General features: G+C 64.2%; 50 protein-coding genes, 1 pseudogene and 1 riboswitch (1 of these 52 only partly in view). Of the genes and pseudogenes, 15 read left to right on the plus strand and 36 right to left on the minus strand.

All coding sequences use genetic code 11. The annotated features are described in order from the left end of the window. Position 1: 1 nt before the first annotated feature. A pseudogene (locus tag CH271_RS21990) lies at positions 2-340 on the plus strand (NADP-specific glutamate dehydrogenase); the annotation flags it as partial. A 364-nt stretch (positions 341-704) separates the two neighbouring features. Then, positions 705-1,175 carry a GreA/GreB family elongation factor gene (locus CH271_RS21995; RefSeq protein WP_143546097.1) on the plus strand — a complete coding sequence of 157 codons (471 nt, stop codon included), beginning with the start codon at positions 705-707 and terminating at the stop codon, positions 1,173-1,175. 33 nt (positions 1,176-1,208) lie between these two features. Here CH271_RS21995 and CH271_RS22000 read toward each other — a convergent pair whose 3' ends face one another. The 16 genes from CH271_RS22000 to CH271_RS22075 form a co-directional block, all read right to left on the minus strand. Then, entirely contained in the window at positions 1,209-2,045 is an 837-nt protein-coding gene (locus CH271_RS22000) for an NmrA family NAD(P)-binding protein (RefSeq protein WP_094634818.1), read from the minus strand. Positions 2,046-2,054: 9 nt separating this feature from the next. Next, positions 2,055-3,986 carry a hydantoinase B/oxoprolinase family protein gene (locus tag CH271_RS22005; protein ID WP_094634819.1) on the minus strand — a complete coding sequence of 644 codons (1,932 nt, stop codon included), beginning with the start codon at positions 3,984-3,986 and terminating at the stop codon, positions 2,055-2,057. After that, on the minus strand, positions 3,986-6,085 hold the full coding sequence (locus CH271_RS22010; RefSeq protein ID WP_094634820.1) for a hydantoinase/oxoprolinase family protein: 2,100 nt from the start codon (positions 6,083-6,085) through the stop codon (positions 3,986-3,988). Before CH271_RS22010 ends, CH271_RS22005 begins: the two co-directional genes overlap by 1 nt. Positions 6,086-6,324: 239 nt before the next feature. Further along, positions 6,325-6,990 (minus strand): SRPBCC family protein, encoded by a 666-nt coding sequence (locus tag CH271_RS22015; RefSeq protein WP_094634821.1) that lies wholly within the window; start codon positions 6,988-6,990, stop codon positions 6,325-6,327. Further along, a complete protein-coding gene (gene cutA / locus CH271_RS22020; RefSeq protein WP_094634822.1) occupies positions 6,987-9,467 on the minus strand; it encodes an aerobic carbon-monoxide dehydrogenase large subunit in 2,481 nt (826 codons plus the stop codon). The genes CH271_RS22015 and cutA overlap by 4 nt, the downstream gene beginning before the upstream one ends. Next, positions 9,464-10,102: a (2Fe-2S)-binding protein gene (locus CH271_RS22025; RefSeq protein ID WP_094634823.1), complete on the minus strand. Its 639-nt coding sequence runs from the start codon at positions 10,100-10,102 to the stop codon at positions 9,464-9,466. The genes cutA and CH271_RS22025 overlap by 4 nt, the downstream gene beginning before the upstream one ends. Then, a complete protein-coding gene (locus CH271_RS22030) occupies positions 10,102-11,022 on the minus strand; it encodes an FAD binding domain-containing protein (protein ID WP_094634824.1) in 921 nt (306 codons plus the stop codon). Before CH271_RS22030 ends, CH271_RS22025 begins: the two co-directional genes overlap by 1 nt. 80 nt (positions 11,023-11,102) lie before the next feature. Then, the gene (locus CH271_RS22035; protein ID WP_094634825.1) at positions 11,103-12,533 is read right to left on the minus strand and encodes a uracil-xanthine permease family protein; all 1,431 of its coding nucleotides are present in this window, start codon (positions 12,531-12,533) and stop codon (positions 11,103-11,105) included. A 128-nt stretch (positions 12,534-12,661) separates the two neighbouring features. Beyond that, positions 12,662-14,326 carry a helix-turn-helix domain-containing protein gene (locus CH271_RS22040; RefSeq protein WP_094634826.1) on the minus strand — a complete coding sequence of 555 codons (1,665 nt, stop codon included), beginning with the start codon at positions 14,324-14,326 and terminating at the stop codon, positions 12,662-12,664. Beyond that, positions 14,320-15,462 (minus strand): XdhC family protein, encoded by a 1,143-nt coding sequence (locus tag CH271_RS22045; protein ID WP_094634827.1) that lies wholly within the window; start codon positions 15,460-15,462, stop codon positions 14,320-14,322. Before CH271_RS22045 ends, CH271_RS22040 begins: the two co-directional genes overlap by 7 nt. A gap of 128 nt (positions 15,463-15,590) precedes the next feature. After that, positions 15,591-16,967, minus strand: coding sequence for an amidase (locus CH271_RS22050; protein WP_094634828.1), 1,377 nt, complete (start codon positions 16,965-16,967; stop codon positions 15,591-15,593). Positions 16,968-16,988: 21 nt separating this feature from the next. Next, positions 16,989-18,707 (minus strand): PucR family transcriptional regulator, encoded by a 1,719-nt coding sequence (locus tag CH271_RS22055; RefSeq protein ID WP_094634829.1) that lies wholly within the window; start codon positions 18,705-18,707, stop codon positions 16,989-16,991. Positions 18,708-18,749: 42 nt separating this feature from the next. Beyond that, positions 18,750-20,198, minus strand: a complete 1,449-nt coding sequence (locus CH271_RS22060) for an amidase (RefSeq protein ID WP_094634830.1) — start codon at positions 20,196-20,198, stop codon at positions 18,750-18,752. Positions 20,199-20,303: 105 nt separating this feature from the next. After that, positions 20,304-21,410: a ring-opening amidohydrolase gene (locus CH271_RS22065; protein ID WP_094634924.1), complete on the minus strand. Its 1,107-nt coding sequence runs from the start codon at positions 21,408-21,410 to the stop codon at positions 20,304-20,306. 79 nt (positions 21,411-21,489) lie between these two features. After that, on the minus strand, positions 21,490-23,088 hold the full coding sequence (locus CH271_RS22070; RefSeq protein ID WP_179274724.1) for a carboxyl transferase domain-containing protein: 1,599 nt from the start codon (positions 23,086-23,088) through the stop codon (positions 21,490-21,492). Then, a complete protein-coding gene (locus tag CH271_RS22075) occupies positions 23,081-24,238 on the minus strand; it encodes a CaiB/BaiF CoA transferase family protein (RefSeq protein WP_094634831.1) in 1,158 nt (385 codons plus the stop codon). The genes CH271_RS22070 and CH271_RS22075 overlap by 8 nt, the downstream gene beginning before the upstream one ends. Before the next feature lie 218 nt (positions 24,239-24,456). Here CH271_RS22075 and upp point away from each other — a divergent pair, with 218 nt between their 5' ends. Further along, the gene (gene upp, locus CH271_RS22080; RefSeq protein ID WP_094634832.1) at positions 24,457-25,080 is read left to right on the plus strand and encodes a uracil phosphoribosyltransferase; all 624 of its coding nucleotides are present in this window, start codon (positions 24,457-24,459) and stop codon (positions 25,078-25,080) included. A 10-nt stretch (positions 25,081-25,090) separates the two neighbouring features. On the opposite strand, the gene CH271_RS22085 is transcribed toward upp, so the two are convergent. The 7 genes from CH271_RS22085 to CH271_RS22115 form a co-directional block, all read right to left on the minus strand. Beyond that, a complete protein-coding gene (locus tag CH271_RS22085) occupies positions 25,091-25,912 on the minus strand; it encodes an ABC transporter permease (RefSeq protein ID WP_094634833.1) in 822 nt (273 codons plus the stop codon). Further along, positions 25,912-26,736 (minus strand): ABC transporter permease, encoded by an 825-nt coding sequence (locus tag CH271_RS22090; protein WP_094634834.1) that lies wholly within the window; start codon positions 26,734-26,736, stop codon positions 25,912-25,914. Before CH271_RS22090 ends, CH271_RS22085 begins: the two co-directional genes overlap by 1 nt. Then, on the minus strand, positions 26,733-27,542 hold the full coding sequence (locus CH271_RS22095; RefSeq protein ID WP_048320035.1) for an ABC transporter ATP-binding protein: 810 nt from the start codon (positions 27,540-27,542) through the stop codon (positions 26,733-26,735). The genes CH271_RS22090 and CH271_RS22095 overlap by 4 nt, the downstream gene beginning before the upstream one ends. Before the next feature lie 31 nt (positions 27,543-27,573). Beyond that, the gene (locus CH271_RS22100; protein WP_094634835.1) at positions 27,574-28,590 is read right to left on the minus strand and encodes an ABC transporter substrate-binding protein; all 1,017 of its coding nucleotides are present in this window, start codon (positions 28,588-28,590) and stop codon (positions 27,574-27,576) included. Positions 28,591-28,765: 175 nt separating this feature from the next. Continuing rightward, positions 28,766-30,025 carry an amidase gene (locus CH271_RS22105; RefSeq protein ID WP_256986495.1) on the minus strand — a complete coding sequence of 420 codons (1,260 nt, stop codon included), beginning with the start codon at positions 30,023-30,025 and terminating at the stop codon, positions 28,766-28,768. Further along, entirely contained in the window at positions 29,971-31,788 is a 1,818-nt protein-coding gene (locus CH271_RS22110) for a hydantoinase B/oxoprolinase family protein (RefSeq protein WP_094634836.1), read from the minus strand. Before CH271_RS22110 ends, CH271_RS22105 begins: the two co-directional genes overlap by 55 nt. Further along, positions 31,785-33,866: a hydantoinase/oxoprolinase family protein gene (locus CH271_RS22115; protein ID WP_094634837.1), complete on the minus strand. Its 2,082-nt coding sequence runs from the start codon at positions 33,864-33,866 to the stop codon at positions 31,785-31,787. Before CH271_RS22115 ends, CH271_RS22110 begins: the two co-directional genes overlap by 4 nt. A gap of 298 nt (positions 33,867-34,164) precedes the next feature. On the opposite strand from CH271_RS22115, the gene CH271_RS22120 reads away from it, so the two are divergent. The 6 genes from CH271_RS22120 to CH271_RS22145 all read left to right on the plus strand — a co-directional run bounded on the left by CH271_RS22120 (position 34,165) and on the right by CH271_RS22145 (position 40,208). Continuing rightward, entirely contained in the window at positions 34,165-34,899 is a 735-nt protein-coding gene (locus CH271_RS22120) for a FadR/GntR family transcriptional regulator (RefSeq protein WP_256986496.1), read from the plus strand. A 131-nt stretch (positions 34,900-35,030) separates the two neighbouring features. Next, positions 35,031-35,594, plus strand: coding sequence for a MaoC family dehydratase (locus CH271_RS22125; RefSeq protein ID WP_094634839.1), 564 nt, complete (start codon positions 35,031-35,033; stop codon positions 35,592-35,594). Continuing rightward, positions 35,591-36,808, plus strand: coding sequence for a CaiB/BaiF CoA transferase family protein (locus CH271_RS22130; RefSeq protein WP_094634840.1), 1,218 nt, complete (start codon positions 35,591-35,593; stop codon positions 36,806-36,808). Before CH271_RS22125 ends, CH271_RS22130 begins: the two co-directional genes overlap by 4 nt. Further along, positions 36,805-38,175, plus strand: a complete 1,371-nt coding sequence (locus CH271_RS22135; protein ID WP_094634841.1) for an MmgE/PrpD family protein — start codon at positions 36,805-36,807, stop codon at positions 38,173-38,175. The genes CH271_RS22130 and CH271_RS22135 overlap by 4 nt, the downstream gene beginning before the upstream one ends. 39 nt (positions 38,176-38,214) lie before the next feature. Beyond that, on the plus strand, positions 38,215-39,378 hold the full coding sequence (locus CH271_RS22140; protein WP_094634842.1) for an acyl-CoA dehydrogenase family protein: 1,164 nt from the start codon (positions 38,215-38,217) through the stop codon (positions 39,376-39,378). Beyond that, positions 39,375-40,208 (plus strand): HpcH/HpaI aldolase/citrate lyase family protein, encoded by an 834-nt coding sequence (locus tag CH271_RS22145; RefSeq protein ID WP_094634843.1) that lies wholly within the window; start codon positions 39,375-39,377, stop codon positions 40,206-40,208. Before CH271_RS22140 ends, CH271_RS22145 begins: the two co-directional genes overlap by 4 nt. Positions 40,209-40,210: 2 nt before the next feature. Here CH271_RS22145 and CH271_RS22150 read toward each other — a convergent pair whose 3' ends face one another. Together CH271_RS22150 and CH271_RS22155 are read right to left on the minus strand one after the other, a co-directional pair. After that, a complete protein-coding gene (locus CH271_RS22150) occupies positions 40,211-40,588 on the minus strand; it encodes a DUF6941 family protein (RefSeq protein ID WP_094634844.1) in 378 nt (125 codons plus the stop codon). Further along, positions 40,585-41,406, minus strand: a complete 822-nt coding sequence (locus CH271_RS22155) for a hypothetical protein (RefSeq protein ID WP_143546098.1) — start codon at positions 41,404-41,406, stop codon at positions 40,585-40,587. The genes CH271_RS22150 and CH271_RS22155 overlap by 4 nt, the downstream gene beginning before the upstream one ends. Positions 41,407-41,680: 274 nt before the next feature. Next, positions 41,681-41,799: riboswitch (SAM riboswitch) on the plus strand. A 28-nt stretch (positions 41,800-41,827) separates the two neighbouring features. On the opposite strand from CH271_RS22155, the gene CH271_RS22160 reads away from it, so the two are divergent. Beyond that, positions 41,828-42,256 (plus strand): mandelate racemase/muconate lactonizing protein, encoded by a 429-nt coding sequence (locus CH271_RS22160; protein ID WP_094634846.1) that lies wholly within the window; start codon positions 41,828-41,830, stop codon positions 42,254-42,256. A 347-nt stretch (positions 42,257-42,603) separates the two neighbouring features. Here the strand turns inward: CH271_RS22160 and CH271_RS22165 are convergent, their stop codons facing one another. Further along, the gene (locus CH271_RS22165; RefSeq protein WP_094634847.1) at positions 42,604-42,816 is read right to left on the minus strand and encodes a helix-turn-helix transcriptional regulator; all 213 of its coding nucleotides are present in this window, start codon (positions 42,814-42,816) and stop codon (positions 42,604-42,606) included. 283 nt (positions 42,817-43,099) lie between these two features. On the opposite strand from CH271_RS22165, the gene CH271_RS22170 reads away from it, so the two are divergent. After that, the gene (locus CH271_RS22170; RefSeq protein WP_256986497.1) at positions 43,100-43,636 is read left to right on the plus strand and encodes a hypothetical protein; all 537 of its coding nucleotides are present in this window, start codon (positions 43,100-43,102) and stop codon (positions 43,634-43,636) included. 90 nt (positions 43,637-43,726) lie between these two features. Further along, complete coding sequence (locus CH271_RS22175; protein ID WP_094634848.1) at positions 43,727-45,472, plus strand: TerD family protein; 1,746 nt, start codon at positions 43,727-43,729, stop codon at positions 45,470-45,472. Positions 45,473-45,602: 130 nt separating this feature from the next. Here the strand turns inward: CH271_RS22175 and CH271_RS22180 are convergent, their stop codons facing one another. After that, on the minus strand, positions 45,603-46,793 hold the full coding sequence (locus CH271_RS22180; RefSeq protein ID WP_094634849.1) for an MFS transporter: 1,191 nt from the start codon (positions 46,791-46,793) through the stop codon (positions 45,603-45,605). Between the two features lie 81 nt (positions 46,794-46,874). On the opposite strand from CH271_RS22180, the gene CH271_RS22185 reads away from it, so the two are divergent. Together CH271_RS22185 and CH271_RS22190 are read left to right on the plus strand one after the other, a co-directional pair. After that, a complete protein-coding gene (locus tag CH271_RS22185) occupies positions 46,875-47,534 on the plus strand; it encodes a TetR/AcrR family transcriptional regulator (RefSeq protein ID WP_256986498.1) in 660 nt (219 codons plus the stop codon). 104 nt (positions 47,535-47,638) lie between these two features. Then, on the plus strand, positions 47,639-47,926 hold the full coding sequence (locus tag CH271_RS22190) for a hypothetical protein (RefSeq protein ID WP_094634851.1): 288 nt from the start codon (positions 47,639-47,641) through the stop codon (positions 47,924-47,926). Positions 47,927-47,934: 8 nt separating this feature from the next. On the opposite strand, the gene CH271_RS22195 is transcribed toward CH271_RS22190, so the two are convergent. Genes CH271_RS22195 through CH271_RS22235 form a run of 9 tightly spaced genes read right to left on the minus strand, consistent with a single transcriptional unit; the run spans position 47,935 to position 57,263 of the window. Continuing rightward, entirely contained in the window at positions 47,935-49,263 is a 1,329-nt protein-coding gene (locus CH271_RS22195; RefSeq protein ID WP_256986499.1) for an aspartate aminotransferase family protein, read from the minus strand. Between the two features lies 1 nt (position 49,264). Beyond that, positions 49,265-50,209: a choline kinase family protein gene (locus tag CH271_RS22200; protein WP_094634929.1), complete on the minus strand. Its 945-nt coding sequence runs from the start codon at positions 50,207-50,209 to the stop codon at positions 49,265-49,267. A gap of 7 nt (positions 50,210-50,216) precedes the next feature. Then, positions 50,217-51,152 carry a phosphotransferase family protein gene (locus CH271_RS22205; protein ID WP_094634852.1) on the minus strand — a complete coding sequence of 312 codons (936 nt, stop codon included), beginning with the start codon at positions 51,150-51,152 and terminating at the stop codon, positions 50,217-50,219. Then, positions 51,149-52,558 (minus strand): amidase, encoded by a 1,410-nt coding sequence (locus CH271_RS22210; RefSeq protein WP_094634853.1) that lies wholly within the window; start codon positions 52,556-52,558, stop codon positions 51,149-51,151. Before CH271_RS22210 ends, CH271_RS22205 begins: the two co-directional genes overlap by 4 nt. Before the next feature lie 10 nt (positions 52,559-52,568). Continuing rightward, entirely contained in the window at positions 52,569-53,369 is an 801-nt protein-coding gene (locus CH271_RS22215) for an SDR family NAD(P)-dependent oxidoreductase (protein WP_094634854.1), read from the minus strand. 13 nt (positions 53,370-53,382) lie between these two features. After that, positions 53,383-54,651 (minus strand): M20 family metallo-hydrolase, encoded by a 1,269-nt coding sequence (locus CH271_RS22220; RefSeq protein ID WP_256986500.1) that lies wholly within the window; start codon positions 54,649-54,651, stop codon positions 53,383-53,385. Beyond that, a complete protein-coding gene (locus CH271_RS22225; RefSeq protein ID WP_094634855.1) occupies positions 54,651-56,213 on the minus strand; it encodes a sodium:solute symporter family protein in 1,563 nt (520 codons plus the stop codon). Before CH271_RS22225 ends, CH271_RS22220 begins: the two co-directional genes overlap by 1 nt. Position 56,214: 1 nt before the next feature. Next, a complete protein-coding gene (locus CH271_RS22230) occupies positions 56,215-56,493 on the minus strand; it encodes a hypothetical protein (protein ID WP_094619741.1) in 279 nt (92 codons plus the stop codon). 5 nt (positions 56,494-56,498) lie between these two features. Further along, positions 56,499-57,263 carry an inositol monophosphatase family protein gene (locus tag CH271_RS22235; RefSeq protein ID WP_179274723.1) on the minus strand — a complete coding sequence of 255 codons (765 nt, stop codon included), beginning with the start codon at positions 57,261-57,263 and terminating at the stop codon, positions 56,499-56,501. Positions 57,264-57,508: 245 nt separating this feature from the next. On the opposite strand from CH271_RS22235, the gene CH271_RS22240 reads away from it, so the two are divergent. Further along, positions 57,509-57,671: the 5' end (the start) of a GntR family transcriptional regulator gene (locus CH271_RS22240; RefSeq protein WP_179274722.1), read on the plus strand. Its footprint extends 608 nt past the window's final position; only the first 163 of its 771 coding nucleotides appear in the window; it begins with the start codon at positions 57,509-57,511; its stop codon lies off the right edge, out of view.

Raw genomic sequence — 57,671 nt, forward strand, 5'->3', positions numbered from 1 at the left:
ATCTCACGGCGTGAAGGTGGTGGCCGACGGGGCCAACATGCCGACCACACCGGACGCCGTCCAGATCTTCCGCGACGCCTCAGTGGCGTTCGCACCTGGCAAGGCGGCCAATGCCGGGGGAGTGGCTACCTCCGCTCTCGAGATGCAGCAGAACGCATCTCGTGACTCGTGGAGTTTCGAGTACACCGACGAACGCCTCGCCGCGATCATGCACGGAATCCATCACCGAACCATCGCGACCGCCGAGGAGTACGGCAAGCCGGGCGACTACGTCCACGGCGCGAATATCGCCGGTTTCATCAAAGTCGCCGACGCGATGATCGCTCTCGGCATCGTCTGAAGCACCGCCCTCATCACCGACTGGCCTTTTGTCTTCTTTCGGCTACAGTCGGCTGCACGAGCTCGAACCGAAAGAAGGTGTGTCGCTGTGATCCCCGATGGAGCAGAGGTGCGGTAGCGTTCGCGCTTTCGTCACCTCGTTCGATCCTCGGTCCCTCGACTCCGTCCTGGACCCGATTTCAGCGCCACCACTTTCGACCACCGGCCGTTCTGATCGCGCTCGGTAAAGCCTGTCCGTCGGCTCATCGAGAAACAGCGGTCATCGAATATTCATCTCGAATCGGCGGGCGCAGTTATGCGTCCGTACATCGCGCAACGACGTGCTGCTCGAGAACTCTCACAACCCCAGTCACACAGGAGAAACCGTGACCACTATCGATCACCTGCCGTTCGACACACCCGCACCCCGTGAGCAACAACTGTCGGAGCTACTGGAGAGCCGAGTGATGGCTTTCAACAACGTTCTGGTGCAACGTGCTTCGGGTGACCTGGACAACAACGACGCGTACCACCGCGCTCGCGCCGAGCTGCAGCGCATCGATCGCACGATCGCAGAAGTGAAGAGCCGCATCGCAGAATCGGACGCATCGAAAACCATCGACCGCGATATCGCCGGCCCAGGATCTGCTGTCACCATCATGTTCGATGGTGACGAGAAGGACGTGGACACCTTCGTGCTGGTCGAACACGCGATGGAGAGCAGCGGCCGAACCTGCTCGACCGCTTCACCTTTGGGCGCTGCCTTGGACGGGAGTCGAGTGCGTGACGTACGCACGTACTCGCTCCCCTCCGGTGCCGAAAGCACAGTGACAATCCTGGGCATCACCTGGCCGTGAGGGTGTTGCAGTGGCCTGCTCGTCGAGAAACGACTAGCTGATCAGCGCACGCACCGGCGTCGGCTCCCGGCCCAACAAGGCTGCGGTGACGGCACTCCCGGCCAGAAAGTCCCGGTCGTCGTAGAACTCGAACATTGCCCCGAGTCGATGTTGCTCATCGGCGGACATCGAGTCGCTGTGCAGCCTCATCCATTCATCGATACTCGAGGACCTGGAAGCGACCACACGGCCGGTGGCCACCTCGACCAGACGAACCACGTCTCGGACACTGAGCGCTTCCGGCCCACCGAGCTCGTACGTCGCCCCATGGTGCAGCTCAGGTCCCTCGATGAGGACCCGGGCTGCCACCTCGGCCACATCGTCGAGGCTGACGAGCGAGAACTTACTGTCCAGGCTGTAGGGCACAACAAGATCGGTACTGCTCCCGTCCAAAACCGCCTCGAAGTTCTGCGCATAGGCACACGGTTGCAGGATGGTCCAGTGCATTCCGTGCTCACTGCAGATGGCACGAAGATCGTCCTCGCAGCGGGCCTTGTCCATGTGATGCGGCATCCTCGGGCTGTAGGGCCACGCCACCGAGTGGTAGACGACGTGGTCCACTCCGGCGGACGCCGCCGCGTCCAGCGCCCGCAACACTAGAGCCGGCTCGTCCGGATGCACATTGGGTGCAATGAAATACACCCCACGGCACCCGGTGAAGGCCTCGGCAAGGCCTTCACCGGTCTCCAGGTCCACCGGATAGTCCGGCGCAGAACGGCGTAGCCGCCGCACCAGCGCAATGCCGTCGAGTGCATCTGCGACGGCTCGTCCGGTCTTACCCGTGGCACCGACGATCGCGATGTCGGTGCCACGGGACACATCAAGCTCCATCAGTGAATCTCAGCGATCGATGAAGTCGTACTCGGCGAACTTCGCGCCACCGGAGAGGCGTTCGTAGCCCGGCCCACGATCGAAGAACGGCTCATCGAGGCCGCGTGCATTGCGCATCTCCGCGCGGAGCTTCTCCGATGCATCGACATCCGCGGTCGCTGTGCCGTCGGCAATCACGACGCCGTAGTCCGTGGCCGCGAACTCGCGAGACACTTTGCCCCACAGCACGTCCTGCTCGACGGATTCGATGGGACGCTCGAGCGGATCGCCCCAGCCGCCGCCACCCGTCGTGCGGATACGGATGGTGTCGCCCGCCAGGATCGGCTCGGCATCGGTCAACGCGTCGAACTCACGCTCGTTGGGCTGACCCGGATTCAGCGTTACCGAGAACGATCCGCCGGCCTTGCCGCCCTTGACGCCCCAGCACGCAAGAATCGAACGGTCGGCGATGGACATGAAGTGCGCATCCTTGAGCATCCGGATGTGCTTCTCGTAGCCGAGGCCGCCGCGGTAACGTCCGGCACCGCCGGAATCCTTGGCCAAGCCGAGCTTTTCGACGATGAACGGGAAGCGGCTCTCGGTGAATTCGGTCGGCAGGTTCCGCGAATCGGGCACAACGTGGATGGTGTCCTCACCGTCCGCGTAATGCCGTCCACCGGAGCCACCGCCGAGCACCTCACGCATGAGGTACGAGTTTCCGTCGAAGTCGTCGCCGTACACGCCCGTGTAGCGGATGGTCTCCTGATCGGCAGGCATGTTGCCGTCCACAGCTTTTGCCACGACGCCGGCGAGCACACCGAGCAGACGCAGGATGACGAACGTCCGAGCGTTGGTCGGGGCCGGGAAGATCGGGGTGATGAGCGTGCCCTTTTCGGGGAACTTCATCTCGATCAGCGGGATGACGCCCTCGTTGACGTCGAGCTCGGCCATACGCTCGGGGGAGTCCGCGAGGTTGCGGAGCACCGGCGCAAGCCATTTGGCCAGGAAGTTGCCGTCGGCGTAATCACCGCAGTGGTTGATCGGGCCCTTGGCCTGCGGCCCGGTGCCGGTGAAGTCGAGGATGAGGCGCTCGCCGCGCTCGTCCTCGGGGCCGGTCTTGGTCAACGTGATCCGCTGAACGTGCAACATCGGCTCGTCGACGCCGTCGTGCTCGGCGTAGTCCTCCCAGGTGTATTCACCCTTCGGGATCTTGCTCAGGATCTCGCGACGGTAGATCTCGGTGGTGGCATCCATCATGGAGTCGAAGCACGCCTCGACGGTATCGACGCCGTAGCGCTCGTACAGCTCCGTCATCCGCCGAGCACCCATCAGGCACGCGGAACACTCGGCGTCGAGATCGGCGGCCAACGCGTCGGGCATGCGCGAGTTGCGCGTCATGATCGTCAACGCGGCCTGGTTGGGTACGCCCTGATCCCACAGCTTGATCGGCGGAACCATCAGGCCCTCTTCGTACACGGTGGTGGCACCGGACGGCATGGAGCCGGGGCAGCAGCCGCCGATGTCGTCGTGATGGCCGAAGGCCTGCACGAAAGCAACGACGGACGGCTCGGTGTCGCCGGGCTTCGTTGCGAACACCGGCACGGTGACACAGAGGTCAGGGAGGTGGCCGATGCCACCCTCGGAGAGATAGACGTCGTTGTGGAAGTAGACGTCGCCCGGCTTCATGGTCTCGAGCGGGAAGTCGCGAGCCACCGGATGCACCAGCGCGGAGTAGGAACGCCCCGTCAGCTTGCGCAGATTGCGGTCGTGAATTCCGGCGCGGAAATCGTGGGCGTCACGAATCATCGGTGACCGCGACGTCCGCGAAATGGCCGTCTCTACTTCCATTTCGACGCTTGCGAGGTAGCCGGCCACGATCTCGACGAGAACGGGATCAGGCGCAGGCGCGTCGACCGGAGAGAGCCGGTAGGGCTTGTTGTTCACCATGTCGATGACGGTCATCAGTTCGCTCCGTTCGAGTCGAGAGTGCGGGTGATGCGGACGTTGCCGAACGTGTCGATGCGGGCGGAGAAGCCCGGATCGATCGGCACGGTGGAGCTGAATTCTTCGATGACGGCCGGTCCGGTGATCGTGTCGCCGGCACCGAGATCCGCACGGCTGTATATGGCGGTCTCGTGCCACCCGTCGAAGTACGCCTGACGGGTTCCGGTGCGGGCACTTTCGGCTCCGGTGCCCGCGGCGATCTCCGACAGCACGGGGCGCTTGATGGGGCCGATACCGCTGACCCGCAGGTTGACCCACTCGACGAACTGACTCTGATCGCCGCGGAAGTCGTAGCCGTACAGCTCACGGTGCGCTTCGTGGAAGGCCTCGGCGGCCTGATCGATGCTCGCCTGGGTGATCTCGCCGTCGGCAATCGGTACGCGCACCTCGAAGGCCTGACCGAAGTAGCGCAGGTCGGCCGAGCGTGCGTAGCGACGATCCTCGGGAGCGAAGCCTTCACCGGCGAGTGCCTCGTCGGCACGGGCAGCGAGCACTGCCAGCTCCGACTCCAGGTCCTCCGCGCGCAGTCGGTCGTGCCGACTGACGTGCGTCTGCACGTAGTCGTTGCGCACATCGACGGTGAGCAGACCGAACGCCGAGACGTTGCCCGGATTGAGCGGCACCAGAACATCTTTCAGACCCAGGATGTCCACCAGGCGGCAGGCGAGCAACGAGCCCGAGCCGCCGAACGTGACAAGGGTGAAGTCGCGAACGTCGAGGCCACGCTTGACCGAGATCTGCCGCAGCGCATTCGCCTGGTTCCAGGCCGACACCTCGAGGATGCCGGTGCCGCAGGCTTCGACTTCGAGCGAGAGCTGGTGCGCGAGGTCTTCGATCCCCTTGCGTGCCAGGTCGGTATCGAGCGGAATTTCGCCGCCGAGCAGGTGGGGAGGAATGCGGCCGAGCAGGACGTGGGCATCGGTGATGGTGGGCGCGGAGCCGCCGTTTCCGTAACACATGGGCCCGGGATCGGCACCGGCCGAATGTGGCCCGACGCGCAGCGTGCCCTCGGGTGTCATCCAGGCGATCGATCCTCCGCCCGCGCCGACGGTGACGACGTCGATCATCGGGATCTTTGACGGGTAGTTGCCGACGCGTCCCTCGGTGGTCAGCGCGGGCTCGCCGCGGACCACGACGGTCACGTCGGTGGAGGTGCCGCCGCCGTCGCACGTCAACACCTGTTCGACGCCTGCAGCGCTGGCTACCAGGGCCGCACCCAGCGCGCCAGCGGCCGGCCCGGACAGCACGGTGGTGATGGGCTGGTGCACAACCTCTTTGGCGGACAGGACGCCGCCGTTGGACTTCATCACGTAGAACGGCACGTCGCGTGCATCACCGGATTCGGTGGCGAACTCCCGCAGGCGGTTCGCGATGTTGTTGACGTAGCTGCGAATGTTCGGCTTCACGGCCGCGTCGACCAATGTGGTGATGGCGCGCTCGAATTCGCGGTACTCACGCAGTACCTCGGTGGAGATGGAGACCGTCGCCTCGGGGTATTCCTCGAGCAGGATGTCGCGGACGCGCTGCTCGTGATCGGGGTTGGCATAGGAGTGCACCAGGCACACGCCCAGCGTCTTGACGCCCTCGGCCTTGAAGAATGCTGCTGCCGCGCGCACATCGTCGTCGTTGAGGGGGCGGATCTCGTTGCCATCGAACGAGAGCCGGCCACGAATGGTACGAACGCGGTGCGCGGGCACGATGCGATCGGGCTTGACCCAGAAGTAGGAGTTGCCGTAGCCGTCGGGTACCGACTGCCGCGCGATCTCGAGTACATGCTCGTAGCCCTCGGTGGTGATGAACCCCAGGTTCTCCACCTTGCCTTCGAGCAGCTTGTTGGTAGCGACGGTGGTGCCGTGGCTGACGGCGCTGAGCGAATCGCCGGATACGCCGAGCTGGCGAAGTACCTTGTCGATGCCGGTCAGGAATCCCTCGGCCGGATCACTGGGAGTCGACGGAGTCTTGGTGGTCACCATGGCTCCCGACTCCTCGTCCACTGCCACGACGTCGGTGAATGTGCCACCGGTGTCGATACCGACCCGAATCTTTCGTGGTTCCACGCTTCCTCCTCAGTATGGTTCGTAGGCCACGCGTCCGAAGCTCGGATCTGCGGGTGCCTGACGTGTACTCATATTCGACCCGTTATGCGCGTCACAATCTTTGTCACAAGGTGCCAAACTCCGACCGCGCATTTGAGCTCCGCGCGCCCTGCAGCACCGTCGAATTGGCAGTACTTGCAATGCAAAAGGCCGCCCACCCCTAGGGGCGAGCGGCCTTCTGCCTACAAAGCTGGTTCGAGCTACCGATTACACGACGAGCGGGTGAGCACGCTGCCCAACACAACTCCGGCCAAGGCGATACCCGCGCCCGCCGCGGCGGCGATCAGCGCGCCCTTGACCGACGCCGCAGCAGCTGGAGCGCCTGCAGCGACGGACTGTCCACCTGACGCCGCGACCGGCAGCGCGATGGAGCCACCGGTTGCGCCGGCGGGGGAGGCCTCGGCCGGTGCGGCCGCCTCGGGCACCCCGTTGGCGATGACGCCGTCGAGTCCGTTGAAGAACACCCCGGCCATCTTCTTGGCGACACCGGTGATCATGCGCTGCCCGACGCCGCCGACCATTCCGCCGACCACGGCATCGGCGTCGTAGCTGAGCAGGGTGCCGCCGCTCTCGGTCTGCTCGAGCTTGATGGTGACATCGGCGCGCACGGTGCCCGGCGCGCCTGCTCCGGAGGCGGTCATGACGAACGACTCGGGCCGATTCTGTTGCGAGAGGAGCACTTCACCGTCGTACGTGCCCTTGATCGCTGCGACCCCGGCCGTGATGGAGAGCTTGTAGTGGTCGTCGGTCAACTGCTCGAGCGACTGCACACCGGGAATGGTCGCGGCCAGTACTCGGCCGTCCTGCATGCTGTCGTACACCTCGGCGGGAGGTGCGGCCAGCGTTGCGGTGCCTGCGATTCTCATGAAATCTCCTTGGATGTCTGGGCGACCGCATGGGTCAGCCGCAGCTCGTACAGGTCGGACGGGGATATGGGCATGGAGGTGATCGGGAAGCCTTCGGCGTCCTCGACCGCTGCCGCGATGACGGCAGTGGTGGGAATGACGCCGGCTTCACCGGCACCCTTCATTCCCAACGGGTTGAGGCCGGACGGGGTGACGGTGTGATCCATCTCGATCGTCTCGGGAACTTCGGTGACGAACGGCATGAGGAAGTCCATGAACGAGGCGTTGAGCAACTGTCCGTGCTCGTCGTAGACGATCTTCTCGTACAGAGCGCCGCCGATACCCTGGGCGACGCCGCCGTGGATCTGGCCCTCGACGATCCGAGGGTTGATGACGTTGCCGCAGTCGTGCACCACGGCGTAGCGCTCGACGTGGATTTCGGCTGTCACCGGGTCGGTTTCGACGATTGCCGCGTGAATGCCGGACGCGAACGTCGAGCGCGGGGGAGAGTAGTACCCGGTCGCTTCGAGTCCCGGCTGTTCGCCCTCCGGCACCGGCGGGATCGTCATGTCGGTGTCCATCTTCGCGAAGCCTGTCGCCTGCCTCGACTCCTTGTCGAAGGCGTACCGCAGCGGATTGGACAGCACGGCAACAACTCCGAGCGAGATCGACGTGCCCTCGGCTCCGGGTTCAGTGCCGATCTTGCTCACGTAACCCCCGCGCAGTTCCAGCTCGACGGGATCGAGATCGAGTGCACGCCCGGCGATGATCTTCGCCTTCTCGGCCACCATCTGCGCGGCCACGTGGAATGCCGATCCCGACATGACCGCACCACGAGAGGCGAACGTTCCGACGGCATAACCGAATCGACGCGTGTCGCCGGTGGTGATCTCGATATCGGCAATCGACACACCCAGATCATCGGCGATGATCTGCGCGAACGTCGTCTGATGGCCTTGGCCCTGGGTGGTCAAGCCCGTCGCGCCCTTGATCTTTCCCGAGTTCTCGATCAGGACGTGCGCGCCCTCGTACGGTCCGGGGCCGGTGCCCTCGACGTACGCGCCGACGCCGATGCCGACCGTGCGACCCTGCGCCGCAGCCTGTTTCTTGTACTCGGGGAAGCCGTCCCAGTCGATCAGTGCCTTGAGCTTGTCGATCCCGGCCTGGTAGTCGCCGGTGTCGTAGATCAACGGCCGACCGTCCTGGAACATCAGACCGAAGTCGTAGGGCATCTCGTCGGGCCGGATCAGATTCTTCTCGCGTACCGCCAACCGGTCTTTGCCGAGATACTGGGCGATGGCGTCCATCGACCGCTCCATGGCGAAGACGCCCTGCGGACGGCCGGCACCACGGTAGGGAATGACGATGACGGTGTTGGTGTACAGCGAATAACCGTTGCAGCGGAAAGAGACCGGCTTGTACGGCCCGAGCACCTGCGTCGCCGTGTTGATCAGCACGATGATGCCGTACGGCAGGTACGCACCGTTGTCGTGCCAGACGGTGAAGTCGAACGCCAGCAGCCGTCCTTCGTCGTCGAATCCCAGCGTGGCCTCCTGGACCTGTGCACGTTCGTGGGCGCTCGAGATGAAGTGCTCACGACGGTCTTCGACCCATTTGACCTCGTTGGAGATGCCGGCTCGGCCCAGCTGCCTGGCGGCCCACGTCACCATGACCTCTTCGGGCCAGGGGTGCATGATCTTGACGCCGAACCCGCCACCGACGTCCGGTGCGATGCAGTGAATCTTGTTCATCGCCATGCCGAGTCGCGCTGCGACGGCAGCACGAACCGAGGTGGAGGTCTGCGTCGACGACCAGAAGGTCAGCGTTTCCTCGTCGCTGTCCCACCGGGCATAGACGCCCTTGCCCTCCAGAGGCATTGCGGCGGATCTTTCGATGTCGAGATTCAGCGTGATTCGGTGCGGTGCGGTCGCCAATTCGCGGTCGATGTCGCCGAAGCTGTGCTGCAGATGGGCAGCCACGTTGTCGGGTACATCGTCGTGCACCTGCCGGGCCGCGACGCGTGCGGTGTCGATCCCGACGACCGGATCGAGGATGTCGTAAGTGACGTCGATTGCGGCGCAGGCATCCTCGGCCACGTACCGACTCTGCGCGATGACCATGACGATGGCCTCGCCGACGTGGTTGACCTCGTCCTTGGCGAGAGGAAAGCCGTTGCGCGGAGCGATGATTGCCGGGTGCGGGATCAACAGCGGCAAGCCCTCGGCCATCTCGGGAGAGTCCGCTTCGAGATCCTCGTAGGTGTAGACCGCGTGCACGCCCTGCATGGCGAGAGCAGCGTCGATGTCGATCCCGGTGATCCGCGCATGTGCGTGCGGTGAACGAACGAAGGCCGCGATCAGTGCGCCGTGCCCGAGGTCGTCGAGATACTTGCCCTTACCGCTGAGCAGTCGATTGTCCTCCGACCGCGACAGCGGCTGGCCGAAGAGTGGAGCGGTGTTGGTGGGGGTGTGCGGGGGGACCGTACGCGTGGTGCTCATGCTCGGCCCATCCGTCCGCCGACGGGACTGGTGGTGCCGCGAACTTTGCGATCGAGTGCAGCTCGGCTCGATTCGTCGTCCGGCCCGAGGGGGAATTCGCCCGCTCTCTCACGCTTGATCTCGGCGGCCCGCAGCACCGACGCCTTGATGTTCTGATATCCGGTACACCGGCAGATGTTGCCGGCGATGGCCTCGGTGGCTTCTTCCTGCGTCGGAGAATCGTTCTCCTCGAGGAACGCCGCGATGGTGGTAACGAATCCCGGTGTGCAGAAACCGCATTGAAGGCCGTGGCAGTCCTTGAAAGCCTGCTGCACGGGGTGCAGGGTGCCGTCCGGCTCGACGAGACCCTCCACTGTGGTGACGGTCTGCCCTTCGAGGCTGGCGGCCAGCATCAAGCACGCGCGGACGGGCTTGCCGTCGAGCAGAACGGTGCAGGCACCGCACACGCCGTGTTCGCACCCCACATGGGTGCCTGTCTGGCGAAGATTGTGGCGGATGGCATCGGATGCGATCGTGCGGGCGGGGACGACGATCGTCTGCTTCGTGGCATTGAGCGTGAACGTCACCTGTACGTGTTGTTCACCGGTTTCGGTCATCAGATCGTCAAGCTGTTGTTCGATATCTGTTGTCGTCATTACTGGTTCACTCCGGAATCGACGTGCAGTTCTTGCTGGTGAATGGACATCGAGGACACACCGTCGACTGCGGCGGCCATCACCACCCGTGCGGTCAGGGCTGCGACGAGTTGGGATCGGTAGGCTGCCGTGGCGTGGATGTCCGGCTCGGTCTCCACTCGCTTCCGCGCGTCTTCGGACAGTGCCCGCCACTTCGGATCTCGGGCGTCCGAGATCGATGCACCGGCGATGACATCGGTGTAGTCGACGACCTCGCCGAATTCACCGGCGGACACATAGGTGACGTGGGCGGTACGTACCGCGTCCTCGGACACCGTGACTTTGGCCGCGACCCCGACGAGCGCGTAATCGCCGTGGCGGCGCGCGATTTCGTCGATCGCGGTTCCCACACCGGGCTGGGCTGCGGGAACCGTTGCCGAGACGGCTATCTCGTCCGTTTCGAGCGAGGACTCCAGCGGCCCCAGAAACAGATCTTTCGCGGCGATCTCGCGGCGACCGCGGACGGACTGGACCGTCACCGAACCGTCGAGCAACCGGATCACGGCGGGCATCTCGGCCGACGGATCCGCGTGGACGATGGATCCGACGGTGGTCCCACGGTTCCTGATGGTCGCGTGGGCCACCAACTGAAGCGCTCGCCCGAGCAACGGCTGGGTCCGAGCGGCTTCTCGGTTCGATGCCACGGATTCGTGAGTGGCGAGTGCTGCGAACGTGACTCCCGACTGCGTCGACGCGGTGATGTCGGTGAGCCCGTCGATGCCGGTGATGTCGATCAGATTCCCGGGGGCTGCCAAACGCATCGACAGCATCGGAATCAGTGACTGCCCGCCTGCCAGGACCTTGCCGTCGACGCCTGCGAGGATCTGGCACGCCTCCTCGATCGACCGAGGCCGATGGTATGTAAGTGGCGAAGGTTTCATATCCCGATCCTGCCTGCCCGTATCGATAAGTGTTTCGTCAAGAGGTGACAAACGTCACGCGTCAGTGTGGCAATCGCTCGTTACCGCAACGGCTCGAGGGGTCCCATCTCGGTCGTGCCCCCGCGGGTGGCCGATCGACGGGTGGGCGAGTGTTCGGTGGGCGTCTTCATGTGCGCCGGGGCGATACGGGCGCACAGGTGGTAGAGCCCGATGACGACGATGGTGCCCAGGGAGATACCGCTCAACGAGAACGAGTCGCTGAAGACGAGCGAGGTGTCTCCGATGGCGATGATGAGGCCTGCCGCGACGGGCATCATGTTCAGCGGATTACCGAAGTCCACGCCGTTCTCCCGCCAGATCTTGGCCCCGAGCAGACCGATCATTCCGTACAGCACGACTGTGATGCCGCCGAGGACCCCGCCGGGCGTGGCCGAGATCAGTGCGCCGAACTTCGGGGAGAATCCGAGGATCATCGCAATGATTCCGGCGGCCGTGTACGCGGCCGTCGAATACACCTTGGTTGCAGCCATGACGCCGATGTTCTCGGCGTAGGTCGTCGTGGGCGATCCACCGACCGAGCTGGCCATGACGGTAGCCAGACCGTCGGCTGCCAGTGCGCGTCCCATCATGGGATCGAGGTCGTCTCCGGTCATCTCCGCGACGGCCTTGACGTGGCCGGCGTTCTCGGCGATGAGTGCGATGACGCCGGGCAGTACGAGAACGATGAACGCGAGACTGAACGACGGTGCGTGGATGCCCACGATGCCGTTCGCCTCGTCACTGAACGGAGGCAGGCCGAACCACTGCGAGGATTCGACGCCCGCCCAGTTGACCCGGAAGTGTTCGGTGACCATGCCGGCTGTCGCGTCGTAGGACGTGATGGGGCCCGATACGAGATCGAGGATCCACGAGAGCAGGTACCCGAACACCAGAGACAACAGGATCGCGATGCGGCCCAGGAATCCGCGGAGAGCCACACTCATGACGATGAGCACGAACATCACTGCGAGAGCGACCCATTGATCCTGGGGCCAGTAGGTGCTGGCGACCACGGGTGCCAGATTGAAGCCGATCAACATCACCACTGCGCCGGTGACGACCGGGGGCAGTACCTTGACCACCACACCGCCACCCATGACGTGAATCGCAAGGCCGGCAAGGGCCAGCACCAATCCTGATACCAGGATGGCGCCGGTGACTTCGGCCGATGTGCCACCCTGCGCGCGGATCGCGGCGACCCCGCCGACGAAGACTGCGGAGGTTCCGAGGTAACTGGGAATCCGACCCTTGACCATCAGCAGGAAGAAGATGGTGCAGAAGCCCGACATGAGAATGGCCAGTTGAGGATTGAGTCCCATGATGATGGGGAAGACGAACGTGGCCCCGAACATCGACACGACGTGTTGGCCACCGAGGCTGATGGTGCGGCCCCAGTTCAAACGTTCGTTCGGTGCCACCACCTGACCCGGTGCGACGTTCTTTCCGTCTCCGTGAATCTTCCAGATAGGCATTTCGAGCCTTTCTCCAACATGTCGAACCGAGTGGTTCGTGGGATGGGTAAATCGTTGTGGGACAACGCTACTGCGAGATAGGGCAGTCGCTACGAGCGGATTGTGCCAATGGCGCGGCCGCTCGGACGTCAGATGTGGTGGTCGGTCCCGCGCATTGCCATGATCTTGAGTGCGAGAGAGAGGTCCAGACGCAGATCCGGCCGATCGGTGAAGGGGCCCAACATCTTTTCGAGCTTCACGACTCGATATCTGAGAGTGTTGTAGTGGAAGTGCAGGGAGCGGGCGCTTTCCGCGATATTGATGTTCGTGGCCAGCAACACTTCGAGTGTCCTCCGCATATCCCGCGCTTCGTCGGTCTGTCGGGCGAGATCGTGGAGGGTCTCCCGGGTGAACGATTCGAGCTCGTCGTCGTTCTCCACCAGGCTCAGCAAGCGGAACACACCGAGTTCGTCGAACGTGGTGACGGCCCAGTCCCCGGAAATCTGATGCCCGACCTTCAACGCAGTTCGGGCCTGGCCGTACATCCCGGGAATGTCCTCCACCGCAGTGCAGCAGCGCGAGATGCCCACGCTGAACGGTTGCCTCCCACCACCGCCGTCGCCGTGCACTCGCTCGACGATGTCGTGTACGTCCGACACGGTGTGGGGGCCGCTGCCCATGATGATGACGGTTTCGGTGCCCAGTGCGGCGATCGCGGCGTGCGGGTCTCGCTGCGTCAGTGCTCCCGAGAAGGCCGACATCTGCCGGTCGACGAGTGGTCTACGGCTGGTCGTGGGTTCGTCGTCGTGCGGTTTGGGTTCGATCGCGACCACAACGACGGGTCGGCCGATATCCCACCCGAACCGTCGGGCATGCGCCACCGCGTGGGTGTGCTCACCGCCCCGGCCCAGCAGCAGATCACGGAGGAAGTTCGACCGGTGCTTCTCTTCGACCGCCGACAGTGCGAGATCGCGCGTGACGGCCACCGCGAACACTCCGGCTGCGGTGTCCGCGGCATAGAGGTCCGATTCCGTCAGCTGTCTCCGAGAGGAGAACAGGACGACGCGTCCGTGATCGGTTCCGTTCGCCGAGATGGCACGCACGGCTATCGAATTGTGCTGGAGCGAGCGCAGTCCCAGACCGCCGTCGATGGTGTCCGTCCGCAACCTCCCGGTGGAGTCGAGGGCGCTACTGCTCCGAAGTGCTTGCAGCTCGTCGTTGTTGCCGGCACTGGTGATCTCTCGCCCGTCGGCTGTGGTGATGGTTACGGCGACATCGCATTCGACGGCTGCCGCGGACGCCAAGTCTGCCACCCCGCCACCGGCCAGAGCGATCTCGGTGAGTGTCCGACGCAGACGTTCCGATCGAAACATGGCGCGCGTGTGCATCTTCGCTCTCGCGCGAAGGCCATCGGTGAGCGGGTGATCGGGGTCGAGTTGCTCGCTCGACGTCAGCAGTGGAAGGCCCAGCTCGTCCGCGCTCACCCGAATGCACTGTGGGACAGCGGTCGAGTCGTCGATCTGTACGACGATTCCGGCGATGCCGAGGGAATGTGCTCGGGCCAGGAACGTAGCTGTCGGCTCCTCGAGGTGGTCGAGAGTCTCGCATGTCGTCGACAGCAGGTCGCCCGGCCGCAGCCAGAACCACATGCCGCTGGGATCGTCGATGTGGTTGACCCGTGAGACCGATCGATCGAGTCCTCTGTGACCAGCGAGCAGGGTCGCGTGCTGCAGCACACTCGACGCGAGAAGGCTGTCGACTGTGTGCGCAGCCTCGGTGGTGCTCGTCGGCTGCTCGTCGATCGCTGTCAGCATCGCACGGCCGATCGCGACCGTACTCGATTGTGGTTGTCGGACAGTGCATCACGGTGAATGGGGCCGCTGAGGTCGCGCAGCTCGAGCCCGGTGGTCTGCCGTGCGGTCTTCAGGATTTCGGCGAGGATGGACACGGCCGTCTCTGCGGGAGTTCGTGCACCGAGGTCGAGACCGATGGGGGAGTGGAGCCGTTCGAGCTCGGTCTCGGTCACCCCACGCTCGGCGAGCAGTGCGATGCGGCGGCGGTGAGTGGACCGACTCCCGAGCGCGCCGACATACCCAGCATCACTACGCAATGCGCGCTCGAGAAGCGGAATGTCGAACTTCTCGTCGTGGGTGAGAACCGCGACCACCGTGCGCTCGTCGACCGGCGCCGTTTCGAGAAATGTGTGTGGCCACGAGACCACGACGTCGACGGCATCGGGGAATCGGGCCCGGGTGGCGAACACCGCGCGCGCGTCGACGACGGTGACGGCGTAGCCGGCGAACTTTGCCAGATGGCACAGTGCTGCGGCGAAATCGATGGCACCGAAGACGTACATCCGAGGCGGCGGTCCGAAGAGCTCCACCATGATCGAGCTTTCGTCGGCGTCGGTGATCCGGATGTCGTGTCCCGATTCGCCTCGTTGCAACGCCGCGCGGACGGACCGCCCCAGAGTCGATCCGTCGGCCGCAGCGTCGCCGAGTCCGTCGGCGTCCACGGTGACGTCCGATCCGAGAATCGCGTGCCGTGTCGGAGCCCCGGCCGTCAGGTCGGTGAGAACGGCGACCGGCTCGCCCTCAGTGATCAGTCGCGACACCTCCGCGAGAGACTCGCAGGCGTCGCTGTCGATGAGACGAACGAACACCTCGATGGTGCCGCCACAGGTGAGGCCGACCCCGATGGCGTCGTCGTCCGCAACGCGATAGGTCTCGCTCCTGGCGCAGCCGTCGGCGAGGACCTCGTTGGCAAGTTCGTACAAGGCACCCTCGATGCAACCGCCGGAGACGCTGCCGATCACCTGTCCGCGCGCGGACACTGCCATTGCCGCCCCGGCGGGGCGGGGCGAGGACTGCCAGGTTCGCACCACGGTGGCGAGGGCGAACGGCTCACGCTCGAGCAGCCACGGGGCCAGCTCGTCGAGGATGTCGCGCATGCCGCCGCCTTCCTACTGGATGAGTGATGCCCATCACGTTAGTTGGCGGCGCTGCCTCGACGTGAAACATAACTCGACCAAATCCGAAGCGCGTCATTGTAAGAAGTCGCCGTCGCCGTGCGCGTGGACTAGCCCAGAGCGGCAGCGATGGCGAGCGCCTGATGTTCGTGCCAGGGCCGAGCGATGATCTGAACCCCGATCGGGACACCGCTCTCGGAGTTCCCCACAGGAACGACCACCGACGGCACACCGAGGATGCTGATCGCCCGGCTGCTGGCGAGCGCCTGGGACCACGACAGGGTGGTGCCGTCGACCTCGAAGCCGGTCTGCTCGAGCGGTGGGGCGAGGATCGAGGCAACCGGAAGTATCAGGACGTCCCCCATCTCGGACAGCAACCGGTGCTGGAGTTCGGCGCGTCGCGCCCACAGCGCCTCGACTTCCGTTGCGGACCTGGGTCGGACGGCGGCGAGGATCGCCGAAATGTTCTCACTGAATTCGGCGGGCCCGTATTGCTCGATGTCGGTCTGGGTCTCGCAGGCACGTAACTGTGTGAACAGGTCGTTGCCGGAGCGCAGTGCAGTGCCGTCGTACCGTGCGACCGATCCGACGAACCGGGCGGTACGCAGCGCGGCCGCTTCGGCGGCGGCGCGTATCTCGGCGTCGACCGGAATGGTTCCTTCTCCTGCTGCCCAACGTATGTCGAGGTTGTCGATACGCACCGCTGCGGGGTCGATCCACCGGTACTGAGGTGACGACAGCACGCGCAGTGCCAGGGTGACGTCCTCGAGGGTGCGTGCCATCGGTCCGATGGTCTGAACCGTGCCGTGCATGGTCGCCGTGTTGGTCAGGACCCGATGATCGTGCAGCACACCGGGGTACTGGCCGTCCGGGTCGACCCTGCCCGGTGTCGGCCTGATCGAATACAGACCCGTGCAGTGCGCGGGCCAGCGCACCGAGCCGCCGAAATCGGTGCCCAGTCCCAGGACACTCATGCCCGACGCGATCGCCGCCGACTCGCCTCCGCTGCTGCCTCCGGGCGACAACTTCGTACCCGCCGGAGACAGTGGGTTGACGGTGTAACCGAACATGTCGTTGTGCGTGAGACCGCTGGAACCGAATTCGGGAGTGTTCGTCTTCCCGATGAGGACCGCATCTTCGGCGCGCATTCGAGCGACAGCGGGTGCGTCGATACGAGGAACGTTGTGCGCGAGGGCAAACGAGCCCGCGGTGGTGCGCACACCGGCGGTGGCGATCAAGTCCTTGACCGTGAACGGCACACCGGCAAGCTCGCCGACATGCTCACCACGGGCCACGCGGGCGTCGATGTTGTCGGCGGCAAGGAGAGCCGACTCGTCGGCAACCGTGACGATTGCGTTGAGATCGGCGTTGATTCGACCGATGTGTTCGATGTGTTGCTCGGTCACCTCGCGTGCCGAGAGGTTACCGGACCTCACCGCTGCCGCGAGGGTGCGAGCGTCGGTTCCGATCGAATTGCCCTCGAGCACTTGCTGTCTCCTTGTTGGTCGTCACAGCCCCTTCATTTCCGCCACGCGCAACGCGAGTGCAACATCCAGGCGCAGAATCGGATCGGTGGTGAAAGGGCCGACGATGGACTCCAGCTTGCCGATTCGGTAGCGGAGGGTGTTGTAGTGAAAGTGCAGTACGCGTGCTGTTTCGGCGACATTGCAGTTGGTATCCAACAGCGCTTGCAGCGTCTGGCGCAGATCGACGGCATCGGCGTCGTCGCCCGCGAGCGAGCCCAACACTTCGCTCGCGAACGCCTGCAACTCCGCAGCATCGGTCACCAGGGACAGCAGGCGGTGCACACCCAGCCCGTCGAAATGAGCCACCGAGCCGTTACCGCTCATGCGCCGCCCGACCATGACGGCCTTGCGTGCTTGATCGTAGGCGCGCGGAATGTCGGCGACGGAGTCGATGACTCGGCTGACTCCTGCGCCGAACGAGTTACGGCCACCACCCTTGTCGCCGGCCACGGCCGCGATCAGATCGTCGACCACCTCGTGCTCGGTCCCTGGCTCGGCCGGCATGAGAATGACGACCTCGTTGCTGAATCCGACAACGGGTGCGCGTCGATCCCGACGCCGCACGACTTGTTGCCAGGCTGCAGTGAGCCGCTCCTGCGGCAGCCGTCCGGAGACCGCGGGTTTCACCGAATTGCGTACGGCCGCTTCGGCGATCTCGTCCAGTTGAGCCACGATGACGACCATGCGTCGGTTGACGTCCCAGTCCAGCTGCGCGCAGTACTCGATGATCTGTTCGGGGGATTCTGCCGCGCCGTTGAGAACATCGCGAAGGAAATCGCCTCGAAACTTGGATTCCACCGCCGAGACCGCGAGCTTCTTGATGACCGCCAACGCGACGACCGTGGCCGCCCGTTCGAGAGACTGCATGGTGACGGGTCCTAGGCGTCCGGCCTCGGCCACCGCAACGATGAGGCCGTGGTCGGTACCGCCCGCGATGATCGGTGCGACCGCGATGCGGTGCGTGTCGTCACCTGGCACCGGCTGAAGCCCTTCGTGGAGGCGCTCGGTGAGCAGTCGACCTGAAGGATCGAACAGCGGCATCTCCTCGAGTGCAGCAAGATCGGCATCGGCACCGGCCGTCGCCTGGACTCTGCCGTCGGGAGTGCAGATGAGCACCGACGCCTCGAAGAGAGTGGCCACCTCGTCGGCGATCTGCGGCAGGTCTCCGCCCTCGAGCACGATCGAGGTGAGTGCTCGATGCATTCGGTCGGCGATGTCGAGTGCCCACGCCTGCCGATCGACCAGGTGGGTGAAGACCTCGGAGATGACCTCGTCGAATCCCACATCGCGGCGAATGAGGAAGAGGGGAAGGTCGAGTCGATCCGCCGCCTCGATCATCGCAGCGGGGACTTCCCCGAAATAGCGGCCTTCCTTGACGCCGAGCGCTGCGGCACCGCGATCGGCCAGTCCTTCGACCAGCTCGACGAGCGCGTGTGCATCGAACGGACGTCCTGAATCGCCATGTCGCAGAGGGAAACCCGTCGTCAACAGAAGTTCGTTCTGTTTCACCCAGGGCAGGATGTCGGGAACTTCGATGACGTTGACGCGTCGGACGATCTTCTCGAGGCCACGCTCGCCAGCGACCAGAGTGGATCCGGAGAGGCTGGGCAGTGCGAGCAGTTCCTCGACCGTCAGTGCGTAACCCGCCGACGCTGGAAAGTCTCGTGCTCGTGGACGATCTTCACCGACGATGTCATCCATTGTTCGACCGTACTCTGCCACTCGATTCACAGTGCCAGTGGTTCAGCGAGCGTGGAGAGCAGGGGGGACGACGCGTTCGACCCAGCGCGAGGCCTGCTCGTAGGCGTACGCGAGCTGCAGAACGGAGCGGTCGGCACCGTGCCTGCCGATGATCTGAACACCCATCGGGAGACCGCGATCGTCGAAACCGACCGGTACGGCCGCGATGGGAACACCGGCCATCGTCCACGGCACCACCGTCTCCATCCACCGGTGGTAGGTGTCCATCGAACGCCCCGCGATGGACTGCGGCCAGTGCTGTTCCTTGTCGAACGGGAACACCTGGGCGCTCGGTGCGAGAACGAAGTCATAGGTCTCGAACAGCGTGTTCAGGGCAGCATTCCAGTCGTTGCGCTTCTGCGCTGCCGTGGTGATGTCGAGGGCGCTGAGTCCGACGGCATGCTCCATCTCCCAGACCATTTCGGGCTTCATCAGTGCACGCGTGTCAGGATCCGAATAGAGGTCGGCCATCCCGAGCTGGGCCCACCAACGCCACGTCAGGAACGAATCCCAGATGTGGGCCGGGTCGTACTGGGGCAGAGCTGCATCGACCTCGCAACCGAGCTCGGCGAAGATGGGGAACGAGGATTCGCACAGGTCGAGTACGCCGGGTTCGGTTGCCAGATAACCGTTCCAGTCGCCGACCCAGGCGATCCGGGCTCCCCGAAAGCTGCGTTCGAGGGTGCGCGTGAAGATCTCCGGGTCCTCGTCGATGGCGAGTGGGGCGTTGGCATCCGGGCCTGCCATGGTCGAGAGCAGGTGTGCGACATCGGTGACCGATCGTCCCATCGGGCCGGCCACTGCGCCTTGGGCGATGAAACCGGGCTCGGGGATCCGTCCCCAGGACGGCCGGAAGCCGACCACGTTGTTGAAGGCGGCGGGGTTGCGCAGCGAACCCATGTAGTCGGTGCCGTCGGCGACGGGCAGCATGCGCAGCGCGAGTGCCGCCGCCGCACCTCCGCTGCTACCGCCTGCGGTGCGCGAGGTGTCGTACGGGGACACCGTGGTGCCGTACACGGGGTTGTACGTCTGGGATCCGTAGCCGAACTCCGGTGTGTTCGTCTTGCCGATGATGATGGCTCCGGCGGCTCTGATTCGAGCGACGAAAAGGTCGTCCGCCTCGGCGATCCGATCCGCGAAAATGGCCGATCCCGAGGTGAACGGCAGGCCCTTCACCGCTGAAAGATCCTTCACCGCATGGGGAAAGCCGTGCATCCAGCCGAGGTACTGCCCCTGCGCCAGCTGGTCGTCACGCTGTTGCGCCTCGGCGATCAACTCGTCACGGTCACGAAGGGCCACGATGGCGTTGACGGTGGGATTGTGGATCTCGATGTGGTCCAGATACGCCGTCATGGTCTCGACGCAGGACACCTCCCGACGCTTGATCTTTCCGCTGAGTTCGAGTGCATCGAACATCAGAAGTTCGGTAGCGGGTCCGGCGGTGGTTGCCATGGGGGTGTTCCTTACTCGAAATCCACAGATGCGAGAGGGGCGGCCGCCGCGCGGAACCGGTGTCGACCGATTCCGCGCGGCGGTGATTCGGGTTGTGGTGCGCAGTTATCCGAGGTCGACGATGGCAGCGACGGGTCCGCCACCCTCGGGGCCCTGGTGTGCGGCCGAGACCGACACGAACACTGCTGGGTCGCCGGTCACCGCAGCGGTGACTCCGCCGACGCATGCCTTGATCTGGCGGTGCCAGTGCACATCCGAGTCGTCGAGCATGGCGTTGCGACGGCCGCGAACCGTACCGTCCTGGCTCGCTTCACATTTGAGGAACACGTTGACGAGCTTGCCGTCGAGATCCTTGGTGTGCGGGCGCTCGGGGAGTTCGAGGCCGGCGTCCTTGATCGCGTTCCAGATGCCGTCCTGATCCAGCGCGTCGTTCATGACACTGTGACCGATGCGGTAGCGGCCGCCGATGCCGCGGGTGTTGCCGACGACGACGATCTGCGCGCGGTCCAGCTCGACGCCCGACGAGCACGACGCGACGGACGAGTACAGCTCACGGCTGTGCATGACGTCCTCATCGGTCGGCATGTCGATCTCACCGAGAGCGACGGCGATGCCGAGCGCGGTGCCGCCGTTGGACAGGTCCATCGACTCGTGGGTCTGTTCGGTCCAGACCGTCTTGCCGCGGCTCTTGGCGTCGCGAATGGTGTGGATCGTCAGCAGCGGGGTCTTGGTCTGTACGTAGTGGACGTCCGCGGGATCGGTGATCCCAGCGTTGGCCATCGCGTCCTTGACCGCTGCGGCCACCTTGGTGATCATCGCGGTGCGGCCGATGTCCTCGGGCATCAGCTGCTCGCTCATCGCAACGCCGACGGTCAGGCGGGGCTCTTCGGTCTGCACTGCCTTGTCCGACGGAACGGTCGCGAAAATCGTTGCGTGCGGGCTGATGACGCCGTCGGTTCCGCCGGACCACACGATCGGTACCTCGCCGACGTCGTGGGCGCTGCGAGTTCCTTTCGCGGACAACACCTCACGGAAGGCGCGGTCGGCGATGATGCGGGTGTAGTCGTTGACGCCACCGTTGCCCTCGGTCTTGCCGATGACCGCGATGACTCGGTCGGCGTCGAGCAACCCGTCGTCGATGAGCTTTGCGAGCTCGCTGGCATCGGACACGTTGTGGAGTGGTACCTTGCGGACCTCGATTGCATCGGGCACTGAAATCTCCTTCATCGGGGATTGGGGTATTGCGGAGTCGGCAGGCGTTTGCGCTGCGGTGCGCTCACTGGAAGAAACGCTATCGAGCGTGCTGGCCGGCATGCACTGGCAAGCTTTGCCCAATCAGGGCACTTTTTTGGTCATTCGACATCCCCAGGTAGCGGTAGCGCTGCAGACGAGTGGTCACCAAGTCGGCGGGCTCGGCCGCGAGGAGCACGGCGAGCTCGTGTTCGAGCACCGTGCCGAGACGGGACAGAAACTCTGCCGGTTCGTCGGAGGCATCCGGGCGTTCGGCCACGATCCGATCGATGACGCCGTTGCGGAGCAGGTCGATACTGCGCACGCCCTGCTCCTCGGCCATCTCCGCGGCACGGTCGGTGGTGTGGAACTTGATCGCCGACGCACCTTCCGGTGGCAGCGGCGAGAGCCAGCCGTGCTGCGCGCACAACACCCGATCGGCCGGGAGCAGCGCGAGGGCACCGCCGCCTGCGCCCTGGCCCAACAGCAGGCAGATCGTGGGTGCCTTCAGTGTCGTGAGTTCAACCAGGCACCGGGCTATCTCACCCGCCAGGCCACCCTCCTCGGCCTCTTTGCTCAACGCGGCACCCGCAGTGTCGATGACGGTGACGAGGGGCAGTTGCAGTTCCTCGGCCAGCCGCATGCCGCGGCGTGCTTCGCGCAACCCTGCCGGACCCAACGGCTGATCGGCGAAGGTGCGGTCCTGACCGAGTACGACGCACGCCGACGCACCGAACTTGGCCAACGCGAGAAACAGTCCCGGCTCGATTTCACCGGCTCCGGTGCCTTGCAGCGGTGTCACCGTGTTCGCTGCCGATCGCACGAGTCGGCGTACTCCTGGACGTTCCGGCCGTCGCGAGCGTCGGATGGATTCCCAGGCCGGGACGTCGTCGAGGTGTTCCAACGGAATGTTCGGAACAGGGGGTGGTGGCTCGTGCGGCGCGCACAGCACGGCGAGAGCCGCGATCGCCACCTCACGCAACTTCTCGGGCGGCACAACGGCGTCGACAAGGCCTCTGGCCGCGAGGTTTTCAGCGGTCTGCACGCCCGCGGGGAATTTTGCTCCGTAGAGAGCCTCGTACACGCGCGGCCCGAGGAACCCGAGCAGTGCGCCCGGTTCGGCTGCGGTCACGTGGCCGAGCGAGCCCCACGAGGCCAGCGCTCCACCGGTGGTGGGGTGACGAAGATAGACGGCGTAGGCGAGGCCCGCCGACTTGTGCGCCGCGATCGCCGCCGAGATCTTCACCATCTGCAGGAACGCGACGGTGCCCTCCTGCATGCGTGTTCCACCCGAGGTGGGCACGGCCAGCAGCGGGAGCTTCTGCGCAGTGGCCTTCTCGACGGCCTGCACCAATCGTTCCGCGGCTGCGGTTCCGATGGACCCGGCGAGAAAACCGAACTCGCACATGACGAGTGCCACGCGTCGGCCTGCCAGTGTCGCTTCACCGGTGAGGACAGACTCGTCGCAGCCGGTCGTTTCTCGCGCCGCCGCGAGCTCGTCGAGGTAACTCTGTTGTGGAGGCCCGTGCACTCCGATCGGGGGCAGCGGCTCGCCGTCCCAGCGAACGAAACTGCCGTCGTCGACGACCATTTCGATCAATTCGAGAGCGCCGAGGCGGGCCGGTTTGTCCGTCCGAGTCACGATGTCGACTTCAGCCATGTGCGGATCGAGTCGCCATGCTGATCCAGAGTGGGGGAGCCGCGTGCGATTCGCGCATACCGGCACCCTCGCAGTCGCTGTCGAAACGAAGTGCGGGGCCGGGCAACGTGATGGTGCCGAGAGCCGAGTGGTCGACGTCGATCAGCAGCCCCTGCGACCGGGTCTGTTCCCAGATGTAGACCTCGGCGAGATCGCGGACACGCCCTGCAGGAATGCCCAATTCACCGAGTAACCCGAGCAGTTTGTCGGTGGGCCAGTCCGCGAAGGCGCTCTCCACTGCAGCGATCACGGCGTCACGATCGGCGACGCGTTGTGGATTGGTGGCCCACTCCGGGCGGTCCAGCCCGAACTCGGGGGCGAAGCGCTGCCACAGGCCTTCACTGCCGACGGCGATCTGCACCAACCCTTCTGCCGAGTGGAAGAGGCCGTACGGACAGATCGAGGGATGATGCCCACCTGTGGGGCGGGGCACCTCACCGGCAACGGTGTAACGGGTGCCTTGGAACGCGTGGACGCCCACGATAGAAGCCAGCAGGCTGGTCCGCACGACTCGTCCACGGCCGGTGGTGTTGCGTTCGTGCAGCGCTGCGACCACGCCGTAGGCACCGTTCATTCCTGCGAGCAGATCCCCGATGGGAACGCCGACCCGCGTCGGTTCGTCTCGGGAGGGCCCGGTCAGCGACATCAATCCTGCTTCGCCCTGGGCGATTTGGTCGTAGCCGGGTCGAGCGCCTTCGGGACCGTCGTGCCCGAACCCGGTGATCGACAGAATGACCAGCCGCGGATTCAGTTGGTGCAACGCCTCCATGCCGAATCCGAGGCGGTCGAGGACACCGGGGCGGAAGTTCTCGACCAGGACGTCAGCGCGGCCGATCAGCTCGGTCAGTGTTGACCGATCGTCGGGAGCCTTCAGATCCAGCGCGATGGATTCTTTGTTGCGGTTGCAGGAGAGGAAGTACGTGGAATGCCGGTCTCCGTCGCTGTCGGGTACGAAGGGCGGCCCCCAGCTTCGGGTGTCGTCACCGCCGGCCGGTGTCTCGACCTTGATCACTCGTGCACCGAGATCACCCAGCATCATGGCGGCTTGGGGTCCGGCGAGTGCGCGGGAAAGGTCGACGACGAGGCAGTCCGACAGTGGGCCGACGGTCATCGGACTGCCCTGCACGTGTCGATGAGCTGTGGGTCGGCGGAGAGCCCGAAGGGAATGCAGCGAGGCGTCATGGATCCGAGTCAACGTGCCCGTCGCTACCGAGTCGTTGGCAAATGTTGCCGACGCTGATGTGTCGGTTTCGGACCTCGGTGAGCGCCTGTCCATCGATGATGCAGCAGGTGGACGAACTGTCGATCGACGGCCCATAATCACCGACCATGGACACACAGGTAGTCGACCATCCCTTGACCGCAGCACTTTTGACGACCATGCGCGATGTGCACAGCGACAACGCCACCTTCAGATCTGCGCTGCGACAGCTGACTCACACGTTGGTCTACGAAGCGTTGCGTGATGCGTCGGTGGTGGAGTTCGGTGTCGAGACTCCGGTTGCCCACACCACCGGGGTTCGGCTCGCACACCCGCCTCTGCTCGTGCCGGTGTTGCGCGCCGGACTCGGCATGGTGGAACAGGCGAGCTCACTGATTCCGCAATCGGGCGTCGGCTTCATCGGAATGGCACGGGACGAGACGACCCTCGAACCCGTGCCGTATCTGGAGTCGTTACCCGCCGACCTGTCCCGTACCCCGGTCTTCGTTCTCGATCCGATGGTGGCAACCGGTGGATCGATGGTTCGGACGATCGATCTGCTGGTGGCGCGCGGAGCAACCGACGTGGTGGTCGTGTGTGTGGTCGTGACCCCCGAAGGCATTGCTGCTCTGGAGAAGTCAGGTCATCCCGTCAGAGTCGTCACCGCTGCCATCGACGACGAGCTCAACGATCGGGGCATCGTCGTGCCCGGTCTGGGTGACGCGGGGGACCGTCAGTTCGGTCCTCGCTGAACGGTCTTCGTCACCGACCGCCGTATTTCGAGGTGATACGACTTTCCAACCACTGCAGGGCAATGGTGGGCGGCAATGCCATCACCAGGATCAACACAACCGTGCCCATGATGTTTTCCATCCGCACCAGGCTGACGTTGCGCAGAAGTTCGTATCCAATACCACTGGATGACGAGAACATCTCGGCGAGAAGCAGTCCCAGGAACGCCAAGCCAAAGGTCATGCGCATACCCGTCGCCAATGCTGGGAGTACCGCGGGGATGACGATCTGGCGGATCAACCTGGGCCAGCTCACCTGCAGTGACGCCGCCATCTTCAGGTGGATTCTCTGGACAGATGCCGTCGCCTCGACCGCGACGAGGAACATCGGGATGAAGGCGGCGTAGAAGGAGAATCCGAATCGGCTCAGTGCGCCGATACCGAGGAACGACAGGAAGATCGGGTACAGCACGATCTTCGGGATGCTGTTGATCGAGTAGACGATCGGGGCGACGGTTCGGGTCCAGAACGGACTCAGTCCCAGCGTCAGCCCGAGGAGGGAACCCACGACGGTGCTGGCCAGGAACGCGAGCACGAGAATGCGTAGGGAGTCGCCGACGTTGGCGCGGAAGTCTGCCTTGCCCAGGTCTTCGACGAGCGAGGCCATGGCCTCGGCGGGCGTCGGGAAGATGAGACTGTCGACGAGAACGGCTGCTACCCACCAGATCAGCACCGCGAGGACGGCCACGACCAGAGGCGGGAGGAACCGTCGGGCGTTGTCGCGGCCTACGGACGAGGCGACGCTCGGGGGAGCGGTGGGTGTGGTGGCTACTCTGTCCAAGGTGCTGCTCATCAGCGGCGCCTCCAATCGAATCGGTTGAGCGCGAGCGAGATCAGCGAGGTCGAGAGCAGAGCGATCAGCGCCACGATGAGGATCCCGGCGTACATGTCGGCGATGTCGAACCCGTCGTAGGCAATGGAGATGAAGTGGCCCAGGCCTTGAGTCGACAGGATGAACTCACTGGCGAGCACCGAGATGACGGCATATGAGAGCCCCAGCTTGAGTCCGGTCACGATGCTCGGCAACGCATACGGAAGCAGCACTGATCGGAAGTACTGCCACCTGGTGAGCATCAGTGTGGTGCCGAGCTTGGTGACGATCGGCGACACCGAGTTGAAGCCGGTGCGCGCGTTCAACGCCACCACACCGAAGGCGAAGATGGTGGACAGGATGGCGATCGGAGCCACGCCGGCACCGAACAGCACCACCATGATGGGGTAGAGCGCGAACGTCGGTACGGCGTAGTAGACGTTCAGATACGGCTGAAATGCTCTGTCCCACAGCTCGTATCGCCATAGGACGTAGGCGGCGGCAACGCCGAGTGCGGAGCTGAGCACGAATGCCAGGACGATGATGCCGAGCGTTCGGCCCAGCTCGTCGACCAGGAACTCCGGGTCGGTCAACAGGCCCAGCGCCGTCGAGACCATGTCGGTCACCGGAACGATGTCCAACGGGGAGGCGAAGAATCGTGCCGAGATGTCGATGGCCACCAGTGCCGCGGCGAGGATCAGCACCGTCCATCCCCATGCGGGTAGACCGAGTTGGGTGGAGGGGGCAGGGCGGATGTATCCGGGGACCACGGAGGCGCGCGTGCTCTCACGCGTGGGCGCACTCATGGTTCGATGCTCATCGTCTTCTTGGCCTCGTCCCGCAGCCGCGACCAGATACGTTCGTGCAGAGCGACAGCGTCAGGGCTGGCCAGTACGTCCTCGGATCGCGGTCGCGGGAGGTCGATGTCCACCTCGTCGATGAATCTGCCGGGCCGCGCACTCATCACCAGCACGCGATCGGAGAGCAGTACCGCTTCCTGGATGCTGTGGGTGATGAACAGGACTCCGCACGTGAGCTTTTCGACGATCTTGAGTAGCTCGTAGGACATGACCAGTCGCGTCTGCTCGTCGAGTGCACCGAACGGCTCGTCCGCGAGAATGAGGTCGGGCTCCATGGACAGGCACCGCGCGATGGCCACACGCTGGCGCATACCGCCCGACAACTGGGTGGGGTAGTGGTCGCCGAACTTGCTCAGCCCCACAGTGTTCAGCAACTCGTCGGCGCGGGACCGACGTTCTTTCTTCCCGACGCCCCGGACTTCGAGAGCGAACGCGACGTTGTCGCGGACTGTGCGCCAGGGCAGCGTCGCCGATTCCTGGAAGATCACTGCCGTCTTGGATCGAGGACCGGTGAGCGGTTGGCCGTCGACGTGCACGGTGCCGCCGTCGTGATCCTGTAGGCCGGCGAACACTTCGAGCAGAGTGGACTTACCGCAGCCACTGGGTCCGACGACAGAGACGAATTCGCCTCGACCGATGGACAAGTCGATCTCGTGGAGGGCGGTCACATCACCGAAGCGCCGCGACACCGACGAGGCGACGGCGATGGCAGAGGTGGTGTCGGGGCGGGGTCGAGTCGCTGCTTGGGTCACGTCGATACCTTCTGGTGGTGGGAAAATGCTGTCAGGAGTCGCAGTCGCCGGGGACATCGTTCTCGACTCCCTCGGCGAGGAACTCCGGGTCGAACAGGGTGCAGAAATTGGGTACGCGATCGCTGCCCGACGCCTCCACCCCGTCCTGGGCGGATTCGACGGATGCAGTGTCGAAGCCGCCACCCCACGTACCGACCGAGGACGCGCGTTCGACCACTGCGGTGGCCGACTCCACGTCGAATCCCGTGTACTCCGCGTAGATCTCCGCGGCGGCAACAGGATCGGCTTCGATCGACGCGACCGCCTCGGTGTAGCCGGCGTTGATGGCGCGCACGACACCCGGATTGCTGGCGGCGTAGTCCTTGGTCGTGGTGATCGTCGATTGCAGGAACCGCGACATGTAGTCGGGGCTGCTGACGATCAGCTTGAAGTCCTCGGGTCGCTGTTCGGCGACGATCGAAGGAACGAGAGCGATATCGACATTGCCGGCTTCGAGAAGTGCGAAGCCCTCGCCGATGCCACCGGAGGCAACCCGCTCGATCCGACTCGGATCGACGCCGGCAATCGAGGGAAGCAACCGCGTCAGCGCATCGGACGCCGAGTTGGGTCGGGTATACGCCCACCGGCGCACGTCCTCGATGGAGTTGATGTTGGGATTCGAGGCGAGCGCGTAGAAGTTCATCGGGTAAGGACCCTGCGTGCCGCCGCCGACGATGCGCAGTTCGGAACCGGCCGCGTCCGCCTGCACGATCGACGGGTAGCTGACCTCACCGATGGGGATGTTGCCGTCGAGCAGCGTGCGCATGGTTGCGCTGCCGCCCTTGCCCGGCACGATGTTCTCCACGATCACACCGTGCTTCTCGAACAGTCCCTGCTTCTGCGCGACAAGCCAAGGGATGCTGTAGATTTCGGCCGCTGCCGAGACGGTGACATCGATCGTGACCGGATTGGCGGGGTCCGCGTCGGGGCCGGGATTCGATCCGCACGCCACCAGCGCGCTGGACAGCGCCACAGCTGTCATGATCGAGGTGATTCGGCGTAAATGCATCTGCGTCCTCGGTTGATGATCGGCGTGACGGTGCCGAAGTGGGAGTGTCTGCTGTCGCATGCCCACCCGTAGTGAGACGTACATAACAGCTTGTAACTACCTAAACATAAGATGTTTAGGGCGTCAAGGTGAGGTCAATAGCGACAAAATCCGCATGGAGGCTGGAATGTCTTGGCTAAAGATCTGATGTATGCGGCGGTATTGCCCGATGCCAGTTGCTGACCGACTGATAGCGCTCGCCGACGCCGAACAACGCACCCTCGCGGTGCGCCGCAGCGGTCAGTTGCGCTCCCACCGGCATTCCCGAGGACGGGTGGAATCCGACCGGCAGAGCCAGCGTCGGACCGTCGTGCAACGACCACGGATACGTGAATTGTCCCATCCGGCGCGAGAGCGCGACCACGTCGTCACCCCCGTCCCTCGGGGGAACGTCGACGGGCATGGCCGGGGTCAACACCACGTCGACCATCTCGAACGTGGTGGTCATGGCCTTGCGGAATCGATCGCGGCCGGCGAGTGCTCGGGCGCGGTCGGCCTCGGAGATGCTCAGACCCAACGCTATTCGCTCATGGGTAGCTGGCTGGAAGCGCGAAGGCTCGGTATCGAGCCGATCCCGATGACAGCGAGCGAGGTCGCTGTAGACGATGGTGTAGACGATGTCCTGGGCATCGGCTGCGTGCGCGAGTTCGACGGGGACGATCTCGTACCCGAGTTCGGCGAACGTGCGCGTCGCGGCCGCGACGGTCTGCGCAACGCCGGGATCCACGTCTGCGGTCAGGAACACACTGGGGACACCGATGCGCGTCACCTCCGAGTGCTCGGATGGGCCGGCGGACAGGACGTCGAACAGGTCTTTCACTTCTACGACCGACCGTGCCATCGGGCCGACGGTGTCGAACTGCTCGCTCACCGGGAACACACCGTCGTTGCTGATCGATCCCCAGCTCGGGCGAAGGCCGGTGATTCCGCACGCGGCGGCGGGGAGCCGAACCGACCCGCCGGTGTCGGTGCCCAGGGAGGCGTCGACCAACCCGGCGGCGACGGCAATCCCCGAACCACCACTCGATCCGCCGGGCACCCGAGCAGGATTCCACGGGTTGTACGACGGGCCTGCAGCCGAGTTCTGCGAGGTGACGCCGACGGCGAACTCGGCCATGTTCAGTTTCGCGACCACCGACCCGCCTGCGCGTCGCAGGCGAGTGACGACCTCGGCGTCCGACGCGGCGACGTTGCCCTCGAAGAACTCCGATGCGCAGGTGGTCTCGACGCCGGCCACGTCGATGTTGTCCTTGACGCCGATGCGCAGGCCGGACAGGGGCCCCGGGGTGTCGTTCCGGTCGTCTATCCACCGGACGACACCGCCGAAGGTCCCGTCCTCGATCAGGCCGCGCTCCGGGCGCGCAGCTCGGCCGTCGCGTCCTCGTCGACCGTCCACGAATCGGTGTTCACGACCACACCGTAGTCGCGTCGAGCATCGTCCTCGGTGAGGTACTCGTCCCAGACGTCGCTGAGCACCTGGAACGGGTCACGCTCGAATGGGTTTCCGAATCCACCGCCCGAGGGCAGTTTGATCTCGAGCGTCTCACCGGAGCGAATCGTCTCCTGAGTGACCTTGGAGTACAACACTTCCTCACGGTCGGTCCCGGCGTTCCTGGTGAAGGAGCCGGACACACCGTTGTGTCCACCGAGAGCTCCGGCCGGCGGATCCGATCGGTTGTCGGCCTCGGAACCGAGGAACGTATCGGTCTCCATCAGCCACTTCCGGACACTGCCGATACCGCCACGCCACTTCCCCGGTGCGGGAGCCTCGTCACGCAGCTCGTACCGCAACGCGCGCATAGCGTGGTTGAGTTCGAGCTCCTCGATCGGGTTGTTGCGCGTGTTGGCCATCAGCGCGTCGACAGCGTCCATCCCGTCCTTGCAGTTGCGGCCGCCGTACGAGCCCTCGTTGATTTCGATGTAGACCCAGTACGATTCGCCGTCCGGCGCGATACCGGAGTAGGCGATGGCGCACAGCGCGGCGGACGATCCCGCGATCGCATGATCCGGAAGTACCGGGGCCAGAGCCAGATTGATGGAGTCGAACACGCGGTTCACCTGCGAGAACCGCGCGAAGCACGATGCAGGGAAGTCCGGGTTGAAAATCGTGCCCTCGGGGGCATAGGCCTTCACGGGCCGGAAGCACCCGTCGTTCTGAGGAACGAATTCCTCGGTCAGATCCTCGTCGAGCAGGATCGTACGAATGGCCGAGACAGCCACCGGCAGCACCGAACCCTCGAACGGGACGTTGAACGCGGTGGGCACCTGGCTGTTGGAGCCGGTGAGGTCGATGAGAATGTCCTCGCCCTCGACCTGCACCCGCACGGCCACCTTGAGTGGTTCGTCGCGGTTCTTGCCGTCGTCGTCGAGATATCCGATGGGCGCGGTATAGCTGCCGTCGGGAATCTCGCGAATCTTTTTGCGCAGCATGGATTCGGAGTAGTCCATCCAGCGTTCGCCCGCGCTCATGACGGTGTCGAGGCCGTACTTCTCGAGCAGCTCGGTGAATCGCTTTTCCCCGATCCGCGAGCACGCGATCAAGGCTTCGAGGTCGCCGCGGTTCTGCTCCGGTGTACGGACGTTGTCGAGAATGTGTTGAATCAGGTAGTCGTTGCGGACTCCGGCCTCGTAGATCTTCATCGAGTCCATCAGCTTGCCCTCGGCCCAGACGTCGACGACGTCCATGCACAGGCCGGGGAAGTTGCCGCCCACGTCGGACACGTGACCGGTACACCCGGCGAACCCGATGTGCTCGCCCTGCCAGAAGATCGGGATGATCACGCCGTAATCGGGGGAATGGGCCGCTCCGTGGTACGGATGGTTGTGCAGCACCACGTCTCCGGGCTTGTACGTTCCGGCGAGGCGACGGTTGACCCCCTTGATGTAGGCGGGAATCGAACCACAGTGCATCGGAGTCGAATCCGATTCGCACAGTTCGCGTCCGTTGATGTCGAAGATGCCCGCGCCGAGGTCCTCCGACTCTCGGATGAGCGAGGAGTACGCCATGCGGTAGAGGACCTGGGCCATCTCCTTGGCCATCGACTGCAGGGCACCGCCGATGACACGCAGCGTGATGGGATCGACCTCGACGTCGTTCCAGGTTCGAGTGGATTCGCCCGCCAGTGACACTCCGGTGGTGGGCATCAGAGCCTTGCTCATGCGGGGTTCCTCTCGATGATGATGTGGCCGACGGCGTCGACGGTGGCGTGCTGGTTCATGCCGATGATCGTGGTGGAATCGAACTGCTCGACGATCGCAGGACCATCGATCTCGTTGTTCGCCAACAACAACGACCGTTCGTAGACCGGGGTGTCCACCCATTGCGGCGCGGACGTCTCGTCCTGCCAGAACAGCGCCTGCGTGGTCGTCTTGATCGCGGCCGAGGAGTCGGCGGTGCCCACGGCGATGTCGGCGATCTGTACGTGCGGAACCGCACCCACGCCGGTGACACGGACGTTGATCAGCTGTACGGGCTTGTCGTCGAACCGCTGTGAGTAGGTGCGTCCGTGCACGTCGTGGAATGCCTCGGCGACGGTCTTGACCCACACGTCGTCGATGTCGCCGTCCGGCGCGGCGACGCGCAATTCGTAGCCCTGGCCGACGTAACGGCAGTCGACGCTGCGTTCGAGCGAAATGTTCTCGGCCGCAACACCGTCCTTCTCGAGCTGCGCGACGGCGAGCGCGGACAGGCGCTCGATCTGCTCCTGCAGCAGTTCGATGTTCGGGTCGGCGGACGAGGTCCACACCGTCGTCGGCTCCTCGTAGCGGATGTCGGTGGTGAGCAGGCCGACGGCGGAGGTGATGCCGGGGTGACCGGGCACGATGACGCGCGGAATACCGAGCTGGTCGGCGATCTGCCAGGCGAACAGCGGACCGGCACCACCTTCGGCGATCAATGAGAAGTCGCGTGGGTCATAGCCTTTGCGCACCGAGTGCAGGCTGATCGCCTCGGTCATGGAATGGGCGAGGATCTTGAAGATGCCCATCGCGGCGTCGTCGAGCGGGGTGTCGAGATTGTCGGCGATGTGCGTCTGAATCGCCTCGCGCGCCAGCTCGGGCTTGACCTCCATGGTTCCGGACAGGAAGCTCTTCTCGCGCAGCCATCCCATCATCACCATGGCGTCGGTGGAGGTCGGTTCGGTACCGCCGTGGCCATAACACGCCGGACCGGGAACGGCACCCGCACTGCGTGGTCCGACGCGGAACATGCCACCGTCGTCGACCACCGCGATGGATCCGCCGCCGGCACCGATGGTGTCGACCTCGGCCATCGGCACCATCGCGTGGTAATCGCCGATCCGGGTGTCGAGCAGATGCTTCATGCGCAGCGCGCCGTCCGGTGCCACGCCGACGTCCGCGGAGGTGCCACCGACATCGAGAGTGATGACACTGGGGTATCCGGACGCCTTACCGATGGCGCAGCCACCGAGCAGCCCGGCGACCACACCGCTGGTCAGGAGCGAGACCGGGATTTCGCTCGCGCTGCGCGAGGTGACGAGCCCGCCCGCGGAGGTCATGAGATGCACGTCCTCGCCGACCTGTGCTGCCTTGGCCTTGCCGGCGAGATTCTCGATGTACTTCGAGGTCTTCGGCCCGATGAATGCATTGAGTGCAGCGGTCGAAAAGCGTTCGTACTCGCGGTATTGCGGCGCGACCTCGCTGGAGAGGGAGATGAAGACGCCGGGGAACTCCTCCTCGATGATGGCTCTGACGCGTTGCTCGTGCGTCGGATTGCGGTACGCGTGGAGGAATGCGACGGCGATGGCCTGCACGCCTCGCTCACGCAGCAGTCGAACCTGTTCGCGCACCGCATCTTCGTCGAGCGGGGTCAGAATGTTTCCCGCGGCATCGATGCGTTCGGGGACCACCCGACGGTTGCGTCGCGGCACGAGCTGCCACTTCTGCCACGGAAGATCCTGGTAGTTCGAGTAATTGAGCGGACGCTTCTTGCGCGCGATGTGCAGCAGGTCGCGGAACCCCTCGGTGGTGATCATGCCGACGTCGCAGCCGTTGTGCTCGAGCACGATGTTGGTGGCCACAGTGGTGCCGTGGAAGAACATGTCGATTTCCGACGGATCGATCCCGGCACGTTCGGCGAGGACCTTGATTCCGTCCATCGTGCCGATCGAGGGATCGTGGTTGGTGGACGGGGTCTTGTGTACGACGACCGTGCCGTCGTCGTCCCACAGGACGAGGTCGGTGAACGTGCCGCCGACGTCGACTCCAATGCGTTTCATGCTGCGTCCGTTCTGTCGGTGCCCGAGTGGAGCGGGAAGGCGTGCTCCGCCTGTCCTACGAAGTCGTGGGGTCACCGCTGAGGTGACATGAGTCATAGTGCTGATGATCAACCGGAAAAGCAATACCTCTGATGTATCGCGTCTGCTTTGTCCAAATATCCAGTCTCGTCCGCGTCGGTGTCCGAGTTTTCCTACGAAAGAGCGGATGTATCAAGGGTTGCGATCCCTGCATCTCCGAGCATCGGCCAGGCTAAGCTCGAGCCGACCAGTACCCGTCGTCGACAACCAGGGGGCAGAAGTGGCTCAATCGGCTTCGCTCAAGGCCACCGCCAAGAGTGTCCCCGCGTATGCGGTCCTCGCCGGCCATCTGCGCAGCCGCATTCTGTCCGGTGAGCTGCAGCCAGGGGAGCGGCTCCCCGGAGAGGCCGAGCTCACCGCCGAATTCGGCGTCGGGCGCAGCACCATTCGTGAGGCACTCCGATCCCTGGCCAGCCAGAATCTGATCGAGACGACCAGGGGAGTGACCGGGGGAAGCTTCGTCGCCGTCCCCAGCGTCGGACATATCAGCGAGCACCTGGAAACTGGCGTCGCCCTGATGGCCGCCGCGGAGACCGTCACCGTCGACCAGTTGATGGAAGTCCGCAACCTGATGGAGGTGCCGGCCGCCGGTATCGCTGCATTCCGCCGCACCGACGAGCATCTTGAACAACTCAACGCGACGATCTTCGACCCCAACGATGTGCAGGGACCCGAAACCTTCGCCAAGAACCAGGAATTCCACCTTGTCTTGCTCCGTGCCGCCCACAATCCGCTGCTCGAGCTCATCACCGCACCCGTCTTCCGTGTCCTGTCCGGCCGGTTCGGTCGCGATCACGCGCCGGAGGGCTTCTGGCAATGCGTCGACAGTGACCACCGCGGACTGCTCGATGTGGTGGCCGCCGGTGATTCGATGGCCGCAATGGATCTGATGCGTAAGCATCTCGACCACCTCGGCGACTCGTACCGGCAGATGGATCGACTCCGTAACCCGTAAACATCTGCTCTTTATCGAGCCGGTCTGCCTGAAGCCCGTCGATTGTCGGTTTCGCCGAACCCTTGACGCCGTAAACATCTGATGTTTATGGTCTAGGTAAGGCACTCGCCAAACCGACACGAGGAGACACGGTGGCAATCCATCCGGCCGTTCTGGGGCGCTTCTTCGACGACTACGCCGTGGGGGACGTCTACCAACATCCCTTCGGGCGGACGATCTCGGAGACCGACAACACGTGGATCACGCTGCTGTCGCTCAACACCAACCAGAACCACTTCAATGCGCACCTGGCGTCGCAGAACCCCATCACCGAGGGGCGCGTCATCGTCAACTCCGGCTTCACAGTCTCTGTGGTGCTGGGGCTTTCGGTGATCGACATGAGTCAGAACGCGATCTCCAACCTCGCCTTCACCGACATCAAGATGTCGCACCCGGTGTACGCAGGTGACACGCTGTACGCCGAAAGCATCTGCACGGGACTGCGTAAGTCAGAGTCGCGCCCCTACGCCGGCATCGTCTCGATGATCACCCGCGGCCTCAATCAGGATGGCGTCGAGGTCATTTCGTGGAAGCGCTCGGTCATGGTCGCCACCCGTGACAGTGGCATCGGGCAGAACTACTTCCCCGAAGCACAGAACGGCCCGCTCGAACTCCCCGCCGACCTTGAACTACAGACGAAAGATTCCGACGCATGAGGCCACTCGAAGACGTCCGCATCATCTCCCTCGAGCAGTACGGCGCAGGCCCGTTCGGCAGCCTGCATCTGGCCGACCTCGGCGCGGATGTCATCAAGATCGAGGACCCCAGCGTCGGCGGCGACGTCGGACGCTACGTCCCGCCCTACAACGAGGGCGAGGACTCGCTGTTCTTCGAGAGCTTCAACCGCAACAAGCGCAGTCTCTCCCTTGATCTTTCGACCCCGAGTGGTCGAGCCGTGTTCGAGGACCTCGTCCGCACCAGCGACGCCGTCTACTCCAACCTCCGCGGTGACGTGCCGGAGAAGATCGGCATCACCTACGACCAGCTCAAGCACCTCAATCCCGCGATCGTGTGCTGCAGCCTCACCGGCTTCGGCATGACCGGCCCTCGCGCGAAAGAGCCTGGCTACGACTACATTCTGCAAGGCCTCGCCGGCTGGATGAGCGTCACCGGCGACCCGGACGGCCCGCCGACGAAATCCGGTCTGTCGCTGGTCGATTACTCCGGTGGCTTCGTCGCCGCTATTTCGCTGCTGTCGGGATTGCACGCCGCCCGACGCGACGGCATCGGCGGTGACTGCGACGTCTCGCTGTACGACACGGCGATGTCTCTGCTCACGTATCCCGCGACCTGGCATCTCAACGCCGGCTTCGAGCCGATCCGCACGAAGAACTCCGCTCACCCCTCCCTGGTTCCGTTCCAGGCTTTCGAGGCAACGGACGGCTGGCTCATCGTCGGCTGTGCGAAGGAGAAGTTCTGGGACCGACTCGTCGTCGCCATCGATCGCCCGGACCTCGGTGCCGATCCACGATTCAGCAACTTCTCCTTGCGTGGCAAGCACCAGGACGTGCTGCTGCCGATCCTGGAAGAGGTGTTCGCCACCAACACCGTCGAGCACTGGCTCTCGAAGCTTGGGCCTGCCGGAGTCCCAACCGGGCCGATCAACGACGTCGAGCATGCGCTGACCGAACCCCACACGATCGCCCGCAATCTTGTGGTCGAGACCGAGCACCCGGTATACAACACGGTGCGTCAGGTCGCGTCCCCGGTGAACTTCGGTTCCGAGGCCAAGCAGTACCGCCGAGCGCCGCAGCGCAACGAGCACTTCGACGACATCGTGCGCGATCAATTGGGCTACGACGACGAACGCGTCGCGAAACTCAAGGCCGAGGGTGCGTTCGGAACGGCCAAGGACGAGGTGCGGGCGTGACCTCGACGATCTTGGCGCAGTGGGCATCGAGTGTCACCGTCGCCGATCTGTCCGAGGACGTCCGGCACGCGGCCGCGCGTCACCTACTCGATGGCGTCGGCAATACCGTTGCGGCCCAACGCCTCGGCTACGGCCGACCGGGCTGGACAGTGGCCGACGCCCTCGGCGGCCCACCGGAGGCGCGGCCTCTCACCGGCACCCGCGGCCTGTCCGCACCGGCGGCCGCCTTCGCGACCGGAGTAATGCTGCACTCTCTGGATTTCGACGACACACATGCGGGCGCACTGGTACACGCGACGGCCGTATCTCTTCCCGCGGCATTCGCCGTCGGGCAGCAGGTATCGGCCTCTGGTGCGGACGTGCTGACCGCCGCCGCTCTGGGCCTCGAAACTGCCTGCCGTCTCGGCGAAGTGAGTCCCCACGGATTCCACGCTAGGGGAGTCCACGCGACGGCAGCGGTGGGTCCACTCACCGCCGCACTCGTTGCGGGCCACCTCTCGAAGTTCGACACCGAGACGATGGTCAACGCTCTGGGGATCGCCGGATCGTCCAGCTCGGGGCTGCTCGAGTTTCTCGATACCGACGCCGACACCAAGGCTCTGCACCCCGGATCGGCGAGCATGAACGGTGTGCTGGCCGCTCGGCTCGCGGCCGCCGGAGCCACCGGTCCGTCGTCGGTTCTCGAAGGTCGACGCGGAATCTACGCCGCGCTGACCGATCGGCCGACGAACTTCGCGGCACTGACGGACGGACTCGGCACGCGGTGGGAAGCCACCCGAATCGGCATCAAGCCGTACCCCAGTTGCCAGCTGATGCACGTCACGCTCGACGCAGTGTCGAAGGCGCTCGGGGACAATGCGGTTCAAGCGCGCGACGTGGCCGACATCGAGGTGTTCGTTCACCCAGATTCGAGTCCGTTCGTCTGTGGTCCGAACACCGGGGTCGCGTCACCGCGCAGCACTTACGACGGCAAGTTCGATCTGCCCTGGAGCGTGGCCGCTCTGCTGCACGACGGCGCGATCACCGTCTCGACCTACACCGACGAATCCATCGCACGTCAGGACGTCCTCGTCACCGCCCGCAAGGTACGGGTGACGAACCTGCCGTCCGAGGTTCCCGCGGCGGCCGCGTCGGGCAGGGCGGTTCTCACCCTCACCGACGGACGAGTGCTCGACGCCTCCGTCGGCGGCAGCCAAGGCTCGGCCGGGTTCCCGTTGAGCGACGACCGTCTGCTGGAGAAGTTTCTCGCCAACTGCGGCAACGACTCTCGTGCAGGGGAACTCGCCGACCGCATCCTCGGACTGGTCGACGAAATCGACCTGACCGCCATTCTCGATCTGGCCGCAGCCATCGCGCCGGCACCTTGACACTTCGATCGACGACACCCCAATCGACAGGACATCATCATGGACTTCACGTACGACGAACAGCAGATGGCATTCCGGAAAGCATTGCGCACCTTCGTCGACAAGGAAATCATCCCGGTAGCCAACGAGTGGGAGAAGACGGGCCGATACCCCACCGAGATCGTCGAACACATGAAGGCCATGGGCCTGTTCGGGATCACGACGCCGGAGGAGTACGGCGGACTCGACCTCGACAAGGTCTCGTTCACCCTGGTGTACGAGGAGCTCGCCCGCGGATGGATGGGCGTCGCCGGAATTCTCGGCAGCCACAATCTTTCGTGCTGGATGATCGGCAAGCACGGCACCGAGGAGCAGAAGAAGACACTGCTCCCCAAGCTCGCGTCCGGTGAATGGCGTACGGGAGTCGGTCTGACCGAGCCCGGTGCCGGCACCGACCTGCAGGGCATCAAGACCACCGCCAAGCGCGACGGCGACCACTACGTCGTCAACGGGGCGAAGACGTGGATCACCAACGCTCGGCATGCGAATGTGCTTCCAGTACTGGTCAAGACCGACAGCACGACGACGCCGGCACACAAGGGCATGTCGCTGCTGTTGATCGACACCGCGACCGACGGTTTCGAGGTGCAGCGCGACATGGGCAAGCTCGGCTACAAGGGCACCGAATCGTGTGAGATCACCTTCACCGATGTGCGCGTTCCCGTCGATGCGCTGCTCGGTGGAGTCGAAGGACGTGGTCTGCAGCAGGCACTGTCCGGTCTCGAGATCGGCCGCCTGAACATTGCCGGCCGCAGTGTCGGCATCGCGCAGGCTGCCTACGACGCTGCGCTCGAATACGCGAAGCAGCGCACCGCATTCGGTCAGCCCATCGCCGAGTTCCAGGCCATCCAGCTCAAAATCGCAGACATCGCGACCCAGCTGCAGGCTGCGCGGCTGATGACGTACTGGGCTGCATCTCAGGCGGATTCGGGCAAGCGCGTGGACATGGAGGCCGGCATGGCGAAGTACTTCGCCTCCGAAGCCGCCATCACCGCCAGCCTCGAAGCCATGCGTATCCACGGTGGCTACGGCTACTCCACCGAATTCGTCGTCGAGCGCCTCTACCGCGACGCCCCGCTCATGGCCATCGGTGAGGGCACCAACGACATCATGCGGACTGTCATCGCCAAGTCTCTCGTCGCGGGCACGGGCGTCATCGGATGAGGACGGCTCTGACCTACCTCTACGTTCCCGGGGACGTCCCGGGGCGCTTCGACAAAGCACTCGCGTCGGGTACCGACGCGGTGGTGTTGGATCTCGAGGACGCCGTCACTGCGGCGAACAAGGATCACGCCCGCGCGACGGTAGCCGAGTGGGTCGCGTCCTGCGATCCGGGTGACGTGCAGATCTGGGTGCGGGTGAACCCAGGGCCGTTGCAGGAGGACGATGTTCGCGCGGTGTTGCACCCGAACCTGACCGGCATCTGGCTGCCCAAGGTGTCGTCGGCTCGCGAGGTGGAGCAGGCCGATGCTCTACTGAGTGGCACCGGCGCGGTGGTCTCGCCCCTGATCGAGACGGCCGCCGGAGTGTTTGCCGCTCTCGAGATTGCCCGTGCCCCTCGGGTCAAGTTTTTGCAGATCGGGGAGGTGGACCTGGCCGCCGATCTGGGCGTCGACGGCTCGGCGGAGTCATTGTCGTTCGTGCGTGCTCAGGTGGTCGCAGCCAGCGTGGCGGCGGGTATCGATCCACCGCCTGCGGCGGTGTCGCGAAACTTCCGCGACGCCGAGGCCTTCGAGGCCGATACTCGAACGCTGGCCGGTCTCGGTTTTGTCGGTCGTGCGTGTATCCATCCCGCTCAACTCGGTCCTGTGCGAACGGTATTCGTGCCATCTGAGTTGGAAGTGCGCGAAGCCGAGGAACTGTTGGCAGATCTGGAGCGTGCCGAGTCGGGTGTGGCCGTGGACAGCAAGGGATTCCTGATCGACGAGGCGGTAGCCCGAACCGCTCGCCGAGTTGTGGAGCGGGGTGCTGCGCGGGAGCCGATCAGTACCTGACATCAGCCGAAGGCAATGCGAAGTCCGACGCTCGCTGTGGCCCCACCGGCGCTGAGGATGAAGTTGTGCCGTCCTTCGTCGCGGAACACCATCTGCATCGGCAGGAACCAGAATCGATTCTCGCCGGTGAAGCCGGCACCGGGGATCTGCAGGCCACGCTGATTGACGATGTGTTCGCCGTTCGCGTCGAGCACTTCGAGAGTCGCGGGAAAGTCCTTACCGATGTCATCGGGGCCCGTCTGCAACAGTGCGACCAACCGGCATTCGAGCATGCGGGTCTCGCGAGGGACCGTGCAGGAATCCCAGACGCCGCCGAGGATGTCGAGCATGTCGTTGGAGGCTCGCGCATACTCGGCGAAGAACAATCCGGTGATGATCATCGGTTGAGGTCATGCGTTCCGTAGTAGCGAAGTGACTTCATGGCGTCCAGGACGGTCGGTCGCAAGGGTGCCGGCACCTCGTATGTCCCGTCGCAGACCAGCCACCCGTCGGCGATGAATTGGTCCAGTAGGCCGCGGAGTATCAATGCAATGATGTGTTCGTACAGATCTCCGGAGTGGGCCGAACCGACATCCGGGAGCCGCTTCCGTGGAGTGCTCGTCATCGCGGCGAGAACTATCTGTCCGGCGACGACATCGGGGACTTGCGACTGGCGGCGCGGGTCCTCGCTGAGGAAGTACCGGCGGATGACGTGCGAGAGAGCCGTCCGGTGGGCGGCCAGCGAGCCGGGAAGTGAGTGGGCGAACTCGTCGGCCCAGGGGCCGCGTATCGCCGTGGTGGATGTCAACTCGATCAATCCGGCCGCCGTCGCCGCATCCCACAATGTCATCAAGTCGCGGATGTCGCGCATGGATCGTGAATTCCGCGCTCGCGCGTCCAGATCCACCCCGACGGCCTTCGCCAGCTCGCTGACCGACCCGGGTCGTGGAACACCCGTGCCGGTGATAGGTCGCGACGTACCGAGCCAGTCGAGGAGCGAACGAAGCTGCGCTATCGGCTTCGATGCGGTCAGCGCTGCGAACTCGTCCACGGCGGTCGGTGGTGTGAGCTCGATATCGTGGGGCGTCAGTTGTTCGACCGGGGACTCGACTGCCGGCTCGATGTCGTCGACAAATTCCGTGTTGGTGGTGCGGGATCCCCGGCGCCCGAACAGTGGAATCACGCGAGCGAGGTTGCTGTCTGTTCGGTCGGAGGGCACGAACACAGCATAGGAAAGATGTGGGCCCGACGACGGAACGAGCCGAACCGCAGGTGGTCTTCTGGACACGTTCATGCTGGCCGCGACGGACGGCAACGATGGATACGACGAGCGCGATACCGCAGCCCTCGACGTCCTCCGGGAGCTCGGCCCGAGGCCTGCACCGGAGCGGTCATGACAATCCAGTGCGCGACCTCGGTGCACGGGGTGCGTGCAGTGGCTGCCGCTTTCGGCCGATGGTGCGTGTCGTACCTCTCGGCTATGGTCGGGAGAGGTTCATGAGTGGCAGTTGTCGGTACCTGGCCGGCTGTCCGGCAACCCCGTCTCCATCGACAGGGTGCCCCAGGGGAAGAACCGGCGCGTCCCGCAATCGCAGGCGCGCAAGTCGATGGAGGGTTGCACCTCCAGAATGAGGTGAACAATGCCCGGTAGTGACGAACTCGAAGCAGCACAGGCGAAGTGGGAACCCATTCCGCACGATCGGAGTCGTACCTGGTGCCAGACGCTCCTGAGTTACCCGCCGATCTGGTACGGCGTGTTTCCGATGCTCGAGACTCGGAGGTTGGTACTCGAAGGCGGGTACGCAAATGCCGAAGCGTGGATCGACCTCGCGAAACGTGCTGAAGCAGTGGGCTTCACGCCTCGGACGTGGCTGATCTTTCGGCAGAGTCTCGAACCCGCGTACCTGAAGGATCGATTCCCGTCCCATCCCGAGAACATGCCCAAGCGGCGCGGGAACGGTGGTGTCGAGACGGTGGTGGTCGACCCCGAGGACTTTTCCGAGTGGCCATGGCTGTTCGAGGCGGGGTATCGCGCGGGAGAGGCGACCTTGCAGGCGCTCTCTCGCTGAAGCCATCCACCAGGCCCTCGACGGGGTCGGCTTGTCAGTGGAACCGCGGAGATCGCTGTTGCGTCTGATAGTGGATTCGCTTCTACATCGACAACCCGGAGGTCCGAGTCCCACTTGGAACCGACGCAGCAGCAAAGAGTCTGACGAGCTTCGGTGTACAGCGCGCGTGACCGAACTGTCCGAGATCATACACGAGTTCCGGTACGCCGGATCCGGAAATCGTTGCGTACGAGATGATCGGAACCCTTATGCCGAGAACCGATCGGGATCCATGGCTGAGCTCTACGGCCCCGCGGGGTTGCTGTCCGCCTGGCCGGTCAGCCGCCGTCATTGTGGCGTTGTCAACGCTAATCCAGTTGCGGCACAGGCGTTCCGGATCGAGTCCGCAAAGTAAGATCACAGCCCAGCGCATTCGCGATGGCGATCGCACCATCGAGTTGGATCGAGTCTTTGCCGCCTTCGAGAGCTTGGACCGTCGATCGACCCACGCCGGCAAGCAATGCCAACTCAGCCTGAGTGAGGCGTAGCTGAAGCCGACGTGCGACGAAGGCGGCGGCCACCTCACTCGGATATCTCCGACTCCGTCGTCGCGGATCGGCCTTATTCGCTCCTTATGCTTGCAACTACATGCATAGGCGAGAGTACGCCCCTCTGTTGTAGGACTGAGCCCTGTTATGCCCGTGAACGAAGGCATAACGGCGTATCCGAATGTCGAATCGCCCGTGTCGGTGGTCAGTTCATTGCAATACTGAATCGACATTGCCTGTACCGGGGACGGGTCCATGCAGTCTCGACCAGCTCGGAGTTGGCAACTCCACGAGAACCTTCATTGCAATCACCGCAGTGGCGCTGGTCTGCGTCGGCTGCTCGAGCAGCCCCAACGACACACCGAGCGAAGCTGTTCCTGTGACGAGCAGTTCGAGCGTTACGGTGTCGGCGTCGCCTACCTCGAACGTGGACAAGCCGGCGGCACCTGAGCCGCCGCCTGTTCCTTTGCCTCAACCAATCACCTACGAGTGCGGCGACTTTGATCTGTATCAGTCCGGCACCGCCCTGTATTCAGACGGCACGACAGGGTACGAAGCCGAATGCGATACGTACGTCGCGCCGGCACCGCCTGAATTGAGATATTGCGATTACGGCAACACCGCGGTCTTGACCGATGGGTCGTACGTGGTGAACGACCCGAGATGCGCGGCGACCGCGCCGCTACCCGATGCAGGGTATCCGTACTACGAATCCGAGGATCGAAACGGTGATGGCGTCGTGAATGGCTACGAGCGGTGCGGAGTGTTGTGCGGAGAAGCACCGACCAGCGGGGATATCCAAACCCAGTACGGCTGCGAGCAGGGCTATATCACTGGTCCACAGTGCGAATAGATCGACCCGTATTCGGCATTTGCCGTATTGCCATTGAGCCGTGCGGCATAGTGACCACCACTGTCCGTTGGCGTCGAAGGTGGAACCTCCGTGGGGAATGCAGTCAAGACCGGACGCGACGAGTGGGTCGTCGTCGATGTCGAGACCTCGGGTCTGAAGGCATCCCGTGATCGGGTGCTCAGCGTCGCCGCTATGACGGTCGACGAGGACGGACGCGTCGGACGCGAACTGTCGACACTGGTCAACCCGGGCTGCGATCCCGGCCCGGTGCACATCCACAAACTGACGCCCGAACGGCTTGCCGGTGCACCGACGTTCGACATGATCGCCCCGCAGCTCATGGATCTGCTCGACGGTCGAACTTTGGTCGCGCACAACGCAAGTTTCGACCACGGCTTCCTGAAGCTCGAATCGATGCGTGCGGGCATCGAGATGCCGACGAAGCAACGGTTGTGCACCGTGGCACTGTCGAGGCGACTGCAACTCGACACTCCTAACCACAAGCTAGCCACCCTGGCTGCGCACTGGAAAGTGCTGCAGTCCAATGCGCACGACGCATACGACGATGCCCGCGTGCTGGCGCAGGTGTTCACTCACAGTGCTCGATTGGCCAGGTCGCTCGAACTTCCCCTTCCCGTCGTCACGTGCACCGAGCGCCTGACGCTGTATCCGGACACCGTGCCTCGAACGCATTGCAGGTGGGAGAACCCCGGTCCTCTTGCTGGGGACGGCGGTCTGATTCAGGGCATGCGGGTCGTGATCAGCGGCGACACGCGCATTCCGCGGCTGCGTCTGGCCGCTCAGGTCACCGAAGCTGGCTTGGACGTGATGAACTCCGTCAGCCGATTCACCAGTGTGGTGGTGTGCTCGGATCCCACGACCGAAAGCAGAAAGGTCGAGCGAGCTCGGGCCCATGGACTTCGGATAATCTCAGAGTCCGAACTGCTCGACCTACTACGGGATGTGCAACCAGGAACGCCCAAAGGTACTCGGCCGCAGGTCCAGCCGAAGCCAAACGTGCAGCAGCCCGATCCAGTCGGCAAGCCCTGGCAGACAAGAAGGGTCTTGGTCATGGGTGGTTCGCATGCCGATTCTGTGCTGATGCGTTCCCGCCTGATCCAACTCGGTGCGACACCGGCTGTGAATCTCAGCGCTGGCGTGACCGACATCCTGATCCTGGACGGCGGCGATGGAGACCCCCGGATGCCGAAAGTGAAAGAACGGGATCTCACGTTGCTGACACCGGCGACGATAGACCGTGAGCTGAAGATCGAGGTGCCTGCTCCGCTTCCGGCGCGGCGGTCCCGAATCGCCCCGCTGGTGCCACGTGGTGGTGTTGTCGATCTGGATCCAAGCCTCACCATGCTGACTTTGAACAGTTCGTGGCGGGCCGACGAGTCCGATCAGGTCGGTGTCGACGTCGTCGCATTCCTGGTCAACGACGACGAGTTGGTCTCCAGTGACGAGGATTTCGTGTTCTACAACGCTCCGGCCACCTCGGACGGTGCGGTCTCGATGTCGATCGACGGTGACAGTGAGCAGGGCGTCCGGATCGATCTGGCACTCGTTCCCGAGGAATGCGCGCGCATAGTCATCGCCGCAGTCATAGACGGCGACAAGACGTTCGGCGACGTCGGTGCAGTCTCGGTATCGCTCGATGGAGTCGATTCGACGGTCGCCACAGCGGTGCTCGATGCGGCCACAACGGAACAATCGATGCTGTTGGCCGAGATCTACCGCCGAGGGAGTGGATGGCGCTTCCGACCCATCGGCCAGGGCTACGACGACGGATTGGCTGAACTGGCCGTCAGATACGGCGTGGAAGTCGACGAGTAGCCAAGAACAGGATCCTGTCACTGGTGACTCGACTGCTGTGAGCATGAAGGCATCCAGAATTTTCCGGACTTGCCTACCCACAGTCGGTGACGTGTCCGCACCACAGACCGGCGCGTCGATCACGAGGCTCTCATCCTGCCACCCGTGACGCGCGACGACTGACGAACAGAAGTACCACCGCACCGACGGCGAGAACCGCTCCGATGGCAGGCAGGACCGAGACGCTGCTGCCACCGGACAACGCTATCGATCCGATCCAAGCACCCGCCGCGTTCGCGAGTTGGAACCCGGCGATGTTGACGGTGGCCGCGAGGTGGGGTGCCTCACTGGCCGCGCCGATCAATTTCGAGGCCAGTGGCGGGATGATCGAGAAGCCCGCCGCACCGAGAACGAACATCCACGCGAAGGCGAACCACGCTGTGCCACCGAAGAGGAACAGGACGACGAGCGCGCCCGCGAGTGCCATCAACGCTGTGTAGAGCGTCGTGTCCAGCGCCTTGTCCGCGAAGTAGCCGCCGAGCTGGTTGCCGACGACAGAGCCGACGCCGAAGACGAACAGCACGATGGTGACGGTGGACGCGGAAATTCCGGCGTGATCGGTGAGGTACGGCGAGATGTAGGTGAACACCACGAACAGGGCGGCCTGGCTCAGCGCGGTGAGGCCGATGGCCCACAACACCGGACCTCGGGTGAACACACTCAGTTCCGAAGTGACACTGCCGGTCTGATGTGACGGTGCTGCGCGTCGGGTCGAGGCGATCAGAGCGGCGGTGACGAACAGTTGGAAGAGCGCGACGATGGCGAACGACCAGCGCCAGCCGAGCTGCGAGCCGATCAGCGTCCCCAGCGGAACGCCGAGGACGGTCGCAAGGTTGAGGCCGAGCGTCACGCGCGCGATCACTCGGCCCTGAAAATCCGGCTCCACCAACGACGTTGCCAACACCAGGCACAGCGCGAAGAACGTGGCGTGGGGGAGCGCAGTGATGACGCGGAATATCACCAGGGTCGCAAAATTTGGGGCCAATGCGGTTCCGATGTTGCCGACGATGAACAAGGCCATCATTGCGGCGATGAGCGGTGTTCGCGGAACCCGGGTGGTGGCGATGGTGAGCAGCGGACCGCCGATGACGACCGTGACGGCATAGATCGTGATCAGCAGGCCCGCAGTCGAATTCCCGACGCCGACATCGGAGGAAATGTCCGGAAGGACTCCGGCGACGAGGTATTCGACGGTTCCCACCCCGAACACTGCGAGCAGCATCCAGACGATGGCGACGTTCGCGTTGACCGCGGGCGATGCATTGCGTGTCTCGGTGACCATTGTCTACCCCTTCGTTCTATGGAGAACCGAACCTTCCGTCGAAGGCTAGGCGATTCGTTTAATGATCGCTACAGGAGTACGATGAATCACAGTTTCGAGAACGGATCGAGATGTGGAGGGCTGATGGCCGGAGTGCGAGGACAGGGGCGCAAGTTCGATGTCGACTCGGCGTTGGATCAGGCGATGTTCGCCTTCTGGGAACACGGCTACGAGGGCACCTCGGTCTCGATGCTCACCAGTGCGATGGGCATCAATCCGCCCAGTCTCTACAGTGCATTCGGCGGCAAGGAAGGGCTGTTCTTCGCCACGATCGAGCGCTATCTCGCTACTCGAGGCGACTTCATGGAGCGTGCGTTCGCCGAGGAGCCCGACGCGGCCAAGTTGATCTCGAGGCTGCTGTACGACGCGGCCTTGCACTACACAGACGAGTCCTGTCCGGGCGGCTGTCTGATCATCAGCTCGGCCGTCGGTGTCACCGACGCCAATCGAAGCATCGCAGATCGATTGCGCGACATGCGCAATGCCAACGTGTCCCTGCTGGCGGATCGTATTTCCGAGAACGTCGCCGCCGGCATCCTGCCTCCGTCATGGGAGCCGGTCGACGTCGCGGAATTCATCGGCGTGATCATTCAGGGCATGTCCCAGCGCGCCCGGGACGGCGCAACGCGGCGTCAACTCGAACGAGTCGCGGACATGACCACGGCTTCATTGGGCTCGGTGCACTCGATCGCCCGCTCATAGCCGGTAACGCGACTCGGTTCTCGTGCGACTTCACAGGGGAAGGGATCGAGTCGGTGGCCTGACGACGGCCGGCGACGACTGTGCCACCTACGAAAGGCCCTCCGATGACCCACTCCAGCCGACGCATCGCTGTTCTGACCGGACTCCTGGCGCTACCGCTCGCAGCCGGAGCCACGATAGGAGTCGGGACAGCCAGTGCCGACGAATGGCACTACGGCCCCGTCTATCGCGCGGAGCAATCCGGCGAAGGCGCACAGTACTTCTGCAACAAGGCGTTGTCGCTCGAGCAGGCGTCGCAGTCGTACATCCTGGTGCCCTGCACCAACGTTGCGGACACCGATGTCTGGTATCGAATCGTGGTGAACCCCTACAACTGGGGCTGGAGCGGATAGCGGAACCGTCAGGCCACGACCGTTGCGAACTGTTCGAGGAAGTAGTCGACGTCCGCCGCCTCGATGGTCAACGGCGGTCTGATCTTCAACGTGTTTCCGTACAGGCCGGTGGCCGAGATCAGCACCCCGCGTTTCTTCATGGCGTTGACCACACGCAGTGCCTCGGATGGATCCGGTTGACCTGCGGGGCCGATGAATTCGACTCCGACGAACAAACCTGCACCCCGGACGTCCCCGATGGAATCGACGCGATCAGCGACCGTGCGCAGGCCTGCCAGCAGGCGCTCACCCATGGCGGCCGAGTTGGCCACCAAAGCCTCGTCACGGATGACGTCGAGCACCGCTTGCGCCGCAGCGACGGTCACCGGATTGCCACCGAAGGTGTTGAAATAGCGCAGGTCTCGTCCGAACTGCTCGGCCAGTGAACTCTGCATGACCAGTCCGGCAATGGGCATGCCGTTGCCCATCGGTTTGCCCATCGTCACGATGTCGGGCAGCAACCCGTGCCGCTCGAAGCCCCACATCGATGCGCCCAGCCGGCCGAATCCCGGCTGCACCTCGTCGGCGATCAACACTCCACCCGCGGCGTGAACGACATCTGCCGCGGGCTTCAGGAACGGTGTCGGCTCCGGCAAGATCCCATCGGAGGCGAAGATCGAGTCGATCATCAGAGCCGCGATACCGATCCCGCGCGCGGCCAGGTCGTCGATCTGCGTCTGCACCTGTTCGGCGAACCACGTTGCCAGATCGCCCTCGACCCGGTACGCATCCGGTGCCGGAACCGTCCGCAACCACGGAGCGTCGCGAACGGACGCCGGACCCATCGACGGCGAACATGCCGCCACATCCACAGTCCCGCCGTGATAAGCGCTTTCGGTGACGATGATGCCCTGGCGGCCGGTCGCGTGCCGCGCGATCCGGAGAGCCAGGTCGTTGGCCTCGGACCCGGTGCAGGTGAACATCGCGGTGTCCAACCTGTCGGGGAAGGTGCCGACCAGGTCCTCGGCGTATCCGATCACCGCATCGTGCAAGTATCGCGTGTGCGTGTTGATCAACGACATCTGCCGAGTGACGGCCTCGACCACCCTGGGATGGCAATGCCCCACGCTGGCAACGTTGTTGTACATGTCCAGGTACCGCGTGCCATCGGCGTCGTAGACGTACACACCCTCGCCTCGTACCAACTCGAGCGGGGTCTCGTACATCAGGTGATAGGCGGGCCCGAGTACCCGCGTTCGACGCTCGACCAGATCGAGCGTGCGGGTGCTGAGCCCCACGGCCGAGGATGCATCGAAACCGTTGACGCTCAGGGCTCCGACGCGATCGAGTGTGGTCACCTCACAACCCCTGCAGCCAGAACGCCCAACGCGGATCCGCCATCTTCATCCGTGCGCGGGCGAGCTTCCAGGTTCCGTACTTGTGGTAGTCGAAATCCCATGCGGTGCTGAGCTTGTGGTTCATGCAGCCCCACAGCCCCCATTTGACGTCGGCGAGTGCGCTGCATACCTGCACCCGGGAGATCATCGACCACTCGGCTTTGCCGTAGAACTCCTCGATCAATTCCATCGTCTGCTGCTCGCCGTAGAACATCTCGGTGATCATCACGGCCAGCTCGTACGCGCGGTCGTTGTTCGACGCGAACTCGTAGTCCACCAACTTCATCGGCAGGCCGTCGCCGATCAGGATGTTGCCCGGCATCGGGTCGTTGTGACACGCAACCAGATCCAGACCGGACGCCAGCATCGCATTCTTCGCCTGGCCGTATTCCGCGAGGATCACCTCGGCGTCGCGCGGCAACCGCACGCCGAGTTCGGCAACCTGATCGAGGTGTTCGTCGATCATGTCGAAAACAGTCTTCGTGATGCTGAGCTTGCTTCCCGAGTGCAGCACGCGATACAGATCGATCATGCCGAGGGGAATCTCGGGTCGCTTGAGGTCACCGTTGGTGCACGCACGATAGCCTTCGAGGAACTCGATCACCTCCACGCCGGTCACCGGATCGAACAGCACCACCTCGGGTCCGATGTCCAAAGCGCCTGCGCGACGGGCAGCTTCGTTGGCCAGCGACCGGTCGATGAACGAATCCGTTCCGGCACCGGGGAGTTTCATGAAGTAGCGCTTGGGCTTCCCTTCGACGGTGATGCGCCAATTGCTGTTCATCAACCCTCCGGGTACCGGGGCATAGGTGATGTTCAGTCCCTCCCACTCCGCAACGGCGGCGAGGGCTTTCTCCACCTGCCGTTCGGGTTCGGTGTGGGCGGATCCCAGTGCGATCTCGTTCATGGCCACCTCAGATATTCCGTACTCGGTCGTCGAAATGCGGGTCGCGCAGTCCAGCGCGCGCCCTCAGGAACTGCCAGTCGGAGAACTTCGAATACTCGTGGGTACCCGGCCTCATCGCGTCGGCATACGAGCCGATGAGGGCCCACCGCACGCAGTCGGCGATGCCGTAGATGCGGGCTCGATCGAACAGCGCACTGTCGAACGACCCCCACATCATCTCGAACACCTCACGTGCGTCGGTGTCGAACGGGCGGATCTCTGCGAGCAACGCACCGATGTCCTGCAGCGGATCCATCAGCGCCGCAACGTCCCAGTCGACGAGCCGCATTCCGCCGTCCTCGAGCATCAGGACGTTGGAGACATTGCCGTCGCCGTGGCAGGGAACCGCGTCGACGCCGGCACTGTCGATCCGCGCTTCGGCGGGCCCGAGAGTGCGCAGCATCCAGTCGAAGTCGGCCGGCAATGCGCCGCCGACCCGCTCGACCAAGCCCCGCACACGCGCCAGATCCTCGAACACCGATGCACGTCTGGTGACTCCGCTGAGCCGGTGAACGGAACCCCGCAGCGCCACGAGCTTCTCGACGTTCGCATCCTCGTCGAACAGATCGAGCGTTGCAGTCGAACACCGTCCGGTGAAGTCCTCCATCACCAAGACGCCGGACGCTGCGTCGGAGAAGAAGACAGTGGGGCCGATGCCCGCGTCACCGGCCGCGGTCGCAGCCGAGAACGTTGCTGCGATATCGATGTAGTCGCGGGCATGCGGTTCCATCACCTTCACGTACGCGGCCGAGCCCGCACCGGAGTCCGCAATCTCGGCCCGCGCCGAATAACGCTCGGAGTCAGCGCCCCACCAGCTGGGGCTCGCCATGGTGGTTCCGGGTTCCAGCGTCAATTCGCCCGAGGCCCAGATACCCAACTCGCTCAATGTCTGTCGCACGGTCATCCCAGTGCTCCGATCGTGTCAGCGGCCACAGTCGTCGGCCAGTTCATCTCGATCTCACGTGCACCCTCGAGCCACTTCGTCAGCCGTAGCACCGCCTGATCTGCGAACCGCGGTCCGACCACCTGGATCCCGACGGGCATGTGTGCGCTGAAGCCGAAGCAGAGTGCGGAGGCAGGCTGTGCGGTCTGGTTGAACCACGCGGTGAAACTGCAGTGGCCCAACGGTTGCGCCGGGTCGAGCCCGACCTCTTCGGCTCCGAAGCCCACTCTGGGAATGACCGGGGAGATGACGAAGTCGAACTCGGCCGTCTGCGCCCGAATCATCTCCTGCGATCGCATGACCGCATCGGTGTCGCGCGAGAACTGAGCCGCCGAATACTCTGCCGCCGCCGAGGCCCAGTCGGCGACCGCGGGCAGTACCTGCGATCGACGATCCTCGGGAATGGCCTCCCACTCCGTGCGCGCGCGAACCTGGAACAGGCGATCCAACGCCGGGTACGGATCTGCGCCGAAGATCGGCGGCATCTCGGTGACCACGGCACCCGCTGCCCTGAGTTGCGTTGCTGCAGAACGCACCACGGCCTGTACGTCGTCGGAAACGGTGGGACCGTAGCCCATGTCGAGCATGACGCCGATGCGAAGTCCGGCAGGAGACAGGCTTGCGCGTATGTCGGTGGTGTCCTCGTAGGGCAGGCTCCACGTGTCTCGCGGATCGGGCCTGGAGATGACGCGGTAGAGATCGATGAGATCGTCGACGGTGCGGGCCATCGGACCGGCCGATCGCATGGTCGACGGAGCGGTGTGCGGTATGCGGCCCTGCGTCGGCTTCAACGCAACGAGCCCGCAGTGTCCCGCAGGCAACCGCACCGACCCGGCGATATCGGAACCGACAGAGCCGAAACCGATGCCCGACGCCAACGACGCCCCCGCGCCGGCACTGGACCCGCCGGTGTTACGGGACAGGTCCCAGGGATTGCGGGTGATTCCGTACAGCGAGCTGACGCCCGCTGCCATCATCCCCATGTCGGGCATGGTCGTCTTCCCGACGATGACTGCACCGGCTTCCTTCAGCCGGGCAGCCGGTGGTGCGTCGACGGTCGACATCGGCAGGTCTGCATTCGCGGCGACGCCGTGTCGCCACGGCATCCCGATCGCATGGACGCTGTCCTTGATGGTCACCGGAATGCCATCCATGTCGCCTCGCGCACGGCCGGAATCGAGGCGGTCGGTGGCGGCCTGAGCTGCCGCACGGGCACCGGATTCGTCCACGTACGCAATCGCATTGATCACGGGGTCGATGGCCTCGAGATGCTCCAGCGTGGCATCGAGCAACTGCACGGGAGTGAGCTCACCGGTGCCGAATGCCGCACGTATCTCGTCGACGGTTTTTGTCAACAGGGGATTCATCGCGTGCCTTTCATGCTGATACCGCGGTTGCCACCGGTATCACTGGAACCACGGGAGTGCCGACGAGCCAGCCGCCGTCCACGGCCACGATCTCTCCGCAGATGTGGTCCGAGAGCGACGAGGCCAGGAACAACACGGTGTCGGCAATGTGCTGCGGATCTGCCCATTTGCCGTTGGGGGTCTGCGCCTCCAGAGCACCGCGGATGGACGCGTCGTAGATCGCGGTCATGTCGGTCTCGACGAAGCCGGGCGCAACGCCGTTGACGTTGATTCCCATCGGTGCGTAGTCGATGCCGACCTGCCGAGTGAAGTTGACCATCGCTCCCTTTGCTGCGCAGTACCCGGCAAATCCTGGATTGGCCCGCAGTCCGCTGATCGACGCGACGTTGACGACCTTGCCGCCCCGCCCGGCGTCGACCATGTGCCGTACCGCCGCTCGGGTGCAGAAGAACGTTCCGTCCACGTTCACTGCGAAAAGTGACCGCCACGCATCGTCGGTCGTGTCGAGGACCGTTCCGGCACTGAGCACTCCGGCGTTGTTGACGAGGATGTCGATGCCTGATCGGCCCGCGACGTCTGCGAAGACCGCGTCGACCTGCCGGGAATCGGAGATGTCCAGCAGGACGGACTCGGCGGTGCCTCCCGCAGCGCAGATCAGATTCGATGTCGATGCGCCGTCTGTGCGGAGTGCGTCGCTGCGGTCGGCGATCACCACGTGCGCGCCAGCCGCCGCCAAAGTAGTCGCGACTGCTCGTCCGATGCCGCGGGACCCGCCGGTGACCAGTGCAGTCTTGCCGCTCAAATCGATCATCTGGCTCTGCTTTCTATGCTCGAGTGCGGCTGGTGCCGGCGAGTTCGGAAGATCGGCCGACTCCTATATCGCCGCGCACCATGCGCGCGACCGTCTCGGCCAGCATCTTCACGCCGTCTAGCAGGTCGCTGTCGTGGGTCAGTTCTCTCTCGCTGTGCGAGATGCCGTCGACACTGGGGACGAACAGCATCACCGTCGGAACGATGTCCTTGAGATTCACCGAGTCGTGGCCGGCCATGGTGAGCATCCGTCGACACGACAATCCGAGGGACCCAGCGGCTTCCTCGGCGAGTTCGACGCCCTCGGTCTGGTAACTCGTGGACGGCCGCAGCGCCGAGGTGTCGATGCTGACCCGCACCTCCCCGTCGGTGTTGACGGAATCGATTGCTGCAAGCAGCTTGTCGTGGGCCTGGTCGAGGACCTCGGGATCGGACGACCGGATGTCGATGGCCATTGTGACCTTCGACGGCACGACGATGGGGGAGTTGGGTTCGACATCGAACTCGCCGACCGAGGCCAGCAGCGCCTCCTGGGGGAACTGCGTGGTGAGATCGCGGGCAGCGAGCACGATGCGCGATGCGCCGACCAACGCGTCGTGACGCAGAGCCATATGAGTTGCGCCGGTGTGCGACTGCTCGCCGTGCACGGTGATCGAGTACTTCCGTGCGGCCCAGTTGGCGGTGACGATGCCGATCGTAGTGCCGGTGTTCTCGAGGATGGGACCTTGTTCGATGTGGATCTCGGCGTACGAGGCGGCCTCGGGCGCGTCGTCGTTGCCGTGAAATCCGATATCGGACAGGGCATCCCGCACGCTGACGCCACTGCGGTCGGTGACCTTCAGGATGTCGTCGGCATCGAACTTGCCGATGAAGACCCCGCTTCCCATCAGGCTGGGCGAGAAACGGGAACCTTCCTCGTTGAACCAGTTCACCACCGCAAGATTGAATTGCGGAGTCACCGAACCACGTTCGATACATTCGGCTACCTCGTGAGCGGCGTGTGCCGCGGCGAGGACACCGTAGGCCCCGTCGTACTTTCCGGCCGTCGGCTGACTGTCGAGATGCGATCCGACGAGGACGTACGGTGCACCGGGAACGAATTCGACGGTGCCGTACATGTTTCCCACCGCGTCGACGGTGGTGGTGAAGCCGTGCCGGCCGAACCAGTCGGCGAGGAACCGCCTGGTTCGACCGTCGTCAGCGGTTGCTGCCTCTCGGTGCACACCACCGGCGGCGGTGGCGCCGAACTGCGACATCGCGGCGAAGTCGTCGAGGAAAGGCACTAGATCTTCTCCGGGGCGGGGTTGGCGGCCAGTTCTTCGATCTGGTTCTCGAAGGACAGGTCGACCGGTGCGGTGCGAGTAGGACGCTTGCCGACCTCGAACATCTCGTCGACGCGGGCCTTCTCCTCGGCCGTGGTTCCGGTGGCCTTGGAGACGATGAGGAAGACGGCCAGGTTGACGGCCATACCCACGACGCCACCGGTGAGGCTGCCGAGTCCGGCGATGTCGTCCGGGTAGATCGCGGTGAGGACGAGTGCGACGGTGAATCCGGAGATCATGCCTGCGACTGCGCCCTTACCGTTACCGCCTCGCCAGAACACACCGAGGAACAGCGGGATGGCAAGCTGCACAACGCCTTGATACGAGATCTGTGCGAGCAGTTGCAGGCGGGTCATGTTGAACGTGGCGTAGGCGACGATTGCTGCCGCTGCCATGAACGCGAGCATGCTCGTCTTGGCCACCTTGGTCAGCTGACTGTCGGTGAGCTTGCGCTTGTCGGAGTTGACGATGTCGTTGGCGATCTGCAGTCCGCAGACCTGCACGCTGCCGTCGATGTGGCCCATGGATGCGGCGAACACCATGGTGGCCGCGAGGCCGAGAAGCCACGTTCCGCCGTAGCTCTCGGCGATGGTGAACCAGCCGGTCTGGGGTGAATCGGCTACGGCGGGCATGACCGTGGCTGCGATGCCGACGAGCATGAGCAGGGAGTAGAAGACTCCGGAGATCAGGACGGTGCGGATGGTGCCGGACTTGACGGCCCGGACACTCGATGCGGTGTAGATCCGTTGGAAGCTCGTCGGCCAGCACAGCGATCCGACGACTCCGGTGAAGATGAGGGCGAAGAGGTAGAACGGGCCGTACGAGTCGCCGTCTCCGGGAACACGGAGGTACTCGTCGGCGACATCGCCGAGTGTGGCGAAGCTGATCGGGCCGCCGGCGACACCGGAGAGCAGAATCAGGCACAGTGCCGCAGAGAAGACGTAGGCGACCAGACCTTGGAACATGTCGGTCATGATCAGGCCGCGCATGCCCATCTTGACGGTCCAGTACTGGCGGATGACGATGACGGCCAGGCCGACGAACAGGCAGGTGGTGACGGACCATGCTCCGGCACTGGCGATCTGGAACACCTCACCGAGTGCCTGCATGCCGAGCACGACCCACGGGAAGAGCGAGACGATGCCGATGACGCTGGCGACGATCTTGGTGCCGCGCGAGTTGAAGCGCAGGCCGAGCAGATCGGGCTGCGATCGCAGGTTGTACTTCGCTCCCCAGCGCCAGGCGCGGGTGGCCATGAAGTACATCATGGCGACACCGAGGCTGGAGTACGCGAGGCCGTACAGTCCGAATACGCCTGCGCCGCTGGCAAGTCCGAAGAATGCGATGAACACCGAGCCCGGCCACCACGAGTTGACGTAGCTCATCGCGACGTACCAGGGGCCGTAGCTGCGGCCACCGACCGAGTACTCGTCGAAGGTGGGGGAGGTCTTCTGTTGGGTGGTGTACAGGATGAAGATGACGACGGCGTAGAAGACGCCGAGCATTCCCAGCATGATCAACATGTCATTCTCCAGTCAGCGGTGCGGTAGCGGGGAGGAGATCCTCGTCGAGTTCGCCGCGGATGTCCTCGACGATGTAGAGACCCCAGAGAGTCAGCCCGAGAACGACTCCGTCGATCAGCCAGTACATGATGGCGAACGGAATGCCGAGGATCTCGTAGCGAATGCCACTGCCCCACATGTACAGCGGCGGGAACAGTGCGAAGAGCAGGGCGAGAGCGTAGATGCTGCCGAAGAACGTCATGATGTTCTTTCGGCTCAGGCCGCGAATGTACTCTTTCATGTGCGTCATCCTTGGTTGACTATTTTGAGAACCGAGTCGTGCAATGCGCCGTTGGTCGCAATGCCGTTGCCGCTGTTGTAGTCTCGCGCTCCATCGAGCGAGGTGAAGGTGCCGCCGGCTTCTTCGATGATCACCGGCATGGGGGCGAGGTCGTAGATCTGCGTGGTGTAATCGACCACTGCGTCGGCCTGGCCGCTCGCGACCATCATGTAGCCGTATGCATCGCCCCAGGTGCGCAACACTGCGCCCGCGGCATGCAGGTCGACGATGGTGTCCGAGTGCCAGTCTTCGAGCCAGGTTGCCATCACGTAGGCCCCGTCGAGATCGGTCCTGTCCGAAACATGGACCCGTTCACCGTTTTTCCAGCATCCCTTGCCGCGTTCGGCATGCATCAGGATGTCGGCGCTGGGTAGATTGATGACGCCGAAGACGACATCGTCGTCTTCCTCGAGCGCAATCAGGTTGGCATACAGCGGAACTCCGTGCACGAACGACTTGGTGCCGTCGATCGGGTCGACGATCCAGCGGTAGTCGGACGTGCCGCTGCTTTCGCCGAATTCCTCCCCGAGGAAGCCGTCGGAGGGGAAGTGCTCGGCCACGGCGGCCCGAATGTGGGTTTCGATGTCTCGATCCGCTTGCGTAACAGGGGAACCGTCCTGCTTCTGCTCGACGGTGAGGGCTGAGGTGTCGAACCAGCGACGAGCGATCTCGCCCGCCGAGCGGGCGAGCTCCACGCCGAGAGCGGCGCGTGCCGACCTGGAATCCTCCACGGTGTTGCACCCTTCGGTAGATGTTGCGTTCTCGGGTAGATGCAACGATGGGCGTAGACCATTTCTGGTTTTCTCGTCGATACGTGAACGTCGTGTAACGCGTGACCTGGTTGCGGGTCATAGGACACCCGCCGTGTTAATCGTGCGTTAATGCCCAGGTCGAGGGGTGTTGCGCGAGCCTCATTGAAGATTGAATGGGCTTCTGCAGTCGTGACGAAGGAAATCGAGGTGTTTCGGTGCTGTTGATGGAGCAGACACACGCGGCGCTTCTTCGGTTGGTGGCCGAGCTCGAATCGCGGTCCGTTGCCCGGTTGCCTCCCGAACGCGAACTGGCCGAGCGACTCGGCACGTCGCGGACGACGCTGCGCAAAGCGCTGGATCTCCTCGAACGCGACGATGTCATCCGAC

It is taken from the genome of Rhodococcus sp. 05-340-2 (assembly GCF_002258915.1).
Taxonomy (GTDB): Bacteria; Actinomycetota; Actinomycetes; order Mycobacteriales; family Mycobacteriaceae; genus Rhodococcoides.

What these genes read in the sequence shown, in the direction of transcription:
- CH271_RS22025 (WP_094634823.1), bottom strand. Translation starts at nt 10,102, where the DNA reads ATGACGACAACAGATATCGAACAACAGCTTGACGATCTGATGACCGAA.
- CH271_RS22145 (WP_094634843.1), top strand. Translation starts at nt 39,375, where the DNA reads ATGAGGACGGCTCTGACCTACCTCTACGTTCCCGGGGACGTCCCGGGG.
- CH271_RS22190 (WP_094634851.1), top strand. Translation starts at nt 47,639, where the DNA reads ATGACCCACTCCAGCCGACGCATCGCTGTTCTGACCGGACTCCTGGCG.
- CH271_RS22045 (WP_094634827.1), bottom strand. Translation starts at nt 15,462, where the DNA reads ATGCGCGACATCCTCGACGAGCTGGCCCCGTGGCTGCTCGAGCGTGAG.
- CH271_RS22180 (WP_094634849.1), bottom strand. Translation starts at nt 46,793, where the DNA reads ATGGTCACCGAGACACGCAATGCATCGCCCGCGGTCAACGCGAACGTC.
- CH271_RS22005 (WP_094634819.1), bottom strand. Translation starts at nt 3,986, where the DNA reads ATGACCGTCATCGACATGGTGAACAACAAGCCCTACCGGCTCTCTCCG.
- CH271_RS22160 (WP_094634846.1), top strand. Translation starts at nt 41,828, where the DNA reads ATGCCCGGTAGTGACGAACTCGAAGCAGCACAGGCGAAGTGGGAACCC.
- CH271_RS22115 (WP_094634837.1), bottom strand. Translation starts at nt 33,866, where the DNA reads ATGAAACGCATTGGAGTCGACGTCGGCGGCACGTTCACCGACCTCGTC.
- CH271_RS22130 (WP_094634840.1), top strand. Translation starts at nt 35,591, where the DNA reads ATGAGGCCACTCGAAGACGTCCGCATCATCTCCCTCGAGCAGTACGGC.
- CH271_RS22185 (WP_256986498.1), top strand. Translation starts at nt 46,875, where the DNA reads ATGAATCACAGTTTCGAGAACGGATCGAGATGTGGAGGGCTGATGGCC.
- CH271_RS22110 (WP_094634836.1), bottom strand. Translation starts at nt 31,788, where the DNA reads ATGAGCAAGGCTCTGATGCCCACCACCGGAGTGTCACTGGCGGGCGAA.
- CH271_RS22000 (WP_094634818.1), bottom strand. Translation starts at nt 2,045, where the DNA reads ATGGAGCTTGATGTGTCCCGTGGCACCGACATCGCGATCGTCGGTGCC.
- CH271_RS22055 (WP_094634829.1), bottom strand. Translation starts at nt 18,707, where the DNA reads ATGGATGACATCGTCGGTGAAGATCGTCCACGAGCACGAGACTTTCCA.
- CH271_RS22035 (WP_094634825.1), bottom strand. Translation starts at nt 12,533, where the DNA reads ATGCCTATCTGGAAGATTCACGGAGACGGAAAGAACGTCGCACCGGGT.
- CH271_RS22200 (WP_094634929.1), bottom strand. Translation starts at nt 50,209, where the DNA reads ATGAACGAGATCGCACTGGGATCCGCCCACACCGAACCCGAACGGCAG.
- CH271_RS22070 (WP_179274724.1), bottom strand. Translation starts at nt 23,088, where the DNA reads ATGGCTGAAGTCGACATCGTGACTCGGACGGACAAACCGGCCCGCCTC.
- CH271_RS22225 (WP_094634855.1), bottom strand. Translation starts at nt 56,213, where the DNA reads ATGTTGATCATGCTGGGAATGCTCGGCGTCTTCTACGCCGTCGTCATC.
- CH271_RS22030 (WP_094634824.1), bottom strand. Translation starts at nt 11,022, where the DNA reads ATGAAACCTTCGCCACTTACATACCATCGGCCTCGGTCGATCGAGGAG.
- CH271_RS22075 (WP_094634831.1), bottom strand. Translation starts at nt 24,238, where the DNA reads ATGACCGTCGGCCCACTGTCGGACTGCCTCGTCGTCGACCTTTCCCGC.
- CH271_RS22060 (WP_094634830.1), bottom strand. Translation starts at nt 20,198, where the DNA reads ATGGCAACCACCGCCGGACCCGCTACCGAACTTCTGATGTTCGATGCA.
- CH271_RS22040 (WP_094634826.1), bottom strand. Translation starts at nt 14,326, where the DNA reads ATGCTGACAGCGATCGACGAGCAGCCGACGAGCACCACCGAGGCTGCG.
- CH271_RS22090 (WP_094634834.1), bottom strand. Translation starts at nt 26,736, where the DNA reads ATGAGTGCGCCCACGCGTGAGAGCACGCGCGCCTCCGTGGTCCCCGGA.
- upp (WP_094634832.1), top strand. Translation starts at nt 24,457, where the DNA reads ATGGACACACAGGTAGTCGACCATCCCTTGACCGCAGCACTTTTGACG.
- CH271_RS22085 (WP_094634833.1), bottom strand. Translation starts at nt 25,912, where the DNA reads ATGAGCAGCACCTTGGACAGAGTAGCCACCACACCCACCGCTCCCCCG.
- CH271_RS22150 (WP_094634844.1), bottom strand. Translation starts at nt 40,588, where the DNA reads ATGATCATCACCGGATTGTTCTTCGCCGAGTATGCGCGAGCCTCCAAC.
- CH271_RS22210 (WP_094634853.1), bottom strand. Translation starts at nt 52,558, where the DNA reads ATGAATCCCCTGTTGACAAAAACCGTCGACGAGATACGTGCGGCATTC.
- CH271_RS22205 (WP_094634852.1), bottom strand. Translation starts at nt 51,152, where the DNA reads ATGACCGTGCGACAGACATTGAGCGAGTTGGGTATCTGGGCCTCGGGC.
- CH271_RS22230 (WP_094619741.1), bottom strand. Translation starts at nt 56,493, where the DNA reads ATGAAAGAGTACATTCGCGGCCTGAGCCGAAAGAACATCATGACGTTC.
- cutA (WP_094634822.1), bottom strand. Translation starts at nt 9,467, where the DNA reads ATGAGCACCACGCGTACGGTCCCCCCGCACACCCCCACCAACACCGCT.
- CH271_RS22215 (WP_094634854.1), bottom strand. Translation starts at nt 53,369, where the DNA reads ATGATCGATTTGAGCGGCAAGACTGCACTGGTCACCGGCGGGTCCCGC.
- CH271_RS22100 (WP_094634835.1), bottom strand. Translation starts at nt 28,590, where the DNA reads ATGCATTTACGCCGAATCACCTCGATCATGACAGCTGTGGCGCTGTCC.
- CH271_RS22140 (WP_094634842.1), top strand. Translation starts at nt 38,215, where the DNA reads ATGGACTTCACGTACGACGAACAGCAGATGGCATTCCGGAAAGCATTG.
- CH271_RS22015 (WP_094634821.1), bottom strand. Translation starts at nt 6,990, where the DNA reads ATGAGAATCGCAGGCACCGCAACGCTGGCCGCACCTCCCGCCGAGGTG.